We start from the raw sequence: 57,671 nt of genomic DNA on the forward strand, positions 1-57,671 counted from the left end.
AATAACTGTAGAACATATTAGACAAGCTGCACTATTGCACGATATAGGGAAGATTAGCATCTCAGAAACGGTTTTAAATAAACCTGGGAAGTTAAACGCTGAAGAATTTGAGGTTATGCAAGGACATGTAGAGGCTTCAATAAATATTATCCGACATTTACCTTCGCTGGATTATGTTATTCCAGCAGTTCTAGGGCATCATGAACGTTACGATGGTAAGGGATATCCAAGACGTATTTCTGGAGAAGATATCCCGTTAACCGCTAGAATTCTTTGTATAGCAGACTCTTTTGATGCAATGATTTCCAAACGTTGTTATAAGCCAGAAATGCCTATTGGTACTGCTCTACAAATTCTTGAAGAGGAAGCAGGAAAGCAGTTCGATCCACAATTGGTTTCTGTCTTTACAGACATGGTTAAAAGAGAGCAGAAAGATGAGCTTTACATGGATCGATTAAAAGTCGTAAAAAGCTACTAGTGTGAACGGAAAAGGAGCTACAGCTTATCTATTGTTTAGATAGGCAGTAGCTCCTTATTTTATTCCAGTCGCTTAACGATGGCTTCACATAGTTCATGCGTTTGAAGATCTTTTTCAGAGGTCTCCTGATAGCCATTATCCTTTGAAACCTGTTCAAGAAATGCATCAACAATGCTTTTGAAACCTCTTCGGGTTAATATTGGTACCCAAGGATCGGTAAAGTAGACTGTTTTTTGCCCATCTCTTAATATTTCAAGCGCATCGAGATTTTTTAAAACTCTCTTTTCGCCATTCCCGATAACTGTAATGATCTCTTCTGTTATGCCAGCATTACGATGCATGATGCCAACTGCTGACCGCTTAGCACCATAAAGCTGTAAAGAGACGCCGATTAATTTTTTATCCTGATAAAAACCTTTCACCCAAAAATGATGAACCGGTTCAGACATGAGATGAAGCAAAGTGTCAACCACATGTATAAAATCGTCATAAATAAATGTTCTAGGTAAAGCTGGGGTAAAGACACGATTTTTTTCGTACTGAATCATATCGTAGGTATCATCACCTCTAAGCGATTTTAACTTTGGCACATATCTGCGATTAAAGCCAACTTTAAAAAAAACATCCTGACTTTTAGCAAGTGCGTAAAGTTCTCGAATCGTTTCAAACTGATACCCAACAGGCTTGTCAACATAAGTCGGAATTCTGTTGGATAGGAGCTTATAACAAATCTCAGGATGCACTTCTGTTGCGGCGTGAACAAATGCTGCATCAAGACCTTCTTCTATTAAAACATCTAAATCAGTGGTACAATGAATGCTTTTATATTTGTGCAGGCATTCTCTTAAAACAACCTCATTTCGGCTACAAAGCCACAGCTCAACACCTTCTATGGTAGAAAGTATTGGCAAATAAGCTTTTTGAGCAATATCTCCAATTCCAATCATCACAATTTTCATAAAATCAACCCATCCTTCTTCTATACAAAAAAATTATACCCATTGTAAGCGATAAAAACACAAGAAAAAACATTGTACTAATATGCAAACATACACTTGACTGTATGCTGTGTTTAAAGTAAAATCATACTTGTATTATGTATATGCATTTATAAATGCATAAATTTGAAATGGAGCGTGTTTATGAAGCCTACAATTAATTCAAATTTGACGTTAATCGGTGTCGCGATAGACTTAGGAGCTGGTACACCTGGTGTTAGCTTAGGACCATCGGCTATGCGTTATGCTGGTGTAAGAGAAAGACTTGAAAATATTGGATATCATGTAGAAGATTTAGGGGATATCGTTGCGTCAAAACCTGCATCACCAGTAGCAGAAACTGAAAAACTTAGATTTCTTGATGAAGTAACAAGAGTAAATGAAGCGCTTTGCCACAAGGTAGATACAGTGATGAAATCTGGTAGATTTCCACTTGTTATGGGTGGCGATCACAGTATTGCAATAGGCACTATCGCAGGCGTTCTTCAAAACAAAAAAAATCTTGGTGTTATTTGGTTTGATGCACATGGCGACATAAACACAGAAGAAACTTCACCGAGTGGTAATATACATGGTATGCCAGTAGCTGTAAGCTTAGGACTTGGGCATGATAAGTTGACTTCGATTGGTGGTAAAGAAAACAAACTCAATACTAAGAATATTGTGTTTGTAGGCTGTAGAGACCTTGATCAAGGCGAGAGAAGAATTTTAAAAGAACTTGGAATTACTGTGTTTACTATGCACGAGATAGATCGATTGGGAATGACAGAAGTTATGAACCGTGCTATTGCTATTGCATCTGACGGTACAGATGGTATACATGTCAGCTTTGATCTTGACAGTTTAGATCCTTCTATCGTACAGGGGACTGGTACGAGAGTGCCAGGCGGTTTAACTTATAGAGAAGGTCATCTTGCATTAGAGTTAATTGCACTATCTGAAAAAGTAGTCAGTGCAGAGTTTGTGGAAGTGAATCCAATTATCGATCATCAAAACGAAACTGCAAAAACTGCAGTTGCTCTAATAGGATCACTTATGGGAGAATGGTTAATCTAATAATAAAATAGCGCTTAACTCGATTCACATTGTTAATTACAACGGGTCGGGTTAGGCGCTTTTAATTTAGATGTGAATTAAGACTTACCTTGAATTTGAACACCAGTAACAATAATACTTACACCAATTACTTTTTTTTGCAACGACATTTGAACAATACTACCTGTATAACGTGCGCGCTTACTCATATAAACTTCAATGCCGTCAATCGTTTCATGATAATATAGCTCTGCTTTCTTTGGGGGACTATAAGAGATATCTTCTAATTCGAAAAAACCACAACAGCCACCACCTGAAATTGTTACATCATAAGTGAGGCTTTTTTTACCTTTACCCTTAAGATACGCAATCAGGTCTTGAGATAATTGAACTTGAATCATATTGGACTCCTAAAACTAACTATAAAAAAGAACACTACAATGATATAATAAAATGTATTGTAAAATTTGTCTAGCAAAACACATAGAAGGGATCAAGTAAATATGACTTTCTCACAATTCGAATTATCTGAAGATCTGATTAAATCACTTAATGAAATTGAGTATATAACTCCTACGGAGGTTCAAAATAAAGCAATACCTAAAGTGCTTGAAGGAAAGGACCTAATTGTACTTTCAAAGACGGGAAGCGGAAAGACTGGAGCGTTTGGTATACCTATTATTGAGAAAATTAAAGAAAATACAAGCTTACCGCAAGCGCTGATTCTGACGCCAACGCGTGAACTAGCAGTTCAGGTAGATCAAGATATTAAAAAGATGTCTAAGCACAGTGCGCTTAAAACCGCTGTTGTCTATGGTGGACACAGTATGTTTCATGAAGTCGATAAGTTGACGCAAGGAGTTGCTATAGTTACCGGCACACCGGGTCGAGTGATTGATCATATTCAACAGGGCAATTTAAAAACGAAAGAAATAAAGTATTTGGTCTTAGATGAAGCTGACAGGATGTTAGATATGGGGTTCATCGATCAAGTAAAAAAAATAATAAAAATGGTGCCACGTGAACGAATTACACTTTTGTTTTCAGCAACTATGCCGCCGGAAATCAACCATTTATGCAAACATTACATGAATGAACCAGAATCGATAGAAATTCAAAGTGATTCAAAGACGGTGGATACTATAGAACAGTATTATACTAGAGTAGCGCACAACGAGAAGAGAAAACAGCTGTTCAGAATATTAACGGTTGAAGATCCAGAAAGTTGTATGGTCTTTTGTAACACGCGTATCGAAGTGGACAAAGTGAATGCTTATCTTAGAAGTAAAGGGTTCGCAGCAAAAGCGATTCACGGCGCGAATTCTCAAAATAACCGTATGAAATCCATTCAGCAATTCAAAAAAGGCAGTGTAGACGTTTTAGTTGCTACTGATGTCGCTGCAAGGGGTCTTCATATAGATGACTTAACGATGGTTATTAACTATGATGTGCCACAGGATAAGGACAATTATATTCATAGAATTGGAAGGACAGGTCGCGCTGGTAATGGTGGTAAAGCGCTTACACTGGTTACGAGCAATGATCTTTATACCCTTTATGAGATTGAAGAACATATTGGTGCTATGATTCCTGAAAAAGAACTACCCACAGAAGCTGAGTTTCAGGCAATGCCTAAAAGAGAGCCACTGCCAGTTGAACCTTCACATTCAGAACATAAAAAGTCAAATCCTTCAAAATCGAGATCATCACAATCTAAGTCATCACAATCGAAAACAGGATACAGTAAATCTTCACAAAGTAGTAAGCCAAATGGCATTAAAGGCTCAAGTCATTCAACGAGTACATCTGGTGAAGCCCGTAAAACCAATAGCACTTCCAATAAATCTGGGGGACAACCACATAAAAAAGAGGAACAAAATAACCGAAAATACACCAATCAATCGGATCGGTATTCAAATACTCATAAATCACAACCTCGTACACATCAGCAACAGACTTCAAGCAAGCCAGTTTCTGATACGACAAAAGTGATACAAGCAGTGCCAAATACACCCAAAACATCAAATACAATTACTGAACAAAATGTTCAAAGCAAGAAACCAACTCTACTCAGTAAGATTAAAGGTTGGTTTAAAAGATAATGCAAGACTCATTCTTTTGACAGTTCGTGTTTAAAGAATGAGTTTTTTTTCTTGTCGATGAAACTTTCGCAGTTCCTTTTACGTTTTAATGGTAAGTAAGCTTACTATGGGAGTCAAAATGAAATCAAAAGAATATATGAAACAATTAGAGGCATACCTCTTGGAAAAAAGAAATGCGCATTTCCGATTGGCATATAGTTATGTTAAAAATGATGAGGATGCTTGGGATATTTTGCAAGAAGCAATCGTTAAAGCTTTAAAAGCAATTCATAAACATCAGTATCCTGAATATATGAACAGCTGGTTTTACAGGATTTTAATCAACTCGAGTTTGGATTTTTTAAGAAAGAAAAAAAGGTATATTCCATTAGAGGACTTTGACCTAGAAATCACTACGGATCACTACCAAGACTTGGATTTGCAACATGCACTTGATAATTTGCCGACAGAATTAAAGACGATTATCATTCTTAGATATTTCGAAGATCAAAAAATAGGTGATATTGCCAAGATACTTGATCAAAATGAAAATACAGTTAAAACGAAATTGTATCGCAGTTTGAAGTTGTTGAGAATGGATCTAGAGGAGACAATTTATGAGTAAAAATAATTTTATTAGAAATAATCATTCAATGAGTGATTTAAAGCACGATTTTTATGCCACACAGCCACCCGGGGGACTTGAGAAACGCATAACTAAGACGATAAGCAGAGAGCGGATGAAAAGACGTACAAAACAATACGCCTCAGTTTTAACGCTATGTTTTATACTCTTTGTGGGTGGGGTTAATATTAATGAAAGCTTTGCAATGGCAATGAATGAGGTCCCAATTATTGGCGCTATCGTCAAAGTTCTATCCTTTAATTTTGCGACCATAGATACTGGGCATATTACAGCCAATGTGGAAACACCTGTTATAACAGGACTTACCAACGAGATTTTAGAAGAATCTTTAAATACTAAGTACTATGAGAAGAATAAAGCACTTTACGATGAGTTTATTAATGAAGTGGGTGATCTTTCTTCATTTGAGGGACATATGGGCTTTGATACTGGATTTGTGGTTAAAACAGATACAGAAGAATTACTTTCAATTGGCAGATATTATGTCAATACAGCGGGTTCATCCTCAACCACATTTGAGTACGATACCATAGATAAAAAAGAAGGCCTTGTAATAACTCTCCCAAGTTTGTTTCGGGACGAATCGTATGTTGAAGTAATTTCGAATTATCTCATAGAAGAAATGCAACGTCAGATGAAAGAGGATGAAGGCAAAATTTATTGGGTAGGTGATTCTGAAATTGAACCCTTTGAAAAGATAGATGAACAACAAGATTTTTATATTTCAGCCGAAAATAAGCTTGTGCTTTCCTTTGATAAATATACGATTGCCCCAGGATATATGGGCATTACAGAGTTTGTCATTCCAACCGAACTGATCAAGGCACTTTTAGTAAGTGATAAATATATTCGTTAACTCGCTGAGTATAGACAACAGGGAGAATAAAATGTTAATATAGAAAGGAAGTTTAACGCAAAACGTCGTACTAATGACTGATTTGCGGTGGAGGTATTAATATGGTTACAATTGACGACATCGCTAGAATTGCAGGAGTTAGTAATACCACTGTCTCAAATGTCATTCATGGCAGAACAAAGCGCGTCTCTCAAAAGACAATCGAACGCATCCAGCAGATTATTGAAGACCATGGTTATATCCCCAATATGAGTGCGAGAGCGCTCGCTTCCAGTTCCTCAAAAGTGGTAGCTCTTATTAATCATCTTGATCCCAAAAAAAGTGGGAATTTTCTAGAAGACCCTTTTCATAGTGCTTTTATTGGTGCCGTAGAGCAGACCCTTCGAGAAAGCGGATACTATTTGATGATCCGCACCATTATTAACTGTGACGATCTAAAGGCTTTTTTAAGAAATTGGAATGTTGATGGCTTATTTTTAACAGGGGTATTTCAGGCTGAGGACATCTATACGACGCTTTCCTCATTGGAAACACCAGTAGTTTTAATCGATAGTTATCTCGATGATTATAAACAGATGATCAATATTGGTCTTCAAGACTTAGAAGGGGGCTATCTGGCGACCAAACATTTAATTGAAAATGGTCACAGAAAAATTGCCTTTGCATGTCCACCGATAAGAGAAGGTGGGGTTGTCAGCAAGCGATTAGAAGGGTATAAAAAAGCGCTTGAAGAGTATGACATTCCATTTGATGAAAACATTATTTTTATCAGAGAGTTCTCAACTTCGGGAACCACTGAGCTGGGAAGAGAAATCGCAAGACGCAATGATGTAACTGCAATTTTTGCCACTGCTGATGTTATGGCGGCAGGAATTATGGCAGGGATTCATCAAGAAGGTAGAAACGTTCCAGAGGATTACTCTATTATAGGATTCGATGATATTAACTGGTGTAGAATGACATATCCAATGCTATCCAGTGTGCATCAGGATGCCAACCTGAAAGGTGAGCTTGCGGCAGATTACATGATGAAACTTCTTGAAGGTGAGCCAGTCAAATCGCGTGAGATTATATTGCCAGTCTCACTTTCAATAAGAAATAGTGTTATGAAAAAGAAGTAAAAGTCTCAAAATGGCAAAAAAGTTAATAAAAATTCTGCTTTCATACGTATGTCTGTATACGCTGCGAATGCAGAATTTTTTTAGTTAATCTTCAAGAATTGAATTTAAATGTTTTTAAAACGAAACAAATTTATCACTTTTTTCTTTACAGTGCAAAATAATTGTGTTAGGATTTAGTTGAGCGCTAAACCTAACCAATCGAATTGCCTTTTGATGAAAAAGGTGATTCGATTGACGATTAGGTTGAGCGCTAAACTTTGAAGGTTTTATGAGGAGGTTATTGTGAGAAAGTCTAAACTTTTAAGTATCCTTATCGCTGCGATGTTGGTTATGAGCCTATTAGCAGGTTGTAGCAGCGACAGTAACACGGACACTACAGAAGCAACAACGGCAGCAGAGGCAACACAAGCAACAACTCAAGCAGTAGAAAAAGCAGTATTAAAGCTTGGTATCTGGCCAGAAGATACAAACCCAAATGAAGTTGCACTTCATGAAGGTTATGCAGAAGTCTTCAGACAAGCACATCCAGATGTTGAGTTAGTTCCAGCAAACTACAAATATGCAACTGATACTTTTGTATCTTTAGCTGAAGCTGGTAATCTTCCTACAATTTTTGAAACATGGTTTACTGAACCTCAAAAGCTTATTAAAGGCGGCTTCGTAAGAGATATTACTGACATTCTCGAAGAAAGAGGCTGGTTAGATGATATCAACCCATCGATTAGAACTCTTTTAAGTGATTCAAATGGTCGCGTTTACGGTATTCCAAGAGATGGTTATGCACTTGGTTTAATGCTGAATGTAGAATTATTTGAACAAGCGGGCTTAGTAAACGCTGATGGTACGATACAATATCCTAAAACTTGGCAAGAAGTTGCTGAAATGGGTCAAAAAATTAAAGATGAAACTGGTTCTGCCGGTCTAGTCATCTTAGCAAAAGACAATGCTGGTGGCTGGCATTTCAGTAACATCGCATGGAACTTTGGCGCAGATTTAACGACAACGGATGCAGATGGTAAATTCCACGCTAACTTAAACTCTCCAGAAGCAATTGCTGCAATGGAATATGTAAAAAGCTTAAGATGGGAATATGATATTTTAACTGCTGATCCAACCAATGAGGATTGGGGAACTGGATTCGTAAACCTAGGTACTGGTGCAGCAGCAATGTACATCGGTGCAAACGATGCAGTTAATCAACCAACTGAAACAAACGGATTACCAGTTGATAAATTGGCGTTGGTACCAATGCCAGCTGGACCAGGAGGACAGTACTCACTTTCAGGTGGTACACCTTATATGTTCTCTGCAGATGCAACCGATGCAGAAGTTAACGCAGCACTCGATTATTTAGAAATAATGGGTAAAGCACCAGTAGTAACAGATGACGCTATAGCAGGTATGAGAGCTGACGCTGAATACCGTGTAAATGCTGGGATTCCTGTAATTCCTAGATTCCCAGCATGGACAAATCCAGAGTTACTCGAGGCTGAGCAAGCAATTATCGATGAGTTCTCAAATATCGACCTAAATCTTTTCAATGATTACTTTACAGCAACAAAAACGGAAGGTAATCTAAAGTTAGAAGAAGAAGGCGCAACACAAGATATGTATGCACAACTTACTAACGTTCTACAAGCTGTATTAACAGACAAAAATGCAGATGTAACAAGCTTAATGAACACTGCAAACAGCAACTATCAACAAATTTTAGACAACGGTTTAAATAAATAATTAGAGAACTATCAAGTAGCAGATTTCTAATTAATAAGCTGGGGCTAGCCACAGTCCCAGCTTTTATTAACCCACAATTTAGTTTGTGGTAATTCTAAAGGCACTACAAATGTAATTGTAGTAAAAATTTGCAACAAAAGGCGGTGACGGTTTGTTTAAAAAAAACTCAAGCAAAAAAATAACACTTTTCAAGAAAAATATAAGCGCATGGATGATCATGCTTCCGTCAATTCTGCTTTTCGCTTTTTTCGTATGGGCACCTTTATTTGAAAATATTAGGTTATCCTTGTATGATGCGCAAGGCATTAGAACCATAAAATTTGTCGGATTTGAAAACTATTTACGCGTATTTTCACATCCAAGCTTCTGGCCAGCATTCAGAAATACTTTCTATTATATTTTCTGGTCGCTATTATTGGGATTTTGGATTCCGATCATAATTGCATCACTCATAACTGAAACGCTTTATTTTAAAGGTCTCTTTAGAGTTGGCGTCTATTTTCCCAACATTCTACCTGGACTCGCAAGCGTCATGTTGTGGGGCTTTTTCTTTAGACCAGGTAAAACTGGCGTGTTAAATATATTACTTGATAAAATTGGAATTGAACCTTTTACCTGGCTAACAACACCAGGCTGGACGATTCCTTTGATTGTATTAACTTTAACTTGGAAAGCAGCTGGAAGTACAGCACTTATTTACATGGCAGCGATTAGCAACATCAACCAAGACTTGTATGAAGCAGCGACGATCGATGGCGCTTCACCATTTAAAAGATTTTTGCACATTATGCTACCAAGCATATTAAGTCTCGGTAAAACACTTTTAATCCTCCAGATTATTGCGGTATTCCAGATTCTATATGAACCAATTGTTATGACAAATGGCGGACCAAATAACGCAAGTATTTCAATCATGCAGCTTGTCTATAAGTATGCATTTCAAGATTACAACTATCCAATGGCAGCAGCGTTATCCGTATTAATCTGCATCGTGTTGGTAGCACTCACATTACTTTACTTTAAGGTCACTAAGAACGTGGACGATGCAAATTAGAAAGGAGAGCTTATGTTTTACAATCGTTATCGTAAAAAAACAGAAGGTGTGATCCGATTTTTTGATCTTTCGAGTCCGATCACTAAAATCGTGACGGTTTTAATCTTTATTGCTTGCATCATAATGCTCCTCATATCGGTTTTTCCAGCGATTTGGGTATTTTTAGCAAGCTTTAAAGATATTGCGGAGTTTAGAAAAAGCGCAACAATTTTACCTTCAGAATTTGATTTTAGTAAATACACCAAAACTTGGAACGAATTAAAATTTACGCGCTATTATATCAATTCATTTATATCAGTAACAGGGAGTGTTGTTTGTGCGGTTGTTTTTAATGGCCTTTTAGCGTATGTATTAGGTGTTCTAAAACCCAAAGGACATAAAATTATTTTTACTTTGGTCATGTGGAGCTTATTGATCCCACCAACCACAAGTATCGTTGCACTCTATGTTAACATCAATAAAATTGGATTAAACCAAAGCTTTTTACCACTTTGGTTGGCAATGGGAGCAAATGCTTTTTGGGTGGTTCTATTTAAACAGTATTTTGAGTCTCTTCCAAAAGAGTATATCGAAGCAGCTAGGTTGGATGGCTGTAGTGACTTTCAAATTTTCTTAAGAATTATTATGCCGCTTTCAAAACCAATTATTGCCGTTGTAACTATCTTTGCTGTAACTGCTGCTTGGTCAGACTTCTTATTGCCATTTCTCGTTTTAGCAGGAACAGATAAAGAAACCGTTATGGTAAGATTATTTGAGTTTAGAACCGCATCAAAGTCAACCGATGTGGACGTCTTAAGGGCAATTGCATTTTCAATCATACCGCCAACCATCGTATTTGCTTTGTTCCAAAAGCAAATCACTAAAGGTATAGGTGCGGGTGGTATTAAGGGGTAAATTAAACATGAGCAAATTCGCAGATCGATATTATAAAGTAGAACCATGGCGTGTCGTAGAAGAAGGGTTTAATCCCGATTATGCACAAGTATCTGAATCAATATTTTCACTTGGCAATGAGTTTATGGGGCTAAGAGGATACTTCGAAGAAGGTTATTCAGGCGAAAGATTACAAGGTAGCTATGTCAATGGTGTGTATGAATCTAGAAAAGTAGCCAAATCTGGTTATAAAGGAATGCTTGAAGATACTGAGTTTATGGTGAATTCAGTGGATTGGACCAAAATATCCCTAGTCATTAACCGCATCCAGCTCGATTTAAATGAAGTGGTAATCAGTCAATTTGAGCGAAGTTTAGATTTTAGATCAGGCTTAATGGTTAGAAGCTTTAACTGGGAAATCGATTCTAGAACGATCGTAAAATTAAAGTTTGAAAGATTACTTTCAATGCCGTTTTTCACGATTGGGACACAAAAGATAACGATAGAAGCAATCAAAGGGGACATCGATGTAGATTTAAGAACTTATTTGAGTTTTGATACGCTTCATGAAAGCCTTAGCGAAAACTTCTGGGAGTGCCCAGTTCATAAGGTGAGTGACAACTCATTACAAATTATGGGGGTGTCAAAAGGGACGCACCAACATCTATCAGCGACCTGTATCTTTGATGATACAGGTGTTCCCACAAAGGGTTTAGCGCCAAACTCTAAAGAAGTGAGCCTTTTGTTTAGAAAAAAGATTAAAGAAAATGGCGTATATACGTTAACTCGAATTGCTTCAATTGACAAGATTGTTGAGAATGGATCCTCTGATCATGTTATGAAATCAGCAATGCAAGGAATTTCACAATACAGTTTTAATCAATTGCTTTTAGCAAATGCAAATTGGTGGGAAAAACAATGGGCGGTTTCAGATATCCAAATTGAAGGTGATGCTGAAAATCAACAAGGGATTCGATTCTGTATTTTTCAAATGCATCAAACGCTTCATACAGCAGATCATACTGCAGTAATTGGTGCGAAAGGATTGACGGGAGAAGCGTACAATGGTAATACTTTCTGGGATACAGAGGTATATTGCTTGCCGTTTTACTTGTTTAACAACCCTGAAGCGGCAAGAAGCATTCTAGATTTTAGATACGATACATTACCAGAGGCAAAGGCGCGAGCAAGTGCACTAGATCTAAAAGGTGCTTTTTATCCAATCGCCACGATTTCAGGAAGAGAATGCTGCGATTTATGGCAGCATGCCAATCTTCAATTACAAGCTTCAACAGGTGTCATGTATGGGATATGGATTTATGATCTGTTAACAGGAGATTCTAAATACCTCTATGAAAAAGGCGCTGAAATGCTCGTAGAAATTTCAAGAATGCTCTCAAGTCGAGGGGCATATAATGCTAGAACAGGTGAATTTGGTTTTTACTGTGTGATGGGACCTGACGAGTTCCAAATGATGGTTAATCAAAATACCTATACGAACTTTATGGCTCAAAAGACATTTCGATACACTCTTGAAGTCCTATCACGCATGCAAAATGAAGCAGCTGACGCATATGCAGATTTATCGAATCGGCTCCAACTTTCAGAATGCGAGTTAGCAGAGTGGTCACAAAAGGCAGAGAAAATGATACTGCTATATGATGACGAAACAAAGATTTTTGAACAACACGAAGGCTATCATAACTTACCGCTTATAAAACTTGAAGACATTCCAGTGGAAGAGTTTCCACTTTATAGTCATTGGGCCTATGATCGAATCTATAGAAATAGCATGTTGAAGCAACCAGATGTACTGATGTTCATGCTATTATTTAATTCAGATTTTTCAAAGGAAGTGCTTGAAGCAAACTACAATTTCTACGAACCGAGATGTATTCATGAATCCAGTTTATCGCCATCAGTACATTCTATACTGGCAGCGCAACTGGGAAAAGACTCAGATGCTTATAATTTTTTTGGCTTTGCAACTAGAATGGACCTAGACAACTACAACCGAAATACGAGAGAAGGCCTCCACACCACTTCTATTGCAGGCAGTTGGATGAATATCGTCTATGGTTTTGGTGGACTTAGAAGCGATGGTGCGTTACTTGCATTAAGTCCGTCAATTCCATCTGCTTGGAATAGTTACGCGTTTAATTTAAATTATAAGGGCACCTTAATTCAGATCCATGTGAACCAAGAAGAGGTGACACTCTGTACTTCTAATCCTCTTAAACTAAAGTTATACCACACTGAAATTGAATTGGATCAAACCTCAAAGAAATTTTTAATAGAAAGGGCTTAGAATGAATTGGGAAATTATTATTAATTCTGATCATAAAGATACCGTTGCAGAAACGGGGAACAAGCTCCTAATTGGAAATGGCTACTTAGGCGTAAGAGGCACTTTAGATGAACATGAAAAAGAAGATCTAGTTGCTATAACTCTTGCTGGCATCTATGACAAAGTGGGCAATGGGTGGCGTGAGCCACTCAATGCCCCAAATCCATTTTGGAGTAGGATTTATTTGGACGATCAACTGTTGACGGCAAGAAGCAGTTCAGTCATCCACCATGAACAGAAACTTCAATTTAGATATGGTATTTTGACTCGTGAAACGGTGTGGGACACAGACGCTGGTAAAATCACTTTGACAACGGAGCGCTATGCGGATATTAATACGGTAAATCAACTTTTTTATAGAATTTCACTTTGTTCTGATAAAGATATTCGTTTGCGACTCTCAACTGGGATCGATGGCGATGTGTGGGACATACATGGACCACATTATAAAATGTTGGAGATAACTGCAAATGAAGGGTATTTAGCCTGTGAAGGATTGGTTCAAAACGATAAGGATCGTGTTGCTGTTGTAAGAATTGACAAGGCACCTGTAAATGCGAATTATGAGAAGAAAAATGTAACAGAGAAAAGCAAAGTGTTTAGTCAATATGAGATTGAACTTAAAAGCAATCAACCTTTTGAGCTAACCTCTGAAATAGTGATTATGACATCAAAAGATCAGAGTGATACATTAAACAAAGCGATTCAACTGTGCCAAAATTCAGAACCGACAGCTAGAATAAAGCATTTATCCAAATGGGATAACATATGGCGTACCTGTGAGGTGGCAATCGGCGGCGATGAAGTTGCTGAAATAGGTATGAACTATTCGCTGTATCATTTGAATATTGCTGCACCGCGACATAGTGAAAGCTTGTCTATCCCAGCTAGAGCACTCTCTGGTCAGGTTTACAAAGGTGCCATCTTTTGGGACACTGAGATGTTTATGCTCGACTATTTTTTATGGACACAGCCTGAAATTGCCAGAACTTTAATCCGATATCGAATCGACACACTTTCAGGTGCACTTGAAAAAGCGAGCCAATACGGATACGAAGGTGCGTTTTATGCTTGGGAGAGTCAAGAAGGGGGATTTGATGCCTGCTCGGACTATAATGTTACAGACGTATTTACTAACCGACCAGTAAGAACGTATTTTAAAGACAAACAAATGCATATTTCAGCGGCAATCGTACGTGGCATCGACTATTATGTACAAGTAACAGATGATTTTTCAGTATTACTTGAAGGTGGATTAGTGACTGTAATTGAATGTGCAATGTTCTATCGCTCACTACTTGTTAAGCCTCTATTAAGTGAACATTATGTTATTAATGACGTTATCGGTCCTGATGAATATCATGAGCGTGTTAATAATAATGCCTACACAAATTATATGGCACATTACACCATAGAATGTGCACTTGAACAGGCTAAGGCAGTCATGACGCTGTATCCAGAAAAATATTTAGAGATTGAAATGACGCATGTCATTAGTGAGAAGCTTAAAAAACTTGAGGTGGTCGTCGATAATATTTATTTGCCTGAACCAGACGCGTTTGGTTTGCTTGAACAGTTTGATGGTTACTTTAAACTAGAAGATATAACACCTGACATTGCCAAAAGTCGTTTGAAGCATCCTAAGGAGTATTGGGGTGGCGGTAATGGCGTTGCATCAGATACACAAGTGATTAAGCAAGCAGATGTACTGACTTTAATGGAAGTAAGAAATGCACTTTTTTCAACTGACGTAATTGAAAAAAACTGGCATTATTATGAACCGAGAACAGAACATGGTTCTTCTCTAAGTGCTTGTATGTACGCATTGACTGCATGTCGATTTAATCGCCCGGATCTATCTTATCCTTTTTTTATTAAAAGTGCATTGTCGGATCTAAAAGGTGGTGGTAAGCAATGGGCTGGTCTCGTCTACATCGGTGGTACACATCCCGCAGCAGCTGGTGGTGCGTGGAAAAGTTTAATTCAAGGCTTTGCAGGTCTTGAAGTTAGAGGCGGTGAACTATCATTTTCTCCAAACCTTCCTGAGCACTGGCAATATCTCACCTTCCGAATCAACCATAAAGGCAAGCTGGTAAAAGTTAAGATAGAGAGAACAAATGAAGCTTATCAACTTTCAAGAGAGGAAATAGAATGATAAAGGCAGTTATATTTGATTTAGATGGTGTTTTAGTTTCAACCGATCATCTCCACTATATGGCATGGAAAAGATTGGCGGATGAAATCGGTATAAAAGGATTTAGTGAAGTTGACAACCTTAGACAGAGAGGTGTTAGTCGAATGGCTTCATTAGAGGTGGTACTTGAAAAAGCGATCATTCAATACACGGATACAGAAAAAGTGGCATTTGCAGAGCGAAAAAATGACTATTACGTCAATTCACTTTCTGATTTGTCAGAAAAAGATTTATTACCAGGTGCAAAGGAGACTTTAATTGCGCTCAAAGAGAAGGGCGTCAAGGTTGGACTTGGATCGGCAAGTAAAAATGCAGCGCTAATATTAGATAAAACACACATCACCCAGTATTTTGATGCGCTAGCAACTGGTCATGATACGACCAGATCAAAACCCGATCCACAAGTATTTATGATGGCAGCTGACAAACTAGGCGTGCAATATGAAGCATGCTTAGTCGTCGAGGATGCTACTGCAGGACTGCAGGCAGCCAAAGCGGCAAATATGAAAACCATAGGCGTTGGACCGGCGGCTTTTAGCCCTCTAGCGGACTGGAAAGCAGACAATCTCGCAAATGACAACTTGAAATGGGAAGAAATGCTAAACACTAATTTTTGAATCTAAATTGAAATGCTAAAAAATGAAGGTGAGGCACGAACATGAAGAAAATGGAAAATAGCCTTATTTTGATATTTGCTGGGATTGCCATAACTTTGTTTATTATATGGATGATTCCATTAAAGGCTCAGGAGGTTAATGTATTGTCAGAATCAAAGCTTGTCCTTTATGAAGGACCTAAATCACTGAAAACAGCAACAGAAGCAGATTTAAAAGCCACATCAGAACAATTAAGACCGTTTGATCTCATGAAAAGTGGAAACACATATTTAGAAGTCAATGGACAATCGTGTTTCGTGTATGAAACCAATGTCAATCATACTAGGCAGTGGGTGTCGACGTATATGCCGCCCATCTCAAGAACACCAATCGCTTATTTTGATTTCGAGGGGCGAGCGAGATTAAAAATAACCGTTCCTGACATTGACTTATCAGAAGTGACCATAAGCCCTTTAAAATATGCGATTCAGCCTGTCATAGACGTTGAAAATCATACCGTAAGCTTTGATATTACAGAAGCGGACACTTACACACTTACTTTTAACGCATCTCCAGATCGGGCATTTCATATTTTTGCCAATCCGATCGAGACTGAAGTTCCAGATTTTGATGACGCAAACGTGATCTATATTGGGCCAGGGGAATGGCAAGTTGAAACCATCGATTTAAAAGACAATCAGACCCTTTATTTAGCTGGGGGTGCGGTCTTACATGGCACTGTTCAAGCTAACTTTGCTAAGAATGTAAGGGTAATGGGTCGCGGGATTTTAGATGGCTCTTTTTATGAAGGCTGGAAAGGTAAAACGGCATATATCCCCTTGAAATTTGATAATTCTGATGGTGTTACAATTTCTGATATTCTCGTGTTAAATTCAAATGCATGGGTTTGCCAAGCATACCAATCGAAAAATGGTACGATTGACGGGCTTAAAATTATATCGCCTCGTCCAAACGGTGATGGTATTACCTTGCAATCCTGTGAAAATTTTATGGTGCGTAATGTTTTTGTAAGAACTTGGGATGATTCTTTGGTAATTAAAAATTATGGTACAAATAGTAATAACATCACGTTTGAGAACTGCCAACTATGGACGGATTTAGCACAATCTATGGAAATCGGTTATGAAACAAACAAAGGTAATTTACCAGGAGCAGAGATTTCGGACATTAGCTTTAAAGAGATTACAGTGCTAAATAACTTCCATAAACCTGTCATATCAATTCACAATGGTGATGATGCAGCTGTACACGATATTTTATTTTCAAATATTATTATTGAAAATGCACAAATGGGTAGCGGAGATGGCGATGAAATGCCTTATTTGATTGATTTTCATATAGGGCAAAGTTCAAACTGGTCCACTACCAAAACTAGAGGAACGATAAAGGACATCGTTGTTGAAAATGTAACTGTGCTAAACGGTAAGTTCAATGACAGTCGAATCAAAGGATTCGATGAAACCCATAAAGTTGAAAATGTGACCATCAAAAACCTGTCTATTTTAGGTCAAGACATTAAAGATGGTGCATCTGGTCGTTTTATAATCGATGCTGCGACGACTGCAAATATTAAATTTGAGTAAGAAGGGGAGAAGATGCGATGAAAAAAGGAATCATAGCGGTTTTATTGATCATATGTCTACTTTTAGCCTTCTTAATATCTAAAAAGGAAAAGCCAATTGAAACCGTATACCATCAACCTGAATCTGCAGTAACAATTATAAATGCAATCAATCAAACAGAAGTTATGGTGCACCCTGATTTTGAGAAACCACCCTATGAATCGATAGTGCCGGAGGGCATCAATTTAGCAGCTGAAGGTAAGGCAATCGTATCTAGCTTTGTTCAAGCTTATAATGCAAGAAAAGTGAACGATGGTAAAACTGGAGGCGCTTCGTATTGGGAGGCTGAGTCAAATTCGTACCCCAATACACTTGAAATGGACCTTGGTGACACACACATCATACATGCAATCAAATTGATGTTAAACCCTCAGGCCATTTGGGGGGCGAGGACACAGCGATTTTCAATAGCGATAGCTGAGGAAGAAGGTAACTTTACGGAACTTCTAGCTAGCCAAGATTATCTCTTTACTCCGGATCAACAAAACGAAGTGGTGATAGAGTTTGATCCGATAAAAGCGCGCTGGATTAAGCTTGAGTTTACAAGCAACACCGGCGCTGGTGCCGCACAGGTTGCAGAGCTAGAAATATATGGAGAGTAACTTGATCTAGGAATTATAAAGAACCTTAACTCGATACATACTGTCGAGCTAAGGTTCTTTTTTTAAGCTTTTAATACTATGCTTTTTATGTGCCTGAGGACTCAGTTTCATCTAACAAACGTTGATAAATACTTGAGCTTGCCATCAACTGGTCGTGTGTTCCTGAAGTGATTATTTTACCTTGATCAAAAACATAAATTGTGTCGTACTGTTGCATCTCTATCAAATGATGGGTAATACAAACAATCGACTTCTCAGTTTGTAATAATAAACGGCGTTGAATGTTTTGGGCAGTTGTTTGGTCAAGTCCATTATAAGGTTCATCCAGAAGTAAAAAAGGACTGGGTTTTAGAAGCGCTCTGGCGATGCCTATTCGTCTCTTTTGACCCAATGAAACCTGCTGACCATCTTCACCGATTGGTGTTTGAGAGTTTAGCCAATAATCTGAATCAAGCGCAACCATTTGTAAAGCTGATTTGATTTCATCCTGACTTGCTCCTGATTTTCCAACACGTAGGTTAGCAATCAAGGAATCGTTAAATAAATAAATGTCTTGCGTTACCACACTAAAAGCATCTCTTAATACCGAAGCATTTTTATCAACTTCATAAAAACCGGAGATTATATTGGCGAATGTACTTTTTCCCGACCCATTTGATCCGACAAATGCAATATGTTTGCCTTGAACCAGTTCAAAAAAAGGAATGGTCAATTGAAAAGCTGTATTAGGGTAATTGAATGTGATTTCTTCAAAAGTATAAAACGCTTTTCCTATGTCATCTTTCCTTATACTAACTTTTCCAGATGAAGGTATCGTATATGAGTTAATATCCGAAAAGAGTCGTTTTGCACTTTCTAAGCCATTTCTCATTTTATCAGGGGCATCACCTAAAAGGAGAGCGCTCTCATATACGTTAAAGATTACCAAAGTGAGTGATCCTAAATACAGGCCGTCCAATCGGTTTTGACTCACAAGATAACTTGTGAAAATGAGCATTATAAAAAAATGAAGGTTTATACCAAGCTGTTGCAATAGTTTTGACAGACTTTGGTTAATATTAAAAATGTTCATACTCGCTTCTACTTCGTCAACTTGCTTTAATATTTGAACCTTTTTGTATGATTCGATGGATTGCCATTTGAACAGAGCTTTGTGCTCCATATAATCTGAGAAGTCAGTTTGGAGTTGCTTGAGCTCTAAGCTATGTAGCTGAGCTTGTTTAGCGTTCCTGATCTTAAAAACAAAAAAACTTGAATAGGCGAATAACGGATAAAACACAGCAAATAACAGAGCCATTACTGGCTGTATCAAAAGTAAAATGAGAAAAGCAAGCATACCGATGATGAGCGTTAAAAGCGAAGGCAGTGCACCTCTTAAAATCGCATCTTGATAAGTGTTGATGTCTAATGTTAGCTGTTGAAACGCGTCTATTTTATTTAAGGATTGTAAAGTTTCACCTTTTAATGTGCGATATTTTTGATAGAGCTGAACCCTAAGATTACTTAATGCGATAAATATAGTATTATGTGTTTCAAGGCGCTCAATGTACCTAAATACACCTCTTCCAAGCCCTAAAAATCTAACAAATGTTATTGCAAGTGCCAGTTCGGCAATAGAAGGCAATAGTGCGGCATATGAAAGAACATAGCTTGAAAGTGCCATTAATGCAATAGAAAATAATACGGTTATACATGCCAACAACAAAGTTATAACCATTTGCCTCTTGTCATTTTTAAGGAGACGTACAATTGAATGGAAAAGTGAATTATTCATTTTCACCTCCTAAATCAATGATGTGATCACAGATGGCGATCACGCGGGAACTGTGTGTTGTGAGAATAATTGTTTTAAAGTATGAGATTCGCTTTAAAGCGCTCAAAATAGTAAGTTCATTCATCTTATCAAGCGCGCTTGTTGGTTCATCTAATATGATCATCTCTGATTCCTTAAGACAAGCACGTGTTAAACTGATTAATTGTTTTTCTCCTCCACTTATTTGTCGCTTTGTGGGACTAATATCGGTATAGAGACCTTCATCAAGTGTTTCAATCCACTTATTTATACCTGTCAGCTCTAGATAAAAATCAAACTGTGTCGTTTTTTTACTACCGAGTAACAAGTTATCAAGCAGCGACCCTTCAATGATCTGTGCAGTCTGAGGTACATAGGCGATGTGAGAGACAAAGTTCTCGTCTGACCAAGAATTTGTATTTTCCTCATTGATGAACAATTGACCATTTTGAGATTTCAGCTCACCTAAAAGGAGGCGACACAATGTCGTTTTCCCTGAGCCACTAGGACCGACGATACCATTGATTAAACCCTTTGTGAAAGTTAAGTTGATCTGACTAAATAAAGGATCAGATGTATAGGTAAAGCTAAGATCTTTCAACTGAATGATGAGATTCGTATTTGTAATGTGCTCTATTGAATCCCTTGCATTTGGACCGGTATGGTTTTCAGCCACTTGATTTGCATACTGATTTTTAAATGCGTCAAAGTCATAGGCAAATGTTTTTGCATTTAGAGCGCTATGAAATTTCAAACCCATTTGACGCATCGGCAAAAAAAATTCAGGTGAAAGAATGAGTAAGGCAAGTGCGGGAAAAAGTGTGATCTTACCACTTAGAAGTCTAACCCCAAGTGAAACCGCAATTAAAGCGGTGCTGAGTGTAGCGGTTAACTCTAATGCAAGTGAGGACAGAAAGGTCCATTTCATCAGTGAAAGTGTTCGATGGCGATAGCTTTCACTGATTTTCCAAACATTATCGAGTTGCTTTTCTTCTTTGCCAAAGACTCTAAGCGTTGTCATGCCTTTTAACAAATCCAGAAGATGTCCATTTAACTGTTTGAGTTGTCTCCAGTGTTGATTGTTCTTAATTTCAACAGTTTTACCAATTAGGATCATAAAAACAGGAATCAAAGGTGCTGTAATTAGAAATAAAAATCCCGTCACAAGGTCCAAATAAAATGCGCCCGCCAATAGGCTTAAAGTATTCAGTGACATGAAAATCAGGTGTGGTAAAAATTCCGAAAAGTAACTATCAGTAGACTCTACACCGTCTGTAATGAGCGTTAAGACTTTAGAATGATCGTTTTGATCATTTAACGGATTCTGTCTGATCATTTCTAGGATTGTTGTTCTCAGCTTAATTTTTGCTTGGGTTGTCATTTTGCGATTGTAGCGTTCAAAAATATAACTGAGTATTGGTCTCAGCGTTAAAGCTACAGAAAGTATTATGAGATCCGTAGTAACCTCTTTTAAACTAACATGGTTGATAAATATACTGTTAATGACTCGCGACACAAGTAATGCCTGCATAAATGCAAGCATTACTGAGGGTAGAGAGAGTAAACCGTTTATGAGGCACAGTCTCTTAAAGTTTTTAAGTTGTCGATTGAGTAATCGAATCATCATAAATCTTCCTCTTTAGATTAGTAATGTAGATCGCTTAAGGTGACTCTCGCTCTAAAAATTTTAAAGGTCCAGTATTGGTAAAGTAAGACGATTGGTAATAAAGTAAGCGCAATGATACTCATGATTTTAAGGGTATATGCACTAGAGGCTGCATCTGTAAGAAGTAAGCTATAACTTATATCAATACTTGAAATCATCGCATATGGGAATAGACCGCTGAATAAAGCGCCCATGATGCACGAGACGACACCAAAATTAAGTAGGAAAGATAAACGATCTTTTCCTTTGGATAAAACAATCATTGAAAAGGCAAGGAATACAATTGCACCCACCGTTAAGAGTCCTGGGAATATTGATCTCAGTTCAATTGTAAATGCAGCAAAGACCGTTAAGAGACAAAGGAGTATAAGTGCTGCGAAACCCAATGGTTTTGCAAGCTTTCTACTTCTTTCCTCAACGAGATCGCTTCCTTTGTAAGCCAGATAAATTGCCCCATGATAGAGCGTAAACACAAATAAGGTCAAGCCGGCAAAGAGTGAAAATGGGTTGAGTAAATCCCAGAAACGACCGACGTATTCAATTTTTTGATCTACTAAGTCCAATGGCGTACCGTGTAATAAATTTGCCAGTGCAATTGGAAATAGCAGTGCACAGAGTGCACTTGAAATACTTAACGCAGTATCCCAGTTTTCCCTCCAAAAACGATTGTCACTCTTATTTCTAAATTCAAAAGTGACTCCTCTTACGATCAGTGCTGCTAGCACGACGAATAAAGCGAGATAAAAACCACTAAATAGTGTCGCATACCAGTAAGGAAATGCTGCGAACATGGCACCACCAGCAGTGAGTAACCAAACCTCATTACCATCCCAAAGTGGACCAATCGTTCCTATTGCCACTTGTCTTTCAGAGTCATTTTTAGCGACAAAGGGGAGTAAGACACCCACGCCAAAATCAAATCCTTCTAGGAAGATAAAACCCGTAAATAATACACCTATAATAACAAACCACAAGTTTACCATGTGATTAACACCTCACTTTCTTCTTTGATAGTTGTTTCAAGTCCATCAAAGCCTTTTTTGACATGTTTTGCCATTAAACCTATATCGATTAGAGCAAGAATGCCATAAAGGATAATAAAGCCAATCAAGGTGATGAGTAGTGCTGTGGTGTTGGTCGAAGTAGCGGTTGATATGCCATCTTCTGTTTTCAAAATACCTTGTACGAGCCATGGTTGACGTCCAACTTCTGTAAAGATCCAGCCAAAGGTATTGCAGAGGTAAGGTAGTGGCAGCAATAGGACGAGTAGTCCAGCATACCATTTTTTATTGATCCATTTTTTATAGAAAAGGAGTGAAAAAAGCATAACCACTAACATCAAACTGCCTGCATATACCATAATTCTAAAGCTATAATACATCAAGGTCACAGGAGGCGTATAATTGCCAGGTCCGTATTGTGCTTCATATTCTGATTGAAGTTCGTTGATTCCCTTTACAGTTGCATTGGGATCATTGAAAGCCAAAATGCTGAGACCATAAGGAATTTCAATTGAGATCCCATTGGTTTTTCTCTTTTCATCTATGATGGAAAAAACACTGAAGGGCGCTTTATCAGTCGTTTCCCATAATGCTTCAGAGGTGGCAATTTTCATAGGTTGATTTTCAGCGATGAACTTGCCTTGACGATCGCCAGCACCAACAGAAACAATCAGAGCGATTAGAGCAAAGATAACCACGGGCTTAACGACTTTTTTAAACGTTTCTTTGTCTTTTCCTAAAAGTAAATTAAGGCCACTGATGGCAAGGACAAATATTGCGCCTGTTGCAAATCCTGAAGCGATGACGTGTAAAAATTGTATAAGGACATGATAATTGATAATAAGTGCGATAAAATCTGTCATTTCAGCACGAGGGCCAAATGCGGATTCTCTTAGGATAAAACCAGTAGGCGACTGCATAAATGAGTTGGCGATAATGATCCAAAGCGCAGAAACAGAAGCGGCTATCGCAACGATCCAAATGCTTGCCAAGTGTAATTTTTTGGAGATTTTGTCTCTACCGAAAATCCAAATGCCTAGGAAAGTGGATTCGACAAAAAATGCGGCAAGTGCTTCAATCGCAAGAGGCGCTCCAAAGACATCACCTACGAACCTCGAATAGTTGGACCAGTTCATACCAAACTGAAATTCTTGCACGATACCAGTAACAACACCTAATGAAAAGTTAATTAAGAAAAGTGAACCAAAATACCTCGTCAGTTGTTCCCAGGCTTTATCTCCTGTTTTATAGGACCTGTATTGCATCCAAGCGACGATAAAGGCAAGCCCAAGTGTCAACGGAACAAAAAGAAAATGATAAATCGTTGTAGCTGCAAATTGCAGCCTAGCAAGTGTCAAAGGACTCATAAGTCTACCACCTTACTTTCATAATGTTTTCCGAGATAATTATACCCAGATAAATTTTCACATAACAGCTATTTGATTATTTATGAATTAGGATAAAAGTGTGTTAACAAATTGTGACTTTATCATTAAACGCTTGCAAGATAGGCTGGATAGCTGTAAAGTAGTAATTATTTATGGCATAAAGGAGTTTGTCAACATGATGTATGTTTTGTTAGTAGTCGGTTTTATTTTCTTAATTAAAGGAGCAGATTTTTTTGTCGATGGTGCATCGGGAATTGCAACTTTTTTCAAAATTCCATCGATCATCATCGGTTTAACCATAGTCGCCTTCGGTACATCAGCGCCTGAGGCAGCTGTCAGTATAAGTGCAGGCTTATCGGGAAGTAACGGTATCGCAATTGGTAATGTTTTAGGCAGTAATATTTTTAATATCAGTATGATTATAGGTATTACAGCAGTGATTTTTCCACTTGATGTTCAAAAACAAACCATTAGAAAAGAAATTCCACTAACCTTATTAGGTGGATTGGCACTTCTCGTATTAGCAGGTGACACATTTATTGATAGCAGTAATGTGATGCTACTATCCAGAGGCGATGGTATTATTCTATTATTGTTTTTTTGTGTGTTCCTCTATTATATTGTTGAAGCAGCGCTTAATAGTAGAGATACCAGTGAACATTATTTAGATGAGACTGAAATCAAACAAGTTAAAATTGGTCCCAATGTTTTACTTACTTTGATAGGATTAGCGGGAATTTTAATTGGGGGGCAATTGGTCGTTTCCAGCAGCGTCTCTATCGCTAAGAGCTTTGGCATAGGTGAAACGGTAATCGGTTTGACGATTATTGCGATAGGAACTTCGTTGCCGGAGTTGATTACGAGTATTACTGCTGCTAGAAAGAAAAATACCGATATAGCAGTAGGTAACATTATAGGCAGCAATATATTTAATATTCTGTTTGTACTTGGAGCTTCAACCGTCATTCACCCGATAATAGTCGATCCGAAGCTTGTTACAGAACTGGCGATCAATATTATATTAACCATTGCGCTCTTTATTTTCTCTAGAAGCCATAATAAAATCGTCAAAGGCGAAGGCATTATATTTATTTTGTTTTATTTGTTCTATACAGGATATCTGTTAAGTATGAATTTGTAGTTTACTTAGGAGGTGAACCACATGGAAATGACAATGACTTTACACGAATACTATCAAGATGCTAAGGCAAAAGGAAAACGCGAGTTTAATCGTTTAAAAGGTAGAGGCCAATCTGCACATTTGAGCTCTCTTGATGGTCTTCTGAAAGATGTGGATATCGTCGGCTCTGTATCACTTGGAACCTTTGAAGTGCCGCTAGAAAAAGTAGTTGGTACCTATTATCATGCACGCAGAATGTTATTTTCAAAAAGCTTTTTACCTCTAGAATCAGATAACAGTGAGTTTGGATACAAGTGGATGGAGGTGTGTCGTGCACATCTTGAGGAAGGCATTAGAGATCCAATCAAAGTCTATGAGTACCTTAACTATTATTATGTTATGGAGGGAAATAAAAGGGTCAGTGTATTAAAGTATTTTGATGTGGCATCTATTCAAGCTGAAATCACACGACTTATCCCAAGATTTGACGAGAATGATGAAAATATAGTGAATTATTATGCTTATCTTGATTTTTACAATGAAACGAAGCTCATGAGTATTTGGTTAAGCAAACCATATCGCTATCAAAGATTGCTTAATTATTTGAATGATTACCACCCAGAAGGCATAGCTGAAGAAGAGAAATTTAAGCATTTTGATAAATATGTGTTCCGACCATTTAGAAAGATTTTCTTAGAGTTTGGTGGCGAAAAGCTACCAATGACCACAGCGGATGCATTTTTACTTTATATGAAGCTCTATAACATACCTTGGGAGTTAGATGAGTCACAGGTAAGAAGTATCATGCCAAGTTTGTTGCTTGAATTAAGTAACTATGGTGAGTACGAAGAACTGGAAATCGTTACCACGACTGATGAGATGGAAAAGACGACCTTATTGGATTCTCTTACTTCTTTGTTTGGAACGCGTTTCTTAAAGGTTGGATTTGTTTATGCGAGAGATACAGAAAAGTCGGGTTGGACTTATTCTCATGATCTCGGTAGACGCTATATTGAAGAAAAGTTTGGACAACAGATTGAAACGGGCTGGATTGATCATGTGCCAGAAGACGACTCAGCGTATGAAGTCATTAAGGCTTTCGCAATAGAAGGCAATTACGATGTGATCTTTACCACGAGCGAGGTTTTCAGGAGAGCGACTGTAAAATGTGCAATAGAGCTTCCAAAAATTAAATTCTTTAGCTGCTCAGGGAATAGACCCTATGTCCATATGTCTAATTATTTCGGTAGAACCTATGAGCCTAGATTTCTAACGGGTATTATAGCGGGTGCTTTGACAAAAACAGATGTTGTTGGATATACAGCTACCGATGCAAATCCTGAAGTGATCAGCTCCATCAATGCCTTTGCACTTGGTGTTAAACTGGTTAATCCAAGAGCGAAGGTACTCGTCGCCTATACCGGCGAGTGGAACAACCCACAAAAAAGCACAGACATCAGTGAAAAACTCATTGCCCAAAACGCGGACATACTCAGTAACAAGAACTTAATTGTACCGAGAGATGTGACCTGGGATTATGGTGTTTATGCAATGCTTTGCGATATTGATCCGGAGACAAAGCAACCTAAAAATTACCTTGCTGCGCCAATTTGGAAGTGGGGGAACTTTTATGAAAAAATAATAAACAGCCTTTTGAACGGTTCTTATCAGAGAATGGTAGCCAATTCCACTACGACTCAAAGAGTTCTTAACTTTTGGTGGGGGCTTGATGTTGGCGTATTAGATTTGTATATGGCTGAAAATAAGTTACCAAATGACACACTTAAGCTGGTTAAACACTTTAAAGATATGGTGAAAACCGACCAATATCATCCATTTGTGGGTCCCGTATATGATAAAGAGGGAATCTTAAGGGTTGAACCCGGTGAGATTCCATCGCCTGATGAAATCATGAGTATGGATTGGTTTATTGATAACGTTGCTATTATTGATTAAAACATAGCGATTCGTGATAACATAGCATATTTAAAACCCCTAAGGATTAGATGAAGAAAATCATCAAATGCTTAGGGGTTATTTTATGTTTATAAATACTAAAATTCAATGATACTATGATCGTATGCATTCATAATGCGAGTAGAATTGTATTTATGCTCTCGATTGCAGATGCCATAGTTCAGATGCTGGTGGCCGTGAATCATCAGCTTAGGCTCGTACTTATCTAAGAGTTTGAAAAAGCATTGATAGCCAATATGTGCTTGATCTTTGCCATCACCTAGTCCAAAAGCGGGTGAATGTGTCACTAGGATATCAATTCCCTTTCGATATTTGAACTTGTTTTTGAAAATCCTTCTCGACATCTCACGTTCTGTGAATTGTAAGGGCCCACCATTATAGGTCATGCACCCACCCAATCCTGCGATTCTGATGCCTTTGAAATCAAAAACACCATCGTCAATACATTCACACCCTTCTGCAGGTGTTTGAAGTAGCATCTTATCATGATTGCCATGAACGTAAAGCAATGGTCGATTGACCATGGTTACCACATAGGAGAGGTAATTTGCCTTTAAATCGCCTGCTGAAATGATCAGATCTACATCGCGATAGCGTTCAGGCTGAAAATGATCCAAGAGATGTTTACTTTCAATGTCTGAGATTGCAAGAATTTTCATAAAGCCTCCTAATAAGTAATCCTATTGTATCATATTAAGAAATAACTGAAAATACTTGCATCGCCTTGCTAAAAGGCGTAAATTAAAAATAGATGTGCTAATGTGGCTCAACGGTAGAGCAGCGGTATCGTAAACCGCAGGTTGGGGGTTCGATTCCCTTCATTAGCTCCAAAAAGCCTACAAACATTGATTACTCAATGCTTGTAGGCTTTTCTAATGCTTTCTATGGACGCGTTGGCTTTTGACCACCAGGCATTTGTCCTCCCGGCATTTGACCGAAGCTCCCTTCAACGGCTTCACCCGTTTCGGAGAAGGTCATTACTGAGCTAGTAAGTGTTAAGCTTGCGGTTTGAGTGCCATTGACGGTTAACGTGTAGGTACTATCGAGTGATAATCCTTCTGCACTAAATACAATGGTTTGGAAATTTTTAGATGGCGTGTGGCTGACGACTACGTTTCCGGATGCGTCCAGTATCGCCACCTCTGTACCTGCTGCTTGATTTGAACTAAAATAGATCATAACGGCTGGCTGTGAAGAGCCTTCACTTGGCGCTTCCGCCATACTCGAGCTCCCTGTGGCGATTAATGTACCGCCGTTAACGATGCCTGTACCATCATAGTCTAAAGCACCATTCATAGTGATCGTTGGGCCATCAACGATTACGATGCCACCATTGATCGTAAATGAGCCATTTGAATCAAGGCCATCGCCCTCGGCATATATTCTTAAATAGCCGCCATTAACCGTAAAGTCATTTTGTCCTGAATCACTTGCCGCATTGATCCCATCGTCAGATGAGGTCAGTGTTATTTCACCATCGTTGAGGATGATGTGTTGTGCTTCTATTCCTTCATAGGATTCCGTGATTGTGATGATGCCACCGTTTATTGTAAGTGTTCCAGTTGCGGTTAAGCCATCGTCACCTGCTGAGATTTCAAAGTTTCCGCCTGTAATCGTCATATCTGTTTCTGCTTTTATTGCATCATTATCCGTCTGGATAATAAAATCGCCACCTTCGATGATGATCCAGCCCTTTGAAGCATCTTCATCATTGCTTGACTGTATTGCATCGCCTGCTGCATTGATCTTAAATTGTCCTGATACGATTTGCACAGAATCTCGACCCTTTATGCCATCGCCCTTTGAAGTCAAATCAAAAGTACCACTGACGAACTTTAAGTCATCCTTTGTGTAAATTGCGTGCTCGGTATTTCCTGTAACCGATAAAGAGCCTGTTCCGTTTAATGTGAGATCGATTTCGCTGTATAAAGCTGCATTATAAGTAGCTGTGGTGCTATCCAACATGCCATCTATAAGATGATTAATTGAGTTAGGTGCCAGTGTAACGATTAGTTTGTCACCCGAAAGTGCCATAATTGCTGGTCCTGACGAGTTTGTAATCGATGCATTATCGAGGACGATATGGACATCCGCATTTTCTTCCGCAGCAATGAGGAGGTAGCCATCCTCTAAAGTGCCTGAAATGACATAGGTGCCTTCTTCAGAAATTGTAATTTCATTGCCATTGATACTTGCACCAGACCCATCAATTGTGCTAGCATTATTTGAAAGCGATATCGTTGTAGCATCATCAAAGCTGCTGTCGATATCCTTTTCGCTAAGTTCAATCAGATTAGGCTCTGGACTGTTTAGCGAAGCCTCAGCTTGAGCTGTGGTCGTTTCTGTCGTTGTATTGTTGACTTCACTTGTTAATTCGACTGTAGTTGAGACGGCAGTTGTCGTTGTATTTGAACCACATCCCATTAAAATGAAGGCCAATGTAAGTATTAGGATGAGTAATTTAGAAAAACTTTGGGTAAACAGATTATACTTTTTCATGGTTTTTATTCCTTTCTAAAAATGTTTGATATTCATGAATTGAGTTAAGTATAAAAGGTTTGCCTTAAAGTAACCTTAAACAATGGAGGAAATATGAAATATAAAAAAATAAAAGGGATAGAGAAGGAAGTATCAATGATTGCACTGGGTTGTATGCGCATTGATCGACTATCAGTTGAAGCATTAGAGAGCCTAGTAGAGGTTGCATTGTCCTTGGGAATCAATTTCTTTGATCATGCAGACATCTATGGAGGTGGGCAATCAGAGGTTATTTTTGGAGAGGTATTAAAACGCAATCCACAGTGGCGTGAAAAAATGATCCTACAAAGCAAATGTGGGATTAGAAATGGATATTATGATTTGTCAAAGGCGCACATCATTTCTTCAGTTGAAGCATCACTCAAACATCTACAAACCGATTATTTAGATGTCCTTTTATTACACCGACCAGATGCACTGATGGACCCAGTTGAAATTGGTGAAGCGTTTGAATCCTTATATAAAAGAGGCATCGTAAAAGCCTTTGGTGTTTCCAATATGACCCCAGGGCAGATGAGTTTAATACAAAAGCACAGTGAGTTTCCACTGCTTTTCAATCAGCTACAATTTAATGTGGTCCATTCTGGGATGATTGATGCTGGCATTTATGCCAATATGAAAGACGCCAGTGCCATAGATTATGACGGCGGCGTCTTAGATTATTGTAGAGTAAATGATATTACCATTCAATGTTGGTCGATTCTTCAGGCTTCATGGACAGAAGGCAGTTACCTTGATCACCCAAATTATGAAGCGCTCAACCTGCTTTTAAAATCACTTGGAGAAAAATATAACGTCAGCCCATCTGCTATAGCAACTGCATGGATTCTTAGACACCCAGCTGGTATGCAAGCCATCGCAGGTACGACGACACCTGAAAACCTTAGAAAAATAGCTCAGGCAACGACCATCACACTTTCAAGAGAAGATTGGTATGCACTCTATAAATCTGTGGGAAGACAATTGCCTTGATGGGATTTAATTGGTGTAATTAATGTTTAAACTATGGCTCATCTTCATAAGATGGGCCTTTAATTTTTTAAAGCCCCAATAGCCCGTCAAATGACGTCTTGATTTATCATGGATGTATATGTTTGAAAAATACCGTCTATGAAGAATTAAAGCATCGTCGATAAGCAGCGTTAAGCTACGATCCAGCAGCGTGTTTAGCGTCATAACCTCAGCTTTGCCCTTAGAGAGCATGATTTCTCTTGAAAGTGCAATCAGTTGATCTACCTTGTGTTCCAGCATATAAGGGGACGCTTCACTGCTAAACAGAGTCATATGATTTGCTTCTCGATCGGTGGTCATATCCTGTAAATCGTCTGCAAGCTGTAGCACGATCCCATAACCCGTTAAAAAGTGAAAAAGATGATCGTCAAGCGAGCCACACACCAGAAATCCATCTGCTAAAACCGAAGAAGCACCTTTTCTAAATGAAATGTCTAGAATTTGTCCTTCTGTTAGAACTTCATACTGCTGAGCCAAACTTTTTTTCTGATCGCGGTGTATTTGAAGCAAGCTGTCATAAACCTCAGGGTACTCGTAGCGGTCGTACTGTGCTTCTATCAGTCCAATCATTTGATCCACCGATTGCGTATGCGGATGCTTAGCTTTAAGTGGACCTTTTAATCGCTCTCCAACATAGTGAACAAACGCTTTTTTATCCTGTTCATTCAGTTCAGGATCGTCAAGGACATTGTCAGTAAGTGGGTAGAGCATACTGTAAGCGTACATCGCATCCGTTAGGTGAACGGGCATCGCTGTCATCATCTGAATCGCTATCATAATCCAAACATTTCTCAAAGCTTGATAGATGCTGTCTTCTTTCATTTCTGGAAAATCGTGCTTAGCTCTATCGATAAATTGCTCGGTAGCCGCTATATAATCGCCTCTGACCGTTTCGTCAAGTGCTTTATAATCCATTTGAAACCATAACTTTAACAGATCGTCTACAACCTGATCTGATTTTAAGTGTTTCAACTGAGAGAGGGATTGATAACCTTTACATTTTTTCATAAGCGCCTTGATGCACTTTCTAGCATGATAATATGACAAAAATTGATGCATGAGAGATTGCTTTGGACGCACCACAGGACTGGTTTCTAACGTGAACCATTTGTTTTTATAGGATTGTATGTGTGATTCAAATTGATAGATAAAGTTGGACATGTCGTGCTCCTTTATAGATTACTCATGTATATAGTATATCAATTAATGGATTGGAATTGGGTTAGAATCCAACTAAAATATAATAGGAAATAATAGCAAATAGAATGCCTCTAGACTTGACAAAATGCCATAAAACGCATATACTTTCTTCATTAAAGGCTATGAAAAGAAGAGTAGTAAAGCTGTTGCGCACAGAGAGTTCCGTGGCTGAGAAGGAACCGTTAATGACTTTATGAACCAAGGCTTGGAGCTGTGTGCCGGATTTTTTGATGGTATGCCGGGTTTTCCCGTTATAGAAAAAGAGGTTGAGTTTCTCTCGACGAATTAGGGTGGCACCGCGGAATATCGCCCCTAAGCTTAGGCTTAGGGGCGTTTTTTTATTAAACCACAATCTCGCTTGTGGTAAAATCAGCAACGAATTTGTTGTGTAATTTGAAGGTTCGACGCAGAAAATTTAGTTAACTAGTATAGAATTTCAGAGATAAATTGAAGAAATAGTATAGAAAAATAATCATACGAATCATACGAATCATACGATTCATAAGAATAAGAATAAGAATAGAAAAGATTAGGAGGAGGTAGTTATGTATACCCCAAAAAGACCAAGGCCCGTTTTCCCTAAAAGGGCTGTCATTACAGCGGGAATGCCTTACGGTAACAAATCGCTCCACTTTGGACATATCGGAGGCGTATTTATCCATGCAGACACTTATGCAAGATTCTTAAAGGACAGAATTGGTAGCGATAACGTCATTTTTGTTTCTGGTACAGACTGCTATGGGTCGCCAATATTGGCAAGCTATAAGAAGCACATTGAAGAAACAAAGGAAGACATTTCAATGGAAGACTATGTTTATCGCTTTCACTTGCTTCAAAAAGAGGTATTAGGTGCATACGATGTTGCTCCTAGTCTTTATGGCGCTTCTGCATTTGGTGAAAGTGGGAAAGTGCATAATAAAGTTTCAGAGAAGCTTTTTGACGCACTGTATGAACAAGGTACATTAAAAGTCATGTCTTCACCACAATTCTACGATCCTATCGAAAACGCTTACCTAAATGGTAGACAGGTCGTAGGCAAGTGTCCAGTAGACGGCTGTCAATCAGACAAAGCATATGCAGATGAGTGTGCACTTGGTCACCAATACATGCCTGAAGAGTTGATCGATCCTGTGAGTACACTTTCTGGTGAGAAGCCAATTTTAAAGGATGTCAACAACTGGTATTTTGTTCTTGATGACTACATGACGCATCTCCAAGAAATGGTCAATAAGATGCGTAAAGAAAAACACGTTAGAGCAAACGTGATCAATACCATTGAAGAGTTTTTAAAACCGCCTGTGATTTATGTTAAAAGAAAAGATCATGAATTATTGGTAGCAGAAAGCGCAGAATTGGGTGCTGATGAAGTACAAGATGATGGAAAAAAACCTTCGGTTACTTATGTGTTTAAATCACTTGATGCAAGAGATCATGCGAGAACCGAGCTAGAGAAATTCAACATTCGATATAGAACGGGTAAGACACTCGTACCATTTAGACTCTCGGGTAACATCGAGTGGGGCGTACCTGTTCCAAATAAAGATCAACTAGAGGATTTAACTTTCTGGGTATGGCCAGAGTCTCTTTGGGCACCAATCAGCTTTACCATTACACATTTAGAATCAATAGGTAAAAAAGCTGAAGAGTGGCAATCGTGGTGGTTAGATCAAGATGCAAAAATTTATCAATTCATCGGTGAAGATAACATCTATTTCTACGGTGTTGCGGAGATGGGGATGCTGATGGCTTATTTGGGCATTCATCCAAATGATGGCTTATCGATCGATTCGGTTAATTTCCCAGAACTGGTTGCGAACTGTCATTTGTTATTCTTAGATTCAAAGGCAAGTAGCTCAAGTGACATTAAACCGCCAATGGCTGGTGAACTGTTAGACTACTATACAAAAGACCAACTTAGAATGCACTTTTTAAGTCTGGGTCTTTCTAAGAAATCAGTTAGCTTTAGTCCAAAACCATTTGATCCAAGCTGTCCTGCAGATGCACCAGACGTTGTATTGAAGGATGGTAATTTATTGACCAATGTTTACAATCGTCTTTTAAGATCTTGCTTCTATACCTCACAAAAATACTTTGATTCAGTCATTCCTAAAGTACCAGTAAAGGAAGAAATGCTTGATCTGGTACACAAAGCGGTTTACGACTATGAACACAACATGGCAAGACAAGAGTTCCATTTAGTAATCTATACAATGGATGAGATTATTAGAAACGTCAGCAAATACTGGTCAAAATATATGAAGCTTGCTGATGAACAAGACAGTGATGAAATGAGAGCAAGTGTTGTCGCAGATTGTCTTTATGCTTCAAAAGTTATCTTGACTCTGTTACACCCAATCACACCTACAAGTGCAGAGTTTGTTAGAGAGTATCTAAACCTAGATGAAAGCTTATGGTCATGGGATCATATTTTTGATGGCATTGAAGCCCATATGGCAAACCCAGAAACACATCAACTTAAGTTTATCGAACCAAAATTTGACTTCTATAAAAAAGATGAAAGTCAATTTTAATAACTGAAAAGACCTAGCTCTTTGGATCAGGCGAATTCCTATTTGGGAATGCGTGTCCAATCAGAGCTAGGTTATTTTTTCATATAAATGCCTTAAGTTAAGTTGAAATATGCCTTATTGGCCTCTACAAGTTCATCAAGAGCAGATTTAAGCAGACTGCCAGTTGGGCAAAGTGGATGAACGGTTAAGGCTTGCATCGCAATATCATAGGAGTTGTTAAGTGCAGCCTCTATCACCAGTCGTTCATAGCCTTTAATTGCAGCAATTTCTGCTCTAATAGGAAAAGGCAGGGTCGTTACAGAAAGTGGTATTGGCCCACCTTTTGTGATAATGCATGTGGTTTCAATGACTGCGTCGTCTGGGAGTTCTTTAAGAGTGCCATTATTGGGGACATTGACAACCATTAGATTTCTTTTATCGACAAAGATGGAACGAATGAGTTCGCAGGCTGCTTCTGAATAATACGCTCCACCTCGCTTTGAAAGTGCCTCAGGCTTTACCGACAAGTTTGGATCTGAATAGATCTTGAAAAGTTCTTCTTCAACCACTTTAACCACAGCGCCTCTAGAACCTTCTTTTTCAAATGTAGCTTTAGCATCAGCGTACATTTCATCTTTTAAGTAATAATACGTATGATAGTAACAGGGTAAAACGCCGAGTCCTTTTATCTGAGACGGTTGGTAGCTTGCGTGTCCAATATTTTTAGGATTAAAAGTTTCATCGTTTAAAAGGGGCTCTAGTATATTGGGGAGCTGCTCTTTGCCATCTACTTTTATTTGATGTGCATACACATAATGATTTAGCCCAGTCATTTGCACAAATAGGGAACTACCAGTGGCATGTGTTTCTATCATCTTTTGCATGTTCACTGGAACATTACAGAGACCAACCACTTTAATTTTTGAAAATCGAGATACAACTTCAGTAATAATCCCAGCTGGATTGGTAAAATTTATGAGCCAAGCGTCAGGACAGAGACGCTCCATATCTTTTGCGATACTGAGAATTACAGGGATGGTTCTTAGCGCCTTTCCAAAACCAGCAAGGCCATTAGTTTCTTGCCCAAGCATGTCATGATTAAACGCAATGGTTTCATCAGTGATTCGTGCTCTAATACCACCGACTCGAATTTGAGTAATAACAAATGCACAATTAATAAGCGCTTGCTCTCGGTCAAGTGTATGTGTAATTTTAATAGGTTTACCTGCCTTTTCAACCATTCTATGTGATAGCTGTTGAATGATGTCAAGCTTTGTAGCGCCTTCATGTATGTCTAATAAACAAATTTCAGAGATTGGTAAATCGTGATATCGATCGATAAAACCTTCGATAAGTTCAGGGGTGTAACTCGAGCCACCACCAATGATTGCAATCTTAATTTCAGCCATCATTTGCCTCCTAGATTATTGTTTTTCTTGTGAATAGTATAAAACAATAAAAAACGATAAAAAAGAGGGGAAAACAAGAAAAAAATAGGATATAATTTAAATAAATGAGAAAATAATAAATCGTCAATATTGTAAGAGAACTGTTTTACGGAGGAAATATGACCGCTTCAGAACGATTAAAGGAAATCACAGAGCAGATTGAAAAATTAGGTACAGTACAAGTAAAGGTGTTGGCAAAAAACTATCATGTAACAGAAGATCTCATACGAAAAGATCTCAGAAAGCTTGAAAAAATGGGCGTGGCAGATCGTGTTTACGGTGGTGCGGAGCGAAAAAAAAATAAATTTCAAAATGCTTCTGTTCCTTACAGATTGGAAAGCTACTCAGCAGAAAAAACAATTATTGCCAAAAAAGCACTCCAGCTCATCAATGAAATGGATTATGTTTATTTTGACACATCCAGTACTTCATACTTTACAGCTATAGAGCTCGCAAAATCCGGAAAACAGGTAACGGTGATCACTGATATGCTGGCAATTATGAAAGAACTCTCAGAATATACCAATATCAAACTGATTGGAATTGGCGGTGATTTTGATTATTATACAGGTGGCTTTTTAGGTGCAAGTAGTATCGGTCAAATTCGTTCTTTTCATGTGGACATTGCTTTTATTAGCTGTAAGAGTATTCACCTAGAAAAAAGCGCATTATTAGAGGGGTTTGTAGAAATTGGACATCAAAAGAGAACCATTTTAGATATCGCGCGAGTTAAAGTCGCTTTATTGATGCATCTAAAGTTTAGAGAAACAGGTGTATTCCAGTTTTATGATGCAAAGCATCTGGACTATATCGTTACCGAAGCGGAAGTAACTGATGCAGAGATGAAGCAAATAAAAGATTTAAAAATAAAACTAGTTTAATCTTTCTTGACCTGTAGTATAATGGATAATATTGACAGAATCTTTACATAAGGAGGCTCACTTGAAGCTGAATACTTATTTGAACGCGGAAATTCAAAGATCAAAAGAGCTTGCTTTTCAGGATCCGAAAAAATCTTTCGAACTTGCAAGAGAAGCTTATGAACTCTCTAAAATTCATAGTCTTGAGATAGAAGAGGGGTTATGTTTGTTTCAAATGGCCTATGCCTGCAGGGTAATGTCCAAATACTCTGAAGGTCTAAATTTTGCTTTTAGATCATTAGATATCATGAAAAAGAAGCAGCATGTTAAAGGCATCTATAAAGCTAAGAATATCATAGGCATTATATACTTCTATTATGGAGCGATGACAGACGCATTAGAGAATTTTATGAGTGCGCTTTCAATGATCGATGAGGCAGAAGATTATAATTTAATGTCATCCTTGCTCAATAATATTGGAGAAGTCTATCGTGAAGCAGGTGCACATGTTGAAGCTATAAACTATTATCACAAAGCACTGGCGATCTGTCTAAAACACGAGTTAAACATTAATGCATCAGCAATCTACTTAAATCTAGGTGAGGTTGCTTATCAGGAGAAGCATTATTCTAAGTCGAATGATTATATGCAAAAGGGTTACGCGCTTTTAGAAAATGAAAATCGAATACTAGAATTAGGTGAGGCGGAAACCAAGATTGGTCGTGCACTTGTGGCACAAGGTTTATACGAGCAAGCGAAATCAACTTTCTTATCCGCTCTTAGCAAACTTAATTCGATAGAAAATAAATATTACTTAGTCGATTTGTTGATAGAAATGGCTAAGCTTGATCAAAGAATCAATCATAGTCCGATGAGAAATCTGAATGAAGCCTTGTCATTGGCTTCTGAACAGGGACTTGTCATAAAAGAAGTTAAGATCTATGAAAAAATATCTAATTACTATGAATCAAAAGGTGATTTTGCAAAAGCATTGGCTTATTACAAACGATTTCACTTGAAGCAAGCTGAAGTGGAAGCCTCAAATCTTTCTAAGCGATTGGAAATTTTATCTGTTGAGTTTGATTACTATAAAGAAAAGAGAGAAAATCTTAAATTCAGGCAGATGACTGCTCGATTAGAACGTGAAATAGAATCCTATAATCGATCGTTAGAATCAATTAGGAGTCAAAACCAAGAGCTTTTAAAGGAATCTCTCTATGATGAACTAACTAAGATTTACAATCGTCGGGGACTTGAAAAAGCATACCAAGAACTATTTGAAAACAATTCAAAGCTTCAGTTAGCGGTTTTAATTGTGGATATTGATCGATTTAAAGGCTATAACGATACATGGGGACATGTAAAAGGTGATACTTGTTTGGTTCGAATTGCGGAAGAAATGTCAAAAAACTTTAAGCAATCCATCATAGCAAGATATGGTGGAGAAGAGTTTTTAATTATCGTTCAGGTGGATGCCTTCGATAAGGTATATCAGTTGGCTGAAAAGTTTCGTGAAAATGTTCAAGCCTTAGGCATTCAAGCGAGTGTTGATGAAGATAAAGTCGTAACCGTTAGCGTTGGAGGCTATTTTGGCACGCTAGATAAAAATGCTCTTTTAAGTTCTGTAGAAATTGCAGATAAAGAGCTTTACAAAGCAAAGGACAGCGGTCGAAATAAAGTTCGTATCTCGAAAGAAATTCATGGGTAAATGCTTGTTCCATTGATGAGATTGACGTATAATTAAGTGATACTAAGAGATGGGAGCTGAAAATGATGAATTACAACAAGGCAATTGAGAAGTATGCAGAATTATTAGTCAAAGTAGGCATTAACGTACAACCAAAAGAAGGTTTGATCGTCGTATCTAATCAATGGGGATTACCGCTAGCGAGAGAAGTTATGAAAAAAGCTTATGCGGCAGGCGCAAAACATGTTGAATACATGATGGGCGATGATGAAATGGCAATCGCAAGATACCAAAACGCGAAGGATTATGTATTTGAAAACTATCCTGAGTGGAAAGTGGATTTAATGATCAAACTCTATGAAGATAACTATCATCACTTATTCATTATTGCACCAGATCCAGAATTATTAAAACAAATTCCAAGTGAAAAAGTCGCTATCGATCAAAAGACTGCATCAGCAGCGATGTCGCCAGCTACAAAATTCCGTATGACTGGTCAAACCAAATGGTGTATTGCCGCTGTTCCATCTGAGGCTTGGGCTAAAAGTGTCTACCCAGAAAAGTCAACGGATGAAGCGATTGATGGGTTATGGGGAAAAATTCTCGACGCAACACGTGTCAGCCTCGATAATCCTGTTGAAGCTTGGCAAGAACACGATAAAATGCTTAAAAAATATAAAAACTTCCTAAATGAAAAGCAATTTGACAAGTTGGTTTTAACTGCACCTGGAACTGAGCTTGAAATTGGACTTGCAGATGAGCATTTCTGGATGGGTGGTTCTAAAGAGAGTTGGGCTAAGGACGCTTTTGTTGCAAATATTCCAACTGAAGAAGTCTTTACAACGCCTCATAAATTTAGAGTTAATGGGACGGTTAAGTCCACAAAACCACTTAGCCATAATGGCAAAATCGTCGATGGTTTTGGGTTTACATTTAAAGATGGTAAAGTTGTCGACTACTATGCAGAAAAAGGTAAAGAAGTACTTGACCAGTTACTTGCAAACGATGAAGGTGCATCTTATTTAGGTGAAGTTGCATTGGTTCAAGATGATTCTCCAATTTCAAACACAGGCATTCTATTCAACAATACGCTTTTTGATGAAAATGCATCTGTTCATTTAGCACTTGGTAGAGCTTACGCTTACGCTATGAGAAATGGATCGGCATTATCACAAGATGAGTTAGAAGCAAAAGGCGCAAACTTTAGTTTAATACACGTGGATTTTATGATCGGTGGACCTGAGATGGAAATCATCGCTTATTCTAAAGAGGGTGAAGCAACGCCATTATTTAAACAAGGCAATTGGACGTTCTAGAAGCATGATAGAAATAATATAATACAACCACTATTTGACTCATTTAAATAGTGGTTTTTTTTTTAAAGCCACAAGCAAGTATAGAATTAATGTGAGCGATTTATATCAATAAGGAGTATATAATCAAATATTTGGGTATATTAAAGTACACTATGTCGAATCGAGGTACTCATGAAGCTTTTTAAACAAATGATTAACAGCGTACTGATTTTAGTCATACTGGTTATTGGTGTTGGCTACACAACCGATCTGGAATATCCCAATTCTCCAAAAGTAAAATATCAAGTCGATGCCAATTATCCACCTTTTACATATTCTAATCAGCAGTTTCTTTATGGATTTGATATCGAACTTACCAACATTATTTTTAAAATGATGGATTATCAGTTAATCTATTCTACTGATGCGTGGCCGAAGGTCTATGAACGTTTGGTGAATGGCGAAATTGACTTGGCTGGGATCATTGCAGTAACGGAAGATCGCGAAAAGGAAGTGCTATTTTCTAAACCGCTCTTTCAATCCTATGTGACAGTCTACACAAAAAAAGACTTTAGAGAAATAAAATTAAATGAGCTCACATCGTTAAGAGTAGGTGTCGGTAAAGGGTATTATACGGAAGCCATTCTTCAAAATGATTTTGAGATGACCAATTATACGGCTTATGATGATTTACGTGATGCTATTTATGATTTGTTGTCTGGGCAAATAGATGTCATCTTTGAAAATCAGCAAATGATGGATTATTTAATCGTTCAAGAAGACGTTCTTGGGAACATTGAAGCTCAAATTAAGGATTTGTATCCGAGACAACACGCCTATGCTGTAAGCAAAGATAAACCGGAACTCGTTAAATACATTAACCAACGAATTGATGAGATTCAAAAAAACGGTTTGTTTGAAGAAACATATGTGAAATATTTTTATGCACATTCATCGGTTTATAATGAGTTAAACATGAAAAGGATACTCTTAATTGTCCTAATTCCTATCTTTGGCATGCTCGTACTCCTTTTTGTGTTAAGAATATATATATCTAAACTCAAGACAAAACTGAATTCTAAATACGAAAATATTACAGAGGTGAACAATGATTTATCTGATGCAAATGTAGAACTCATGCGGCAGTACGAAGAAATTCAAATGCAATACGAGGAAATTAATGCTCAGTATGAAGAAATTCAACTCAATAATGATATCATCTATCAAATGGCATACACAGATCGTTTGACAAACTTACCTAACAGACTTTCAGCTTCAGATTATTTAAGTGGCATGCTGGACGAAGAAAACCGAGAAAGACCCTTTGATGCAGGCGTTGCAATTTATATTGAAATTGACCATTTCAGAGGCATTAACGATACCTTTGGTCACGATTATGGTGATCAAGTTTTAGTTTATATATCTAAGGAACTTAAGTTCAGATATGAAAATCGAGGTTTCATATCAAGAGTAGGTGGAGATGAATTCTTGCTCATCATCAAAGGCATTAATCAAAAGAAAGATGCCGCGCTGATAGCCGAACAGCTACTAAACCAGTTTAACAAGATGTGTTTCATCGGTGATCATGAAATTTATCTTTCAGTTAGTTTGGGAATTGTATTGCTGAGTAAAGATTGTACAACGGTTTTGGATGTGTTTAAGAATACAGACGCTTCTGTCTACACAGCAAAGCAATTCGGTGGCAGTTGTTATAAATTCTATGAACCTGAGATGATTCAAGACGTATTAGTGAGAAGTCAGCTCGAAAGAGAGTTGAGACATGCACTCAATAATGATGCGTTTATTGTTTATTATCAACCTATTTATGAACTTGAGAATTTAACACTTGTTGGACTGGAGGCTTTGATTCGTTGGCAAAAAGAAGATGGTAGCATGGTTTATCCAGATACATTTATACCTTTTGCTGAAGAAACAGGTTTAATTGTACCTTTGGGAGAGTTTGTCATAGCAGAAGTTTGCCGCCAAATTAAAGAATGGCAGTTGATGGATATTAAAGTCGTTCCGGTTTCCATCAACATTGCTGAAAAACAATTGCTTTCAAAAAATTTTAGCGAGACATTATTGCATTACATTGATCACTTTGATTTAGAGGCAGAACTGATTCATATAGAGATTACAGAAAGTCACGTAATGCATAATTTAGAAAGAAACATTCATAAGTTAACACAACTTCGAGAGCAGAACTTTAAAATTCTTATTGATGATTTTGGGACGGGATATTCTTCCTTGTCGCATCTCATTCATCTCCCAATTGATATTTTGAAGATTGATAAAAGTTTTGTATGGCACATTGATACAATACCGAGTGAGACTTTGATCATTACAGAGATTATTTCTATGGCGCATAGAATGGGTAAAAAAGTGATTGCAGAGGGCGTGGAAACTGAGTCGCAGTTGACGTATTTAAAACATGCAGGATGTGATTGTGTTCAAGGTTATTTATTCTCAAAACCAGTTCCGGCAGATTCAATTGATATTAATTGAGGATCGATATTGACAGATCCTCTTTTAAATTGTATTATAATTGTATAAAATCAAATTGCAAACAATTTATATGGAGGTTGAAATGAAATTTTACGATTTTGAAGCTATGGCAATGAACGGCGATATGATAAAAATGTCTGATTATGAAGGTAAAGTGGTGCTTGTGGTAAATACTGCAACTAAGTGTGGTTTAGCACCACAGTTTGAAGAGCTTGAAGCGTTACATCAAAAGTACAGCGATAAGGGTTTAGTCATTTTAGGCTTCCCATGTAGTCAATTTGCCAATCAAGAGTCGAGTGATAATTCAACGATTCAAAATGTATGTCGATTGGACTTTGGGGTTACTTTTCAACTCTTTGAAAAAATCGATGTAAATGGAGAAACGGCACACCCATTGTATAAGTACTTGAAAAAAGAAGCAAAGGGCACTTTGGGCAACGGTATTAAATGGAATTTCACAAAATTTCTAATCGACAAAGATGGCAAAGTGGTTAAACGTTATGCACCAACTGTAAAACCATTATCAGTAGAAAATGAAATTGCTGGGCTATTATAGGTTTTAATTTGCCCCTTTTCAATGGGATCAATTCGTTGTAACATAGAGATATCGAATTTAAGCCAAGAAAAGAGGATGAAGATGTTGAAGAAAAATTTGATAGCACTAATGCTAATCCTATTACTGACAATGATGGTTCTATCAGCTTGTGATAGTAACAAAAAGGCGGATTCTGAAACAGGCGCTGTAGACACAACAAATGCAACAGACACAACTGAAATGGCAGCAGGTGACTTTGGTACCCCAATTCTATTTGATGAAGTTTATTATGATGACATTCCGGATGGCATTAAATCTGAAGTGGATCAACTCATCGTAAATCGAGGTTTTTATCATTGGACTGAAGAAGGGATGAACTACTTGTTGATTTCAAGTGGTGAAAAGGAAACTGGTGGTTACGGCATTCAAGTGTTAACCTTTGGACAGTTTGAGTCGACCGCTAAAATTCTTGTGGGAGAAGGCAAACCAGGAAAAGACGCAGTTGTACCACAAATTAAAACTTACCCATTTGTAATGATCAAGTATGAAGGTGACTTTAGTGTGCCAGAAGTTTATAATGAAACCTCTGAAACCTTTGAGCCATTAGTATTAGAGTAGTTGATTGAATGAGTAACTGATTAATTAATAGAATAAATGTAAATGGCTATTGTACTTTGATTCAATCTCAAAGAACAGTAGCTTTTTTATTTGATTCCATCTCATACAATAGAATTTTTTTATGGGCAAGTTAAATGATATAAAAGCATACAATTGTTAATTTAACTTAATTTTTCATAATTATTTAATAATTCTTTTAGCTAGGTGATATAATATTTTTTATATACATAAACTAGGAGGCTGATTATGACTGAGGTTCATCGCTTTGCAACAGAATTAAAACAGAATATCCAAAAGGTAATCGTGGGAAAAAATACGGTGATTGATTTAATGATTACATCTATGCTGTGTTCAGGTCATGTGTTATTAGAGGATATTCCTGGGACAGGAAAAACCCTTTTAGCCCGTTCATTGGCAAAGTCATTTAATGTCGAGTTTAATCGTATACAATTTACGCCAGATTTATTACCTTCGGATATTACTGGATTAAATGTTTATAATCAGGGTGTTGGAAGGTTTGAGTTCAGAAAAGGACCTTTAATGAGTCAAATTGTTCTTGCAGATGAAATCAACAGAGCGACACCAAGGACACAATCTAGCTTGCTTGAAGCTATGGCAGAAAATCAAATTACTGTAGATGGAGAAACCTATTCTTTGTCTGAACCTTTTTTTGTTATTGCCACACAAAATCCAATCGAAAGTTCTGGTACCTTTCCATTGCCAGAAGCACAGCTGGATCGTTTCTTTATGCAACTTTCTATGGGATATCCATCTAAAGAAGAAACCATCTCTATCCTACACCGTTTTGAAAAAGTCAATCCAATTGATTCCTTATCTGCGTGTGTAGATGTCGCAATTTATAAAGAAGTTAAAGAACAAGTTAAAGCAGTCAAGGTATCTGAAGCAATGACCCATTACATCATTGATTTAGCAGATGCGACTAGAGATCATTCTGAGATAGAACTAGGCGTTAGCCCTCGTGGGGTAATGGCTTTGTTTAATGGCGCAAAGGCACTTGCTGCAATTAAGGGGCGCGACTATGTTTCACCAGAGGACGTTAAACAGTTAGTGATTCCTGTTTGGGGGCATAGAATACTCATTCGCGATATTTATTCTAAAAAACCTGACAGAATACTTGAGATGATACTTACAGCTGTTGAGGTACCAACTGAAACGATATAGGGAGGTATACCATGGCAGTTTTAATAATTGGGATACTTGGACTGTTCGTTTTACAATGGCTTTTAAGAAGATGGTCGAGCTTATCACCCATTCATTTCTATCTTTCGAGAAGCTTTGATAAAGAGCGTGTCACTGCAGGCGAATCGGTTGTCATCACCACTGAGATGGTGAATAAAAAATGGTTGCCACTACCTTGGGTTAAGGTCTATAGTAAGATTCCAGCATCATTTCGAGGCGAAGGTTACACTGGAAATCGAGTGATTGAACTTGGAAATGAAAGATTCGAGGTTACGGAGACGGGAGCCGACAGTACCTATGAGATAGTAACTTCATTTTTATTCTTTGAAAAGGTCGTTAAACACGATGGCTTTTCCTGTTTAAAAAGAGGGATCTATGAGGCTGGTAATTGTCACGTTGAATTTGGTGATTTATTTGGATTATATTCCGGTGGAAAGGAATATCTTACGAAGTCAAAGCTAATTGTTCACCCTAAATTACATGCGCTTTCCAGCTTTGACATCACACCACTAAGCTTACAAGGCGAAACCTCTGTAAAGCGTTGGATTTTACCAGATCCAATGTTGACTACAGGAACGCGCAATTATACAACACGAGATCATTTTAAAAGCATCAACTGGAAGGCTACTGCAAAAACGGGGCAGCTTCAGGTAAAAAAAATGGATCACACATCGGATCAATCTTGTATGATTTTCTTTGATGTACAAACATCGCCGAAATATTGGGAAGGAATTGATCGGAATCGATTTGAGCTCGGAATTACATTTGCAGGTTCTTTATTTAAGACGTTATATGAGCATCATGTAGACGTAGGGATTGCCGTGAACAGTGTCTATATGATGGGGGAAAAAGCAAGCTTATTGATGCCTGCTAGATTAAAGACGCAGCTGGTTAAAGCGATGGACGCGCTTGCTGCTGCAACTGAGTACAGAGGACATCCTATTGAAAAATTATTTGTCGATGCAGTTCGAAAACTACATGAAGACGCAGTCATCATTATTGTTACAGGATACTTGTCCTCAGAATTGACCTTGCTTGTCAATCAACAGGCTAGAAAAGGTAGAAGTGTAGTGATCTATATTACTGGTGATAGAGCGATAGAGGTAACGTTAGATCGAAGTATTGAGGTGAGAAAAGTTCAGGGACTTTTGAGTCAGGAGGTATCAGATGCAAAGGAAGCATAATGATCGGACTCAATTGATTTCAGATCTTGTAAAAGCATTAGAATACACTTTGTTTTTACTTTTAATCGTCTTTACTGTCGCCGGCTTTTTTCGCAAAGAGGCCATAATGGTTTCTAGGTTTAGTCTGGTATGGGCAGTAAACTGTATGTTGTATGGGTTTTCTGCCATAACCATTGAATTCTTTAAAAAGAAGCCATCTGGATGGTTCATAGCAACTTTTATCTTTCTAGTTGGGGGAGCGAGCCTCCTTCTGACAAAAGGTGTATTCTACTTGGTTACAGGACCGTTAGTGGTCGCATTCGTCCTCAGTATGATAAGAGGGATGAATTATTCAATTCTTGAAGAGAAGATTGAACCCCTTAAGTCGAGGATTTTTTACACCGATATCATTTTAGGTTTGGTCATCTTTATCCTTAAAGTTGGTGATGTTGAAGGCTATGGTGCATTAAAGGCTTATTATTTAGTCTATGTAATTATTAGTCTTTTGTTACTCAATCTAGTCAACATGAACAATGCTTATGCAAGTGGTACACATCAAATCAATCGCTCAAAAAATGTAGAAAAGTTTGGTAGAATCGCTTTAGGTGTCTCTTTGTCTTTAATCATTATCGTTCAGGTTCAGGTTTTTGATTTTTGGTCAGTGATTTTAGCTGGGTTAGATAAAGTCTACAACCTCCTCTATAAAGTTGTTTCACTAATCATTTATCCGTTGCTATATCTAATGGATAAGCTTTTAGGGTTATTTCGATTGGATGGATTGGAAGAGGTGGATATCGCTGGTCCTATGTCACCAGAAATGAGTGATCAACTGCCCAATTATCCCAATAACACAGGTGTTCCCAATTGGATGGTAACCGCTTTTTACATCGTTACGTGGTCGGTTATTTTACTGATCAGTATTCTACTTCTAAAAAAAGCCTACCAAGTTTTTAAACGCAGAAAGGCAATGAATGATGCCTATGGTAGTGAAGAGCGATCATTTGTGTTTGATAGAAAAGAAATGATGGGCAATTTCTTAAATCGATTTAAAAGAGAGACTTCAAAAACGCCTAAAAATGAAATTAGAAAAAAATATAGAGAACAGCTTATAAAAAATGAAAATTTATATTTGGGTAAGAAAAAATATGAGACGCCAATTGAGTATATGAATCGAATCAACGCAGATGAGACCATAACTACTGAAGAAAAATTGGCTCTTGAGTGTCTCACTAACGATTATCAAATCGTGCGATATCGTGAGGATTTAAGCTGATGTTAGATTGCATGACAAAAGTATTGGTGATATAATTATTTTAAGTTTAAGGGAGTAGCTTGCAATCTTCGGATTGTGTTGATGATCGTCATGACGGCGAGAGCCCGGTCATCAGCTCTAATGAAAGCGAGACTTATACTTCAATTTCCTATGGAATTGAAGTATAAGTCTTTTTTATTTAGCCACAAACAAGATTGTGGTTAAATTTTAAAATTATATTTTGGAGGGGAAAAAATGAGTCAATTATTTCAAGGCATTGCAGAATTTCATTGGCAGTACCTCATTATGTATGCCATCGGGATTGCGCTGATTTACCTGGCAATAAAAAAAGATTATGAACCAATGCTGTTATTGCCAATTGGATTTGGCGCGATTTTAGTCAATTTACCATTTAGCTCAATTTGGGAATATGAAGGGACACCAGGGGTATTGCAGATTTTTTATAACTCTGGGATTTTAACTGAAATTTTTCCAGTATTGATCTTTGTGGCAGTTGGTGCAATGATTGATTTTACACCATTGCTCAAACAGCCACGCATGTTATTCTTTGGTGCCGCAGCACAATTTGGTATCTTTTTTACGACACTCGCTGCGCTCTATATTGGCCATTTGTTCCCTGAGCTTGGCTTTGATTTAAAGACATCTTCAGCAATTGGTATTATTGGTGCAGCAGATGGACCAACCTCAATTTTTGTCGCATCTAAATTTGCTAAAGATTGGCTAGGGCCAATCTCAGTAGCTGCGTACTCTTATATGGCGCTGGTTCCCGTGATTCAGCCTCCAGTGATTAGAGCACTAACCACGAAAAAAGAAAGAATGATCAAAATGCCTTATCACGATGTAAAGGTTTCTAAAACGGTTTTAATTGCCTTTCCGATTTTGATTACTATTATTTCAGGCATTATCGCTCCAATTTCTGTACCTTTAGTCGGTCTTTTGATGTTTGGGAATCTCATAAGAGAATCTGGAGTTCTAGAAAGACTTTCGAAAGCAGCTCAAAACGAACTGGCTAACTTAGTGACATTGCTACTTGGGATTACCATTGGTGCGACGATGTATTATGATAAATTCTTAGATGTTAAAACGTTAATCATAATGGTGATGGGATTAGTTGCATTTGTCTTTGATACTGCAGGTGGTGTTTTGTTTGCAAAGCTGATGAATCTTTTTACCAAAGATAAAGTCAATCCAATGGTTGGAGCAGCGGGTATTTCAGCATTTCCAATGTCTGCGAGAATTGTTCAAAAGATGGCGAAACAAGAGGACCCTCATAATTTTATATTGATGCAAGCGGTAAGTGCAAATGTTGCAGGACAGCTTGGTTCTATAGTTGCGGGTGGTATGGTCTTGGCACTGGTACCTTGGTTATTGATGAGATAGGAGAAGCATATGAGTGAATTTTATTTAGGACTTGAATTGATGGGCTATGGTCTTGCAGGTGTTTTCTTAGTTCTAATATTGTTTTTTATCGTCATAAAAATGTTGATCAAAATCTTTCCATACAAAGAAGAGCAAAATTGAGTATTGACATCAGTCGTTAGATGAAGTACTATATCTCTTAATGAATACACTTTAAATTGGTCCTGTGAGGCCAGCAAGAGGTATGGTATGAAAAACAAGGGTTTATTATGTCAATTATTAATATTTAAGGAAGCAGACGCATTATAAATAATGTGTTAGCTTCCTTTTTTGTCATGTAAAGCTTTGAATTACCTTCTCTAGTGTATGAAAGGGAGGTTAATATGAAGGCAAAATTAATACTAGAAAATGGCATGATCTTCGAAGGTAAAAGCTTCGGATATCCTGTTGATACAGTTGGCGAGGTCGTTTTTAATACAGGGATGACAGGATATCAAGAACTTCTTACGGATCCTTCGTATCATGGGCAAATCGTTGTAATGACTTATCCATTAATCGGAAATTACGGTATTAATACAGATGATTTTGAATCCGCTAAGGTACAAGCCTGTGGGTTTATCGTACGAGAACTAACCGAGTTATCAAGTAACTTTAGATCAGAAATGGAGCTAAATCACTTTCTAAAAAGACATAAAGTAATGGGCATAGAGGGGATTGACACGAGAGCATTAACCTTGGTTTTAAGAAATGAAGGAACAATGAGAGGTGTCATCACCACTGGTGAGTTAAGTCAAGAGAAACTAGAAGCCTTCTATAAAAACTATGACAATAGCAATGCTGTGTTTGAGGTAACTTCAAAAATCAAAAAAGTGGTACAACCAATAACGCCAGCCTTGAAATCAGTTGCACTTATGGATTTTGGTGCTAAATCTAATATCGTTAGAGAACTGGTACAAAGAGGTGCTGAGGTAACCCTTTATCCAGCAGAGACGACTGCAGAGGAGATTTTAAGCGGTGGTCACGATTTGGTCTTCTTATCAAATGGACCGGGAAATCCAGAGGATCTAACTGATGTGATCGATGAAATAAAAAAATTAATGCGTGAAATACCAATTGCAGGAATCTGCTTGGGACATCAGCTATTAGCATTAGCAGGTGGGGGTTCGACCACGCGGTTAAAATTTGGTCATAGAGGTTGCAATCATCCGGTTAAGGATCTGGTGAAAGACAAGGTATATATCACTTCACAGAATCATGGCTATGTTGTAGATCAAATGCCAGAGGCTTTTGATGTGACCCATATCAATGTCAACGATGCATCGATAGAAGGTATGAAACATCAAGTCCTTCCAATATACTCCGTTCAGTTTCATCCAGAAGCATCACCAGGACCAGTAGAGAGCGCATATTTATTTGATGAATTTTTAGAGTTAGCGAGATAGGAGGAATTATGCCAAGACAGACGGAAATTAAAAAGACACTTGTAATTGGATCAGGACCAATCATTATTGGGCAGGCGGCAGAATTTGACTATTCGGGAACGCAAGCGTGTCAGGCTTTAAGAGAAGAAGGTGTTGAGGTTGTATTAATTAATTCTAACCCAGCGACCATCATGACAGATAATGAAGTTGCAGATAAAATATATATTGAACCCATCACGAGCGAAATGCTTGAAGTGATTATTAGAGATGAAAAGCCGGATAGTTTATTAGCGGGAATGGGTGGTCAGACCGCTCTTAATATGGCTTTAACGCTACATGAGAAAGGCATACTTGAAAAATATGGCGTTAAACTAATTGGCACGTCTATAAATGGTATTATGCAAGGGGAAGACCGAGCATTGTTTAAGGATATGATGGCGCGTATCAATGAGCCAGTCATTCAATCAGAAATCGTTACAGAGGTTGAAGCTGCGGTTGTATTTGCAAATCAAGTTGGCTATCCAGTGATCATCCGTCCAGCCTATACCTTAGGTGGTACTGGTGGTGGTATCGCTGATGATGAAGAGATGCTGAGAACTATTGCTAAATCTGGTCTAGATAATAGCCCAGTGAATCAAGTATTAATTGAAAAGAGTATAAAAGGCTGGAAAGAAATAGAGTATGAGGTGATGCGTGATGCTAAAGGTAATCGCATCTCTGTATGTAACATGGAAAACATCGATCCTGTTGGGATTCACACAGGCGATAGCATCGTAGTTGCACCTAGCCAAACCTTATCAGATAAAGAATATCAAATGCTTCGTACATCAGCATTTAAAATCATAGAGGCGATAGGGATAGAAGGTGGTTGTAACGTTCAGTTTGCACTTCACCCAGAGAGCTTTGAATATGCGGTTATTGAAATTAACCCTAGGGTGAGCCGTTCGTCTGCGCTTGCTTCAAAAGCAACAGGCTATCCAATTGCAAAGGTTGCAGCGAAAATAGCATTAGGATATGGACTTGATGAAATCAAAAATGCTGTAACAGGCGTTACGTATGCCTGTTTCGAGCCAAGCCTTGATTATGTGGTCGTTAAGTTTCCTAAATGGCCATTTGAAAAGTTTTATAAAGCCGATCGTACTTTGGGAACAAAGATGATGGCAACGGGTGAAATCATGGCGATTGGCAGTAACTTTGAAGCGGCGTTTTTAAAAGGGTTACGCTCACTTGAACTCGGTCAATACCATTTAAAACACAAAGACTTTATCGATAAAAGTACGGATGCGTTAAAAAATCTAATAAAAAAGCCAAATGACGAAAGAATTTTTGCACTGACAGAATTAATTCGTAGAGATTATAAGCTTGATATGATTCACAAAATCACTGGTATTGATGAATGGTTTTTAGATAAGATTAAAAATCTGATTCAACTTGAAAGTGAAATCGAAACACAGAGATTAGTGGATATCAAACCAGAAAAAATGAGACTTTTAAAACGTAAAGGTTTCTCAGATAAAGGCCTTGCTGAGCTTTTAAGTGTTTCGCCTAAAGACATCTATAACTATAGAAAAGCACACAAGATTATACCGGTCTTTCACATGGTTGACACCTGCGCGGGTGAGTTTAAAGCGGTTTCACCTTACTATTATTCAAGCTACGAAACCTATGACGAAGTTAAAGTAACTGAAAAAGAGAAAATTGTAGTTATCGGATCAGGTCCAATCCGAATCGGACAGGGGATAGAGTTTGACTACGCTTCAGTTCACTGTATTAAAGCTTTAAAAGCGATTGGTTATGAAACGATTATTATTAACAGCAATCCTGAAACCGTAAGTACAGATTTCTCAATTGCAGATAAATTATACTTTGAACCTTTAACGGAAGAAGAAGTTCTCAATATCCTCCAAAAAGAAAATCCAAAGGGTGTTATCGTACAGTTTGGTGGACAAACGGCGATTAAACTAGCAGACTTTATCGAAAAGTCAGGCTATCCAATTTTTGGTGCATCATATGATCAAATAGATATCTGTGAAGACAGAGATCGATTTGAAGTATTTTTAGAGGCGCAAGGGATAGCTCGTCCAAAAGGCATCGGTGTCGAAAATCTCGAAGCAGGTTTATCAGCTGTTGAAAAGCTTGGATTACCGGTTCTGGTTCGACCAAGCTACGTTTTAGGCGGTCAAGGGATGAAGATTTGTAGAGATGTGTCAGAGGTGAAGCACTACTTAACAGATGCATTTACAAAAAATAAAAAGAATCCAGTGTTGATTGACAAATATCTCGTTGGCATGGAAGTTGAGGTTGACGCTATCAGTGATGGCAATTCTGTCTTAATCCCTGGCATCATGGAGCATATTGAAAGGGCGGGAATCCACTCAGGAGACAGTATGACGGTTTATCCGCCACAAAACATCTCTCAAGCATTAAAAAATGAGATCTTAAATGTCACAAAGAAAATTGCAAGTGGACTGAATCTAAAAGGGATGATCAATATCCAGTTCGTCGTATCTGAAGACAAGCTGTATGTCATAGAGGTAAACCCAAGAGCTTCTAGAACGGTACCTTATCTTTCAAAAGTAAGCGGGGTTCCAATTGTGGATTTAGCGACGAAAGTTTCATTAGGAGAGTCTTTATGTGACTTAGAATATGGCGTGGATCTTTATCCTGAAGCGGATCTGATTTCAGTAAAAGTGCCAGTGTTCTCAACACAAAAATTACCTGACGTAGAGATTTCACTTGGACCAGAAATGAAGTCTACAGGTGAAGTCTTAGGGATTGGCAAAACCTATGCGGAAGCTTTAACTAAGGGATTCCTTGCTGCTAAAACTGAAATCGATCTAAAAGGTGCGAAAATACTTCTGACTTTAAATGAGAATGATAAAGCAGAGCTCTGTGAAAGCGATCTTCCAAAGAAAGCACAGTTTGTGGCAACAACTGGTACTGCAAAACGTATCGAAGCTTTGGGACGCAATGTACTTATAACGAGAAAAATAAGAAATGAAAGCTCAAATCTTCTCAGTTTAATTAAAGATAGAGAAATCGGATTCATCATTAATACGCCAACGGTTGGAGAAGATAGTGAACGCGACGGCTTTATGATGAGAAGACTGGCTGCTGAGCATAATATTCCTATGTTCACTTCGCTCGATACGTATAGAGCTTGGTTAAAAGCATTTGAGTATTCTGAGGCATTGACTGCCTACCAACTGAAGAAATAATCGACCCTATCGTTCTTACAATAGAAGCCCCCATTGACCTACCACCTAGGTTAATGGGGGCTACTTCCTTTTTATTCATCCTTGTTCAATGAGTTATGCTTCAACTTCATAAAATTAAAGAATGACACATCGTCAATCATCATATGGTTAATAATCACATCCTGTATGAGTGTGATAATGACTTCAGTTGGTTTATAGAGCAACGTTTCAGAAAAAGAGTTCAAACGATTAATCAAGCCTTGATGTATGGCGTGATGATGATTAATTTCTTCCTCTGAGTAGTTGAGTTTATGCATTAAATTTTCCTCATATATCGTGTGTGAAGCAAAATCATTACAAAGCGTATCAAATGTCGTCTGCATTTTTTCAAAATCATAATTGCCAGAGGCTGCACAGTTAATAATGCGATCGACACTGTCGAAGAGGTGTTGATGTTGTAAGTCGAGTTCACGATCGCCACTAATTAGTAATGAGCGCCAACTGTCCTTTGAAGTTTTACAGGTGTTAAAGTCTGGATTAATTTCACTTGATATCTGATTTCGTCCAGATTCCTTCGCATGAAACAAAGCTTTATCTGCTCGATCAAAAAAGGTGCTGTATTGGTCACCAGACTGGATTTCTGATACACCAAAGCTAGCGGTTACCACCCCAACGTTATCGTGATAGTAAATTTCGAACGCATTTCTAATCTTCTCAGCGACGAAAATCGCTTGACTCAAATCCGTTTCGGCTAGTAGTATCGCAAACTCCTCACCACCCCAACGCACTAATAGGTCCGTATTTCGGATGAGATTTTTTGCGATTTGTGCAGTTTTAACAAGAACCTCGTCTCCTGCGATATGACCAAAGGTATCATTTACAGCTTTAAAATGATCAAGATCAAATACAATTAATGAAAATGTATTGCCATATCGATAATATCGATCAAGCTCTCGTCGTAAGACTTCTTCAAAAAGATGTCGATTAGCAAGACCGGTTAAACTGTCGTGTGATGCCCTCTGAATTAGTAAATCTTCGTAATCTTTTTTACTTTGAATGTTAACAACAATGGCAACATAATGATCGCTCTCAGACATTGGATGTAAATGAATTTCACCCCAAAAAACACGATGATCGATGGTCATAAATTGCGTTTCGAAAATATTGATCCCCTCGTTGTGCGTCAATGTATGCTTTAAAGTCGCATAATCATTTGGTGCAGAAAAGAGCAGCTCTGGGTGTCTTGCATAATGGGTTTCAAACTCAGTTTTATCAGAAGTACCAAACAGATTGGACATATAAGCATTTGTATATTTTATCATGAAATTTTGATCCACCAGCACGAGGCCAACTGGAAGCGTATTCACTAATCTTTCGGACATCAGTTGAATCGAATGGGCTAACTCACCAAACTCATCTGACCTCTCAAAACCGTAGAGGGATTCATCCCAAAAACGGCTTTTAAGGTTGATACTTTCTTTAAGCTGTGTAAATGGTTTTACGAAAGTCTTATTGATAAATAGATTAATGACAAATAAAATGATAACAATGGTAAAGAGACCTGAAAATAAGAAAATAAATAAGTTATTACCATTATAAAATGCATTTTGACTGTAGAGTGTCGCCACATACCATTCAGTATTTTCAATACTTTGTATCGCAACTGAGGTGAATGTATCGCTTTCTATTTTGATTTGAAATTGATTTTCACCTGAATCAATAAAAGCATTTAAGCGGTTATTAAACGCGCTATCAGTTGAAATGGTATAAATATTATGCCAATTTGAATTAAAGGGATTTGGGCTTGATCCGTCAAGTAAAACCTTCCCACTACGATTAAATATCAAGCTGACTGAGTTTGTTGCGGCATTCTGAAAATCTGTATCAGATAAAAAGTTATTAAAGGGTAGTCCTGTTCCGATAACGCCTAAGGTTTGATCTTCATAATAGATGGGAACATTAATCCACACGCGATAAGATTCTAAAATTCGGTCCTCATCTACGTTGAGTAAGTAATCCTTGTTACTATCCTTAGCATCCCAATACCAGCGATCTAAATCATTTGCAGGGTTGACCTGAGTGACAGGAACTAAAACAACTTCTTTCTCGTGAATATGGGGATAGTATAGATTTTTAGAGCTGTCAATCGCTAAAAACAAGTCTTGAGAAGACATGAGATCAATGAAGGTGCGATATTCAGCTTTTGCTAGCGCTTTAAGATCTGTATCGTATTCTGAACGAATCCAGTTAATCAGAGCAGAAGAAGTAGCCATCTTTTCAGAGAGTGCAATCTCTTTTATAAGATGACTGTGAACCGAGGAGGCAATATTATAAGAATACATCTGAGCGTATTGATCGGAGATGGTTTCTGTAATTCGATGGATTTGACCAATGGATAATATGAGATTTAAAACAATCATTAGCGTGAGTATCGCAATAATCATCAAATTGGTCTTACCTTTTATCGATTCTGCAACCCTTTTCATAAAGGCCTCTTTTCGTACTTAGGTGTTGATAATATACCCTCTTGAAACCAATATAGTCATGAAACATAAAAATGCTCTCATGATAGATTTGTCGCTTGAAAAAAGCCACTGTTCCATCATGAGAGCATATGTTTTTAGTTACTTTACGAATCTATTAATTATTTAGTTTCAGATTTCGGTTTATCTTTTTTATGAAATAGGTCGAAAAGAACTGGAATGAACAATAAGGTTAATAAAGTCGCATAGATGAGACCACCGATGGTTGTAATCGCCATAGGTTGCATCATTTCAGTACCTTGTCCTGCGCCAATTGACATCGTTGAAAGTGCGATAATTGTTGTGAGTGCAGTCATTAAAATTGGTCTTAAACGATCTTTACCTGTTTTAAGTAAAGCTTCACGTTTAGACATCCCTTCTTCGCGCATCTTATTCGCATAATCAACAAATACGATACCGTTGTTGACGACAACTCCTGTAAGGATAATCATACCTAAGAAAGCGACGATTGATAGAGGCTTTCCAGTGATTAATAGAGCAAAGAAACCGCCTGTAAATGCCAATGGGATTGTAAACATAACGATAAATGGCGATAATAACGATTGGAATTGAGCAACCATAATCAGATAGATGAATACAAGTGCTAAAAGTAGCATTTTCCCTAAATCTCTAAAAGAGTCGTTGATTGTTTGATTTTCACCCGTCATGGTTACGGAGTAACCATTTGGCACTTCAAGTGTATCGAGGCCTTCTTGAATTTTGTCGGATACGATTCCGATGTTATAATCGGTTTCAAGCGCGCCTGTAACAGTAACGTAACGTTGTTGATTGGTTCTTCTAATGGATTTAAAACCGTTTGCTTCTTCAAGTGATGCGATATCTGAAATTTTGACCATTTCACCCTGAGGTGATGTTATCTCAAGCGCCATGATGTCCTCTCTTGATACGGATTTGATACTATCTTCATCCATAACGATAACACTTAAATCATTACCATCAACATTGATATTAGTAGATGCGGAGTCGCTAGAAAGTGCTTTGTTAATTTCAACAAAAACTTGTGCAACGGTTAATCCTTTTGCTATGCTTTTCTCTTTATCGACAACCACTCTGAGTTCAGGTGATGTCACTTCAACACCACTAGAAACGTCTTTGGTTCCTTCAACTGACTCAACGATATCAGAGATACGAATTGCCAGTGCTTCTAAGGTATCAAAGTCTCTACCTTTAATTTCGATTGAAATTTCACCACCTGTGAGCGAGCCCATATTCATATCCGTTCCAGTAACGCTTAATTCATAATCATCAGAGCCCGCAACTTTTAAGATTTCATCGCCAAGCTCTTGAGTTGAAAGTGAACGTTCATCTGACAAAGTAACATAGAAAGTCGCTGTATTTCCAGAGCCACCGGCTCCGCTCATACCACTACCCATGCCGCCGAACATACCACCGCCTACGGATGCGCCAATGCTTTCGATGCCATCAAGACTCTGCATTTTTGTCGTAACTTCATCAGCTGCCATTCTAAGATCATCAAATGTCGCTTCAAGTGGCATGGTTAATGTAACCGTGAGCTGACCAGAGTCCATACTTGGGAAAAGCTCAGTTCCAACAGCGGTTATGCCGTAAATACTACCTGCAAAAAGACCGATGACGAGCACAATAACCAACCATTTATGATCTAATGAGAAGTTTAGTATTTTTGAATAACCGTTTTTAAGACCAGAGAAAACACGGTGGTCTTGGTTGACTTCTTTTACAAGAATTTTAGAAGCCATAGTTGGAACAAGTGTTAGTGCTACCATTAAGCTTGCTAATAATGAAAAGGCAATGGTCAATGCCATGTCCGTAAAAATTTCTCTTGTAAACCCTTCAATAAAGACGATTGGTAAGAAGACTGCAACCGTCGTTAAAGTGGATGCCATAATTGCACCTGAAACTTGCTTTGCACCTTCAACAGAAGCTTCAATGGCAGATTTGCCTTCACTTCTCATACGATAGATATTTTCTATGACGACAATGGAGTTATCCACCAACATACCAACACCAAGCGCCAAACCACCCATTGAGATAATGTTGAGTGTTATGTCACTAAAGTACATTAGAACAAAAGCAGTTACAACGCTGATTGGGATTGAAAATCCTACGACGAGTGTCGGCTTCAAA

At 37.9% G+C, this 57,671-nt stretch carries 43 protein-coding genes, 1 tRNA gene and 1 other annotated feature (2 of these 45 running past the window's edge); of the genes, 32 read left to right on the forward strand and 12 right to left on the reverse strand.

What is annotated here, in order from left to right:
* Window positions 1-478, forward strand: the final stretch of a protein-coding gene (locus AC4PID_RS12275) for an HD domain-containing phosphohydrolase (RefSeq protein WP_492132291.1). The gene continues 2,003 nt to the left of window position 1, outside the view; 478 of the gene's 2,481 nt are visible here — the last part of the coding sequence; the start codon falls outside the window, past its left edge; it ends in the stop codon at window positions 476-478.
* A gap of 59 nt (window positions 479-537) precedes the next feature.
* Here AC4PID_RS12275 and AC4PID_RS12280 read toward each other — a convergent pair whose 3' ends face one another.
* On the reverse strand, window positions 538-1,437 hold the full coding sequence (locus tag AC4PID_RS12280) for a Gfo/Idh/MocA family protein (protein WP_492132292.1): 900 nt from the start codon (window positions 1,435-1,437) through the stop codon (window positions 538-540).
* A 183-nt stretch (window positions 1,438-1,620) separates the two neighbouring features.
* Between AC4PID_RS12280 and rocF the strand changes: the two genes are divergently transcribed.
* Window positions 1,621-2,532 carry an arginase gene (gene rocF / locus AC4PID_RS12285; protein ID WP_492132293.1) on the forward strand — a complete coding sequence of 304 codons (912 nt, stop codon included), beginning with the start codon at window positions 1,621-1,623 and terminating at the stop codon, window positions 2,530-2,532.
* 77 nt (window positions 2,533-2,609) lie between these two features.
* Here rocF and AC4PID_RS12290 read toward each other — a convergent pair whose 3' ends face one another.
* Window positions 2,610-2,912, reverse strand: a complete 303-nt coding sequence (locus tag AC4PID_RS12290) for a hypothetical protein (protein WP_492132294.1) — start codon at window positions 2,910-2,912, stop codon at window positions 2,610-2,612.
* A 66-nt stretch (window positions 2,913-2,978) separates the two neighbouring features.
* On the opposite strand from AC4PID_RS12290, the gene AC4PID_RS12295 reads away from it, so the two are divergent.
* From AC4PID_RS12295 to AC4PID_RS12350, 12 genes are all read left to right on the forward strand, one after another.
* Entirely contained in the window at window positions 2,979-4,613 is a 1,635-nt protein-coding gene (locus AC4PID_RS12295; protein WP_492132295.1) for a DEAD/DEAH box helicase, read from the forward strand.
* 118 nt (window positions 4,614-4,731) lie between these two features.
* Window positions 4,732-5,217 (forward strand): sigma-70 family RNA polymerase sigma factor, encoded by a 486-nt coding sequence (locus tag AC4PID_RS12300; RefSeq protein ID WP_492132296.1) that lies wholly within the window; start codon window positions 4,732-4,734, stop codon window positions 5,215-5,217.
* On the forward strand, window positions 5,210-6,094 hold the full coding sequence (gene rsiV / locus AC4PID_RS12305; RefSeq protein WP_492132297.1) for an anti-sigma-V factor RsiV: 885 nt from the start codon (window positions 5,210-5,212) through the stop codon (window positions 6,092-6,094). The genes AC4PID_RS12300 and rsiV overlap by 8 nt, the downstream gene beginning before the upstream one ends.
* Before the next feature lie 101 nt (window positions 6,095-6,195).
* On the forward strand, window positions 6,196-7,215 hold the full coding sequence (locus AC4PID_RS12310; protein ID WP_492132298.1) for a LacI family DNA-binding transcriptional regulator: 1,020 nt from the start codon (window positions 6,196-6,198) through the stop codon (window positions 7,213-7,215).
* A gap of 282 nt (window positions 7,216-7,497) precedes the next feature.
* Entirely contained in the window at window positions 7,498-8,949 is a 1,452-nt protein-coding gene (locus tag AC4PID_RS12315; RefSeq protein ID WP_492132299.1) for an ABC transporter substrate-binding protein, read from the forward strand.
* Window positions 8,950-9,100: 151 nt separating this feature from the next.
* A complete protein-coding gene (locus AC4PID_RS12320) occupies window positions 9,101-10,003 on the forward strand; it encodes a carbohydrate ABC transporter permease (RefSeq protein ID WP_492132300.1) in 903 nt (300 codons plus the stop codon).
* Between the two features lie 12 nt (window positions 10,004-10,015).
* Complete coding sequence (locus AC4PID_RS12325; RefSeq protein ID WP_492132301.1) at window positions 10,016-10,897, forward strand: carbohydrate ABC transporter permease; 882 nt, start codon at window positions 10,016-10,018, stop codon at window positions 10,895-10,897.
* Window positions 10,898-10,904: 7 nt separating this feature from the next.
* Window positions 10,905-13,184 carry a glycoside hydrolase family 65 protein gene (locus AC4PID_RS12330; protein WP_492132302.1) on the forward strand — a complete coding sequence of 760 codons (2,280 nt, stop codon included), beginning with the start codon at window positions 10,905-10,907 and terminating at the stop codon, window positions 13,182-13,184.
* 1 nt (window position 13,185) lies between these two features.
* Entirely contained in the window at window positions 13,186-15,378 is a 2,193-nt protein-coding gene (locus tag AC4PID_RS12335; RefSeq protein ID WP_492132303.1) for a glycosyl hydrolase family 65 domain-containing protein, read from the forward strand.
* On the forward strand, window positions 15,375-16,034 hold the full coding sequence (gene pgmB, locus AC4PID_RS12340) for a beta-phosphoglucomutase (protein ID WP_492132304.1): 660 nt from the start codon (window positions 15,375-15,377) through the stop codon (window positions 16,032-16,034). The genes AC4PID_RS12335 and pgmB overlap by 4 nt, the downstream gene beginning before the upstream one ends.
* Window positions 16,035-16,075: 41 nt before the next feature.
* A complete protein-coding gene (locus AC4PID_RS12345; protein ID WP_492132305.1) occupies window positions 16,076-17,617 on the forward strand; it encodes a glycosyl hydrolase family 28 protein in 1,542 nt (513 codons plus the stop codon).
* A gap of 17 nt (window positions 17,618-17,634) precedes the next feature.
* The gene (locus AC4PID_RS12350; RefSeq protein ID WP_492132306.1) at window positions 17,635-18,258 is read left to right on the forward strand and encodes a discoidin domain-containing protein; all 624 of its coding nucleotides are present in this window, start codon (window positions 17,635-17,637) and stop codon (window positions 18,256-18,258) included.
* 85 nt (window positions 18,259-18,343) lie between these two features.
* On the opposite strand, the gene AC4PID_RS12355 is transcribed toward AC4PID_RS12350, so the two are convergent.
* From AC4PID_RS12355 to AC4PID_RS12370, 4 genes are read right to left on the reverse strand one after another with little or no spacing between them, the layout of a single operon-like run.
* Entirely contained in the window at window positions 18,344-20,032 is a 1,689-nt protein-coding gene (locus AC4PID_RS12355; RefSeq protein WP_492132307.1) for an amino acid ABC transporter ATP-binding/permease protein, read from the reverse strand.
* Window positions 20,025-21,677, reverse strand: coding sequence for a thiol reductant ABC exporter subunit CydD (gene cydD / locus AC4PID_RS12360; protein WP_492132308.1), 1,653 nt, complete (start codon window positions 21,675-21,677; stop codon window positions 20,025-20,027). Before cydD ends, AC4PID_RS12355 begins: the two co-directional genes overlap by 8 nt.
* A gap of 17 nt (window positions 21,678-21,694) precedes the next feature.
* Entirely contained in the window at window positions 21,695-22,699 is a 1,005-nt protein-coding gene (gene cydB / locus AC4PID_RS12365) for a cytochrome d ubiquinol oxidase subunit II (RefSeq protein ID WP_492132309.1), read from the reverse strand.
* Window positions 22,693-24,084 carry a cytochrome ubiquinol oxidase subunit I gene (locus AC4PID_RS12370; protein WP_492132310.1) on the reverse strand — a complete coding sequence of 464 codons (1,392 nt, stop codon included), beginning with the start codon at window positions 24,082-24,084 and terminating at the stop codon, window positions 22,693-22,695. Before AC4PID_RS12370 ends, cydB begins: the two co-directional genes overlap by 7 nt.
* Before the next feature lie 196 nt (window positions 24,085-24,280).
* Between AC4PID_RS12370 and AC4PID_RS12375 the strand changes: the two genes are divergently transcribed.
* Window positions 24,281-25,246, forward strand: a complete 966-nt coding sequence (locus AC4PID_RS12375) for a calcium/sodium antiporter (protein ID WP_492132311.1) — start codon at window positions 24,281-24,283, stop codon at window positions 25,244-25,246.
* Between the two features lie 21 nt (window positions 25,247-25,267).
* Window positions 25,268-27,181, forward strand: coding sequence for a BMP family ABC transporter substrate-binding protein (locus tag AC4PID_RS12380; RefSeq protein ID WP_492132312.1), 1,914 nt, complete (start codon window positions 25,268-25,270; stop codon window positions 27,179-27,181).
* A 98-nt stretch (window positions 27,182-27,279) separates the two neighbouring features.
* On the opposite strand, the gene AC4PID_RS12385 is transcribed toward AC4PID_RS12380, so the two are convergent.
* Window positions 27,280-27,861: a metallophosphoesterase family protein gene (locus tag AC4PID_RS12385; protein WP_492132313.1), complete on the reverse strand. Its 582-nt coding sequence runs from the start codon at window positions 27,859-27,861 to the stop codon at window positions 27,280-27,282.
* Between the two features lie 96 nt (window positions 27,862-27,957).
* Here AC4PID_RS12385 and AC4PID_RS12390 point away from each other — a divergent pair.
* Window positions 27,958-28,032, forward strand: a tRNA-Thr gene (locus AC4PID_RS12390).
* A 52-nt stretch (window positions 28,033-28,084) separates the two neighbouring features.
* Here AC4PID_RS12390 and AC4PID_RS12395 read toward each other — a convergent pair.
* Window positions 28,085-29,701, reverse strand: coding sequence for a carbohydrate-binding domain-containing protein (locus AC4PID_RS12395; protein ID WP_492132314.1), 1,617 nt, complete (start codon window positions 29,699-29,701; stop codon window positions 28,085-28,087).
* A 93-nt stretch (window positions 29,702-29,794) separates the two neighbouring features.
* Here AC4PID_RS12395 and AC4PID_RS12400 point away from each other — a divergent pair, with 93 nt between their 5' ends.
* On the forward strand, window positions 29,795-30,712 hold the full coding sequence (locus tag AC4PID_RS12400) for an aldo/keto reductase (protein ID WP_492132315.1): 918 nt from the start codon (window positions 29,795-29,797) through the stop codon (window positions 30,710-30,712).
* A gap of 6 nt (window positions 30,713-30,718) precedes the next feature.
* On the opposite strand, the gene AC4PID_RS12405 is transcribed toward AC4PID_RS12400, so the two are convergent.
* Window positions 30,719-31,912: a hypothetical protein gene (locus tag AC4PID_RS12405; protein ID WP_492132316.1), complete on the reverse strand. Its 1,194-nt coding sequence runs from the start codon at window positions 31,910-31,912 to the stop codon at window positions 30,719-30,721.
* 152 nt (window positions 31,913-32,064) lie between these two features.
* Window positions 32,065-32,268: a binding site (T-box leader), on the forward strand.
* 228 nt (window positions 32,269-32,496) lie between these two features.
* On the opposite strand from AC4PID_RS12405, the gene AC4PID_RS12410 reads away from it, so the two are divergent.
* A complete protein-coding gene (locus tag AC4PID_RS12410) occupies window positions 32,497-34,482 on the forward strand; it encodes a class I tRNA ligase family protein (RefSeq protein ID WP_492132317.1) in 1,986 nt (661 codons plus the stop codon).
* A 92-nt stretch (window positions 34,483-34,574) separates the two neighbouring features.
* On the opposite strand, the gene AC4PID_RS12415 is transcribed toward AC4PID_RS12410, so the two are convergent.
* The gene (locus tag AC4PID_RS12415; RefSeq protein ID WP_492132318.1) at window positions 34,575-35,870 is read right to left on the reverse strand and encodes a 6-phospho-beta-glucosidase; all 1,296 of its coding nucleotides are present in this window, start codon (window positions 35,868-35,870) and stop codon (window positions 34,575-34,577) included.
* A gap of 158 nt (window positions 35,871-36,028) precedes the next feature.
* On the opposite strand from AC4PID_RS12415, the gene AC4PID_RS12420 reads away from it, so the two are divergent.
* From AC4PID_RS12420 to carB, 13 genes are all read left to right on the forward strand, one after another.
* Window positions 36,029-36,790: a DeoR/GlpR family DNA-binding transcription regulator gene (locus AC4PID_RS12420; protein ID WP_492132319.1), complete on the forward strand. Its 762-nt coding sequence runs from the start codon at window positions 36,029-36,031 to the stop codon at window positions 36,788-36,790.
* 61 nt (window positions 36,791-36,851) lie between these two features.
* Entirely contained in the window at window positions 36,852-38,477 is a 1,626-nt protein-coding gene (locus AC4PID_RS12425; RefSeq protein ID WP_492132320.1) for a tetratricopeptide repeat-containing diguanylate cyclase, read from the forward strand.
* 62 nt (window positions 38,478-38,539) lie between these two features.
* Window positions 38,540-39,772: an aminopeptidase gene (locus AC4PID_RS12430; RefSeq protein ID WP_492132321.1), complete on the forward strand. Its 1,233-nt coding sequence runs from the start codon at window positions 38,540-38,542 to the stop codon at window positions 39,770-39,772.
* 171 nt (window positions 39,773-39,943) lie between these two features.
* Window positions 39,944-42,256, forward strand: coding sequence for an EAL domain-containing protein (locus AC4PID_RS12435; protein WP_492132322.1), 2,313 nt, complete (start codon window positions 39,944-39,946; stop codon window positions 42,254-42,256).
* Window positions 42,257-42,338: 82 nt separating this feature from the next.
* Entirely contained in the window at window positions 42,339-42,812 is a 474-nt protein-coding gene (locus tag AC4PID_RS12440) for a glutathione peroxidase (RefSeq protein ID WP_492132323.1), read from the forward strand.
* Window positions 42,813-42,893: 81 nt separating this feature from the next.
* Entirely contained in the window at window positions 42,894-43,409 is a 516-nt protein-coding gene (locus AC4PID_RS12445; protein ID WP_492132324.1) for a protease complex subunit PrcB family protein, read from the forward strand.
* A gap of 246 nt (window positions 43,410-43,655) precedes the next feature.
* Window positions 43,656-44,591, forward strand: coding sequence for an AAA family ATPase (locus AC4PID_RS12450; protein WP_492132325.1), 936 nt, complete (start codon window positions 43,656-43,658; stop codon window positions 44,589-44,591).
* 11 nt (window positions 44,592-44,602) lie between these two features.
* A complete protein-coding gene (locus AC4PID_RS12455; RefSeq protein ID WP_492132326.1) occupies window positions 44,603-45,793 on the forward strand; it encodes a DUF58 domain-containing protein in 1,191 nt (396 codons plus the stop codon).
* Entirely contained in the window at window positions 45,777-47,045 is a 1,269-nt protein-coding gene (locus AC4PID_RS12460; RefSeq protein ID WP_492132327.1) for a hypothetical protein, read from the forward strand. The genes AC4PID_RS12455 and AC4PID_RS12460 overlap by 17 nt, the downstream gene beginning before the upstream one ends.
* Before the next feature lie 234 nt (window positions 47,046-47,279).
* Window positions 47,280-48,425, forward strand: a complete 1,146-nt coding sequence (locus AC4PID_RS12465; protein ID WP_492132328.1) for a sodium ion-translocating decarboxylase subunit beta — start codon at window positions 47,280-47,282, stop codon at window positions 48,423-48,425.
* Window positions 48,426-48,434: 9 nt separating this feature from the next.
* On the forward strand, window positions 48,435-48,566 hold the full coding sequence (locus AC4PID_RS12470) for an OadG-related small transporter subunit (RefSeq protein ID WP_492132329.1): 132 nt from the start codon (window positions 48,435-48,437) through the stop codon (window positions 48,564-48,566).
* Window positions 48,567-48,787: 221 nt separating this feature from the next.
* Window positions 48,788-49,846 (forward strand): glutamine-hydrolyzing carbamoyl-phosphate synthase small subunit, encoded by a 1,059-nt coding sequence (gene carA / locus AC4PID_RS12475; RefSeq protein ID WP_492132330.1) that lies wholly within the window; start codon window positions 48,788-48,790, stop codon window positions 49,844-49,846.
* 8 nt (window positions 49,847-49,854) lie between these two features.
* Window positions 49,855-53,043, forward strand: coding sequence for a carbamoyl-phosphate synthase (glutamine-hydrolyzing) large subunit (gene carB / locus AC4PID_RS12480; RefSeq protein ID WP_492132331.1), 3,189 nt, complete (start codon window positions 49,855-49,857; stop codon window positions 53,041-53,043).
* 71 nt (window positions 53,044-53,114) lie between these two features.
* On the opposite strand, the gene AC4PID_RS12485 is transcribed toward carB, so the two are convergent.
* Window positions 53,115-55,508, reverse strand: coding sequence for a diguanylate cyclase (locus AC4PID_RS12485; protein ID WP_492132332.1), 2,394 nt, complete (start codon window positions 55,506-55,508; stop codon window positions 53,115-53,117).
* Window positions 55,509-55,666: 158 nt separating this feature from the next.
* A protein-coding gene (locus tag AC4PID_RS12490) for an efflux RND transporter permease subunit (RefSeq protein WP_492132333.1) crosses the window boundary here: on the reverse strand, window positions 55,667-57,671 show its 3' portion. 1,205 nt of this gene lie beyond the right edge of the window; only the last 2,005 of its 3,210 coding nucleotides appear in the window; its start codon lies beyond the right edge, outside the window — the gene reads right to left on this strand; its stop codon occupies window positions 55,667-55,669.

The organism is Fusibacter sp. QWL-12, assembly GCF_058683495.1.

Coding starts and splice junctions, on each gene's coding strand:
- AC4PID_RS12440 (WP_492132323.1), top strand. CDS start 42,339: ATGAAATTTTACGATTTTGAAGCTATGGCAATGAACGGCGATATGATA.
- AC4PID_RS12345 (WP_492132305.1), top strand. CDS start 16,076: ATGAAGAAAATGGAAAATAGCCTTATTTTGATATTTGCTGGGATTGCC.
- AC4PID_RS12380 (WP_492132312.1), top strand. CDS start 25,268: ATGGAAATGACAATGACTTTACACGAATACTATCAAGATGCTAAGGCA.
- AC4PID_RS12300 (WP_492132296.1), top strand. CDS start 4,732: ATGAAATCAAAAGAATATATGAAACAATTAGAGGCATACCTCTTGGAA.
- AC4PID_RS12400 (WP_492132315.1), top strand. CDS start 29,795: ATGAAATATAAAAAAATAAAAGGGATAGAGAAGGAAGTATCAATGATT.
- cydB (WP_492132309.1), bottom strand. CDS start 22,699: ATGGTAAACTTGTGGTTTGTTATTATAGGTGTATTATTTACGGGTTTT.
- AC4PID_RS12470 (WP_492132329.1), top strand. CDS start 48,435: ATGAGTGAATTTTATTTAGGACTTGAATTGATGGGCTATGGTCTTGCA.
- AC4PID_RS12485 (WP_492132332.1), bottom strand. CDS start 55,508: ATGAAAAGGGTTGCAGAATCGATAAAAGGTAAGACCAATTTGATGATT.
- AC4PID_RS12455 (WP_492132326.1), top strand. CDS start 44,603: ATGGCAGTTTTAATAATTGGGATACTTGGACTGTTCGTTTTACAATGG.
- AC4PID_RS12465 (WP_492132328.1), top strand. CDS start 47,280: ATGAGTCAATTATTTCAAGGCATTGCAGAATTTCATTGGCAGTACCTC.
- AC4PID_RS12335 (WP_492132303.1), top strand. CDS start 13,186: ATGAATTGGGAAATTATTATTAATTCTGATCATAAAGATACCGTTGCA.
- AC4PID_RS12375 (WP_492132311.1), top strand. CDS start 24,281: ATGATGTATGTTTTGTTAGTAGTCGGTTTTATTTTCTTAATTAAAGGA.
- AC4PID_RS12430 (WP_492132321.1), top strand. CDS start 38,540: ATGATGAATTACAACAAGGCAATTGAGAAGTATGCAGAATTATTAGTC.
- rsiV (WP_492132297.1), top strand. CDS start 5,210: ATGAGTAAAAATAATTTTATTAGAAATAATCATTCAATGAGTGATTTA.
- AC4PID_RS12350 (WP_492132306.1), top strand. CDS start 17,635: ATGAAAAAAGGAATCATAGCGGTTTTATTGATCATATGTCTACTTTTA.
- AC4PID_RS12280 (WP_492132292.1), bottom strand. CDS start 1,437: ATGAAAATTGTGATGATTGGAATTGGAGATATTGCTCAAAAAGCTTAT.
- AC4PID_RS12450 (WP_492132325.1), top strand. CDS start 43,656: ATGACTGAGGTTCATCGCTTTGCAACAGAATTAAAACAGAATATCCAA.
- AC4PID_RS12385 (WP_492132313.1), bottom strand. CDS start 27,861: ATGAAAATTCTTGCAATCTCAGACATTGAAAGTAAACATCTCTTGGAT.
- AC4PID_RS12435 (WP_492132322.1), top strand. CDS start 39,944: ATGAAGCTTTTTAAACAAATGATTAACAGCGTACTGATTTTAGTCATA.
- AC4PID_RS12420 (WP_492132319.1), top strand. CDS start 36,029: ATGACCGCTTCAGAACGATTAAAGGAAATCACAGAGCAGATTGAAAAA.
- AC4PID_RS12370 (WP_492132310.1), bottom strand. CDS start 24,084: ATGAGTCCTTTGACACTTGCTAGGCTGCAATTTGCAGCTACAACGATT.
- AC4PID_RS12415 (WP_492132318.1), bottom strand. CDS start 35,870: ATGGCTGAAATTAAGATTGCAATCATTGGTGGTGGCTCGAGTTACACC.
- AC4PID_RS12445 (WP_492132324.1), top strand. CDS start 42,894: ATGTTGAAGAAAAATTTGATAGCACTAATGCTAATCCTATTACTGACA.
- AC4PID_RS12290 (WP_492132294.1), bottom strand. CDS start 2,912: ATGATTCAAGTTCAATTATCTCAAGACCTGATTGCGTATCTTAAGGGT.
- AC4PID_RS12405 (WP_492132316.1), bottom strand. CDS start 31,912: ATGTCCAACTTTATCTATCAATTTGAATCACACATACAATCCTATAAA.
- AC4PID_RS12355 (WP_492132307.1), bottom strand. CDS start 20,032: ATGAATAATTCACTTTTCCATTCAATTGTACGTCTCCTTAAAAATGAC.
- AC4PID_RS12325 (WP_492132301.1), top strand. CDS start 10,016: ATGTTTTACAATCGTTATCGTAAAAAAACAGAAGGTGTGATCCGATTT.
- carB (WP_492132331.1), top strand. CDS start 49,855: ATGCCAAGACAGACGGAAATTAAAAAGACACTTGTAATTGGATCAGGA.
- cydD (WP_492132308.1), bottom strand. CDS start 21,677: ATGATGATTCGATTACTCAATCGACAACTTAAAAACTTTAAGAGACTG.
- AC4PID_RS12310 (WP_492132298.1), top strand. CDS start 6,196: ATGGTTACAATTGACGACATCGCTAGAATTGCAGGAGTTAGTAATACC.
- AC4PID_RS12410 (WP_492132317.1), top strand. CDS start 32,497: ATGTATACCCCAAAAAGACCAAGGCCCGTTTTCCCTAAAAGGGCTGTC.
- pgmB (WP_492132304.1), top strand. CDS start 15,375: ATGATAAAGGCAGTTATATTTGATTTAGATGGTGTTTTAGTTTCAACC.
- AC4PID_RS12330 (WP_492132302.1), top strand. CDS start 10,905: ATGAGCAAATTCGCAGATCGATATTATAAAGTAGAACCATGGCGTGTC.
- carA (WP_492132330.1), top strand. CDS start 48,788: ATGAAGGCAAAATTAATACTAGAAAATGGCATGATCTTCGAAGGTAAA.
- AC4PID_RS12460 (WP_492132327.1), top strand. CDS start 45,777: ATGCAAAGGAAGCATAATGATCGGACTCAATTGATTTCAGATCTTGTA.
- AC4PID_RS12395 (WP_492132314.1), bottom strand. CDS start 29,701: ATGAAAAAGTATAATCTGTTTACCCAAAGTTTTTCTAAATTACTCATC.
- rocF (WP_492132293.1), top strand. CDS start 1,621: ATGAAGCCTACAATTAATTCAAATTTGACGTTAATCGGTGTCGCGATA.